General features: G+C 70.0%; 47 protein-coding genes, 2 tRNA genes and 2 pseudogenes (1 of these 51 running past the window's edge). 21 read left to right on the plus strand and 30 right to left on the minus strand.

Going from position 1 to position 55,976, the window contains the following annotated elements; all coding sequences use genetic code 11:
* Positions 1-497: 497 nt before the first annotated feature.
* Entirely contained in the window at positions 498-1,295 is a 798-nt protein-coding gene (locus ACFC1J_RS17280) for a DUF4184 family protein (RefSeq protein ID WP_375908882.1), read from the minus strand.
* Positions 1,296-1,489: 194 nt separating this feature from the next.
* Positions 1,490-2,791, minus strand: coding sequence for a tyrosine--tRNA ligase (tyrS, locus tag ACFC1J_RS17285; RefSeq protein WP_375908885.1), 1,302 nt, complete (start codon positions 2,789-2,791; stop codon positions 1,490-1,492).
* Positions 2,792-2,923: 132 nt separating this feature from the next.
* Here tyrS and ACFC1J_RS17290 point away from each other — a divergent pair, with 132 nt between their 5' ends.
* The 3 genes from ACFC1J_RS17290 (at position 2,924) to ACFC1J_RS17300 (ending at position 4,895) form a co-directional block, all read left to right on the plus strand.
* A complete protein-coding gene (locus ACFC1J_RS17290; RefSeq protein ID WP_375908888.1) occupies positions 2,924-3,523 on the plus strand; it encodes a hypothetical protein in 600 nt (199 codons plus the stop codon).
* 80 nt (positions 3,524-3,603) lie between these two features.
* Positions 3,604-4,326, plus strand: coding sequence for a YcnI family protein (locus tag ACFC1J_RS17295; RefSeq protein ID WP_375908891.1), 723 nt, complete (start codon positions 3,604-3,606; stop codon positions 4,324-4,326).
* Complete coding sequence (locus ACFC1J_RS17300; protein ID WP_375908894.1) at positions 4,323-4,895, plus strand: copper resistance protein CopC; 573 nt, start codon at positions 4,323-4,325, stop codon at positions 4,893-4,895. Before ACFC1J_RS17295 ends, ACFC1J_RS17300 begins: the two co-directional genes overlap by 4 nt.
* Before the next feature lie 122 nt (positions 4,896-5,017).
* Here ACFC1J_RS17300 and ACFC1J_RS17305 read toward each other — a convergent pair whose 3' ends face one another.
* From ACFC1J_RS17305 to ACFC1J_RS17340, 8 genes are all read right to left on the minus strand, one after another.
* The gene (locus tag ACFC1J_RS17305) at positions 5,018-6,085 is read right to left on the minus strand and encodes a hypothetical protein (RefSeq protein WP_375908897.1); all 1,068 of its coding nucleotides are present in this window, start codon (positions 6,083-6,085) and stop codon (positions 5,018-5,020) included.
* Positions 6,086-6,122: 37 nt separating this feature from the next.
* On the minus strand, positions 6,123-6,344 hold the full coding sequence (locus tag ACFC1J_RS17310) for a hypothetical protein (protein ID WP_375908900.1): 222 nt from the start codon (positions 6,342-6,344) through the stop codon (positions 6,123-6,125).
* Between the two features lie 129 nt (positions 6,345-6,473).
* On the minus strand, positions 6,474-7,334 hold the full coding sequence (locus tag ACFC1J_RS17315) for a hypothetical protein (protein WP_375908903.1): 861 nt from the start codon (positions 7,332-7,334) through the stop codon (positions 6,474-6,476).
* 267 nt (positions 7,335-7,601) lie between these two features.
* Positions 7,602-9,068, minus strand: a complete 1,467-nt coding sequence (locus ACFC1J_RS17320; RefSeq protein WP_375908906.1) for an APC family permease — start codon at positions 9,066-9,068, stop codon at positions 7,602-7,604.
* A gap of 294 nt (positions 9,069-9,362) precedes the next feature.
* Positions 9,363-10,568: a multiple monosaccharide ABC transporter permease gene (gene mmsB, locus ACFC1J_RS17325; protein WP_375908909.1), complete on the minus strand. Its 1,206-nt coding sequence runs from the start codon at positions 10,566-10,568 to the stop codon at positions 9,363-9,365.
* Positions 10,565-12,106, minus strand: a complete 1,542-nt coding sequence (gene mmsA, locus ACFC1J_RS17330; protein WP_375908912.1) for a multiple monosaccharide ABC transporter ATP-binding protein — start codon at positions 12,104-12,106, stop codon at positions 10,565-10,567. The genes mmsB and mmsA overlap by 4 nt, the downstream gene beginning before the upstream one ends.
* A gap of 64 nt (positions 12,107-12,170) precedes the next feature.
* Positions 12,171-13,295: a multiple monosaccharide ABC transporter substrate-binding protein gene (chvE, locus tag ACFC1J_RS17335; protein WP_375908915.1), complete on the minus strand. Its 1,125-nt coding sequence runs from the start codon at positions 13,293-13,295 to the stop codon at positions 12,171-12,173.
* Positions 13,296-13,645: 350 nt separating this feature from the next.
* Positions 13,646-14,659: a LacI family DNA-binding transcriptional regulator gene (locus tag ACFC1J_RS17340; protein WP_375908918.1), complete on the minus strand. Its 1,014-nt coding sequence runs from the start codon at positions 14,657-14,659 to the stop codon at positions 13,646-13,648.
* 156 nt (positions 14,660-14,815) lie between these two features.
* Here ACFC1J_RS17340 and ACFC1J_RS17345 point away from each other — a divergent pair, with 156 nt between their 5' ends.
* On the plus strand, positions 14,816-16,447 hold the full coding sequence (locus ACFC1J_RS17345) for a beta-N-acetylhexosaminidase (protein ID WP_375908921.1): 1,632 nt from the start codon (positions 14,816-14,818) through the stop codon (positions 16,445-16,447).
* Positions 16,448-16,612: 165 nt separating this feature from the next.
* Here ACFC1J_RS17345 and ACFC1J_RS17350 read toward each other — a convergent pair whose 3' ends face one another.
* From ACFC1J_RS17350 to ACFC1J_RS17360, 3 genes are read right to left on the minus strand one after another with little or no spacing between them, the layout of a single operon-like run.
* A complete protein-coding gene (locus tag ACFC1J_RS17350; RefSeq protein WP_375908924.1) occupies positions 16,613-17,269 on the minus strand; it encodes a bifunctional 4-hydroxy-2-oxoglutarate aldolase/2-dehydro-3-deoxy-phosphogluconate aldolase in 657 nt (218 codons plus the stop codon).
* Complete coding sequence (locus ACFC1J_RS17355; protein WP_375908927.1) at positions 17,266-18,888, minus strand: amidohydrolase family protein; 1,623 nt, start codon at positions 18,886-18,888, stop codon at positions 17,266-17,268. Before ACFC1J_RS17355 ends, ACFC1J_RS17350 begins: the two co-directional genes overlap by 4 nt.
* A gap of 2 nt (positions 18,889-18,890) precedes the next feature.
* On the minus strand, positions 18,891-20,195 hold the full coding sequence (locus ACFC1J_RS17360) for an amino acid deaminase (protein ID WP_375908930.1): 1,305 nt from the start codon (positions 20,193-20,195) through the stop codon (positions 18,891-18,893).
* Positions 20,196-20,357: 162 nt separating this feature from the next.
* On the opposite strand from ACFC1J_RS17360, the gene ACFC1J_RS17365 reads away from it, so the two are divergent.
* Both ACFC1J_RS17365 and ACFC1J_RS17370 read left to right on the plus strand, forming a co-directional pair.
* Positions 20,358-21,131: an IclR family transcriptional regulator gene (locus tag ACFC1J_RS17365; RefSeq protein WP_375908933.1), complete on the plus strand. Its 774-nt coding sequence runs from the start codon at positions 20,358-20,360 to the stop codon at positions 21,129-21,131.
* A complete protein-coding gene (locus ACFC1J_RS17370) occupies positions 21,128-21,538 on the plus strand; it encodes a RidA family protein (protein WP_375908936.1) in 411 nt (136 codons plus the stop codon). The genes ACFC1J_RS17365 and ACFC1J_RS17370 overlap by 4 nt, the downstream gene beginning before the upstream one ends.
* A 69-nt stretch (positions 21,539-21,607) precedes the next feature.
* Here ACFC1J_RS17370 and ACFC1J_RS17375 read toward each other — a convergent pair whose 3' ends face one another.
* From ACFC1J_RS17375 to ACFC1J_RS17385, 3 genes are all read right to left on the minus strand, one after another.
* On the minus strand, positions 21,608-23,545 hold the full coding sequence (locus tag ACFC1J_RS17375) for a potassium transporter Kup (protein WP_375908939.1): 1,938 nt from the start codon (positions 23,543-23,545) through the stop codon (positions 21,608-21,610).
* 192 nt (positions 23,546-23,737) lie between these two features.
* Positions 23,738-27,175: an immune inhibitor A domain-containing protein gene (locus ACFC1J_RS17380; protein WP_375908942.1), complete on the minus strand. Its 3,438-nt coding sequence runs from the start codon at positions 27,173-27,175 to the stop codon at positions 23,738-23,740.
* A 344-nt stretch (positions 27,176-27,519) separates the two neighbouring features.
* On the minus strand, positions 27,520-28,020 hold the full coding sequence (locus ACFC1J_RS17385) for a hypothetical protein (RefSeq protein WP_375908945.1): 501 nt from the start codon (positions 28,018-28,020) through the stop codon (positions 27,520-27,522).
* Between the two features lie 354 nt (positions 28,021-28,374).
* Between ACFC1J_RS17385 and ACFC1J_RS17390 the strand changes: the two genes are divergently transcribed.
* The 3 genes from ACFC1J_RS17390 (at position 28,375) to ACFC1J_RS17400 (ending at position 30,008) form a co-directional block, all read left to right on the plus strand.
* Positions 28,375-28,445, plus strand: a tRNA-Gly gene (locus ACFC1J_RS17390).
* 188 nt (positions 28,446-28,633) lie between these two features.
* Positions 28,634-28,951 carry a DUF2853 family protein gene (locus tag ACFC1J_RS17395; protein ID WP_375908947.1) on the plus strand — a complete coding sequence of 106 codons (318 nt, stop codon included), beginning with the start codon at positions 28,634-28,636 and terminating at the stop codon, positions 28,949-28,951.
* A gap of 139 nt (positions 28,952-29,090) precedes the next feature.
* On the plus strand, positions 29,091-30,008 hold the full coding sequence (locus ACFC1J_RS17400) for a cyclase family protein (protein WP_375908950.1): 918 nt from the start codon (positions 29,091-29,093) through the stop codon (positions 30,006-30,008).
* 54 nt (positions 30,009-30,062) lie between these two features.
* Here the strand turns inward: ACFC1J_RS17400 and ACFC1J_RS17405 are convergent, their stop codons facing one another.
* Entirely contained in the window at positions 30,063-30,209 is a 147-nt protein-coding gene (locus ACFC1J_RS17405) for a hypothetical protein (protein ID WP_375908953.1), read from the minus strand.
* A 189-nt stretch (positions 30,210-30,398) separates the two neighbouring features.
* Between ACFC1J_RS17405 and ACFC1J_RS17410 the strand changes: the two genes are divergently transcribed.
* The 3 genes from ACFC1J_RS17410 (at position 30,399) to ACFC1J_RS17420 (ending at position 33,457) form a co-directional block, all read left to right on the plus strand.
* A complete protein-coding gene (locus tag ACFC1J_RS17410; RefSeq protein ID WP_375908956.1) occupies positions 30,399-30,938 on the plus strand; it encodes a GNAT family N-acetyltransferase in 540 nt (179 codons plus the stop codon).
* A gap of 46 nt (positions 30,939-30,984) precedes the next feature.
* Positions 30,985-32,628 carry an acyl-CoA dehydrogenase family protein gene (locus ACFC1J_RS17415; RefSeq protein ID WP_375908959.1) on the plus strand — a complete coding sequence of 548 codons (1,644 nt, stop codon included), beginning with the start codon at positions 30,985-30,987 and terminating at the stop codon, positions 32,626-32,628.
* A 553-nt stretch (positions 32,629-33,181) separates the two neighbouring features.
* The gene (locus tag ACFC1J_RS17420) at positions 33,182-33,457 is read left to right on the plus strand and encodes a DUF6355 family natural product biosynthesis protein (RefSeq protein WP_375908962.1); all 276 of its coding nucleotides are present in this window, start codon (positions 33,182-33,184) and stop codon (positions 33,455-33,457) included.
* A 70-nt stretch (positions 33,458-33,527) separates the two neighbouring features.
* On the opposite strand, the gene ACFC1J_RS17425 is transcribed toward ACFC1J_RS17420, so the two are convergent.
* Positions 33,528-33,797 (minus strand): hypothetical protein, encoded by a 270-nt coding sequence (locus ACFC1J_RS17425; RefSeq protein ID WP_375908965.1) that lies wholly within the window; start codon positions 33,795-33,797, stop codon positions 33,528-33,530.
* Between the two features lie 26 nt (positions 33,798-33,823).
* Positions 33,824-34,040: pseudogene (locus ACFC1J_RS17430) on the minus strand (hypothetical protein); the annotation flags it as partial.
* Between the two features lie 155 nt (positions 34,041-34,195).
* Between ACFC1J_RS17430 and ACFC1J_RS17435 the strand changes: the two are divergent.
* The 3 genes and pseudogenes from ACFC1J_RS17435 to ACFC1J_RS17445 form a co-directional block, all read left to right on the plus strand.
* Positions 34,196-34,429 (plus strand): annotated as a pseudogene (locus ACFC1J_RS17435) (IS5/IS1182 family transposase); the annotation flags it as partial.
* A gap of 269 nt (positions 34,430-34,698) precedes the next feature.
* Positions 34,699-35,604 (plus strand): hypothetical protein, encoded by a 906-nt coding sequence (locus tag ACFC1J_RS17440; RefSeq protein ID WP_375908968.1) that lies wholly within the window; start codon positions 34,699-34,701, stop codon positions 35,602-35,604.
* A 156-nt stretch (positions 35,605-35,760) separates the two neighbouring features.
* The gene (locus ACFC1J_RS17445; protein ID WP_375908971.1) at positions 35,761-36,651 is read left to right on the plus strand and encodes a hypothetical protein; all 891 of its coding nucleotides are present in this window, start codon (positions 35,761-35,763) and stop codon (positions 36,649-36,651) included.
* A 100-nt stretch (positions 36,652-36,751) separates the two neighbouring features.
* Here the strand turns inward: ACFC1J_RS17445 and pntB are convergent, their stop codons facing one another.
* Together pntB and ACFC1J_RS17455 are read right to left on the minus strand one after the other, a co-directional pair.
* Positions 36,752-38,149 carry a Re/Si-specific NAD(P)(+) transhydrogenase subunit beta gene (gene pntB / locus ACFC1J_RS17450; protein ID WP_375908974.1) on the minus strand — a complete coding sequence of 466 codons (1,398 nt, stop codon included), beginning with the start codon at positions 38,147-38,149 and terminating at the stop codon, positions 36,752-36,754.
* Positions 38,146-39,702, minus strand: coding sequence for a Re/Si-specific NAD(P)(+) transhydrogenase subunit alpha (locus ACFC1J_RS17455; RefSeq protein WP_375908977.1), 1,557 nt, complete (start codon positions 39,700-39,702; stop codon positions 38,146-38,148). The genes pntB and ACFC1J_RS17455 overlap by 4 nt, the downstream gene beginning before the upstream one ends.
* Before the next feature lie 194 nt (positions 39,703-39,896).
* Here ACFC1J_RS17455 and ACFC1J_RS17460 point away from each other — a divergent pair, with 194 nt between their 5' ends.
* Complete coding sequence (locus ACFC1J_RS17460; protein WP_375908980.1) at positions 39,897-40,334, plus strand: hypothetical protein; 438 nt, start codon at positions 39,897-39,899, stop codon at positions 40,332-40,334.
* 32 nt (positions 40,335-40,366) lie between these two features.
* Here the strand turns inward: ACFC1J_RS17460 and ACFC1J_RS17465 are convergent, their stop codons facing one another.
* Positions 40,367-41,218 carry a polysaccharide deacetylase family protein gene (locus ACFC1J_RS17465; RefSeq protein ID WP_375908983.1) on the minus strand — a complete coding sequence of 284 codons (852 nt, stop codon included), beginning with the start codon at positions 41,216-41,218 and terminating at the stop codon, positions 40,367-40,369.
* Positions 41,219-41,471: 253 nt separating this feature from the next.
* Here ACFC1J_RS17465 and ACFC1J_RS17470 point away from each other — a divergent pair.
* A tRNA-Gly gene (locus tag ACFC1J_RS17470) sits at positions 41,472-41,546 on the plus strand.
* Positions 41,547-41,652: 106 nt separating this feature from the next.
* Positions 41,653-42,312, plus strand: a complete 660-nt coding sequence (locus ACFC1J_RS17475; protein WP_375908986.1) for a trimeric intracellular cation channel family protein — start codon at positions 41,653-41,655, stop codon at positions 42,310-42,312.
* A gap of 35 nt (positions 42,313-42,347) precedes the next feature.
* Here the strand turns inward: ACFC1J_RS17475 and ACFC1J_RS17480 are convergent, their stop codons facing one another.
* Positions 42,348-43,040, minus strand: coding sequence for an SGNH/GDSL hydrolase family protein (locus tag ACFC1J_RS17480; protein ID WP_375908989.1), 693 nt, complete (start codon positions 43,038-43,040; stop codon positions 42,348-42,350).
* Positions 43,041-43,048: 8 nt separating this feature from the next.
* Complete coding sequence (locus tag ACFC1J_RS17485) at positions 43,049-44,437, minus strand: glycine--tRNA ligase (protein WP_375908992.1); 1,389 nt, start codon at positions 44,435-44,437, stop codon at positions 43,049-43,051.
* Positions 44,438-44,543: 106 nt separating this feature from the next.
* Here ACFC1J_RS17485 and ACFC1J_RS17490 point away from each other — a divergent pair, with 106 nt between their 5' ends.
* On the plus strand, positions 44,544-45,845 hold the full coding sequence (locus tag ACFC1J_RS17490) for an alpha/beta hydrolase (protein WP_375908995.1): 1,302 nt from the start codon (positions 44,544-44,546) through the stop codon (positions 45,843-45,845).
* 49 nt (positions 45,846-45,894) lie between these two features.
* Positions 45,895-48,435 carry a bifunctional lysylphosphatidylglycerol flippase/synthetase MprF gene (locus ACFC1J_RS17495; RefSeq protein WP_375908998.1) on the plus strand — a complete coding sequence of 847 codons (2,541 nt, stop codon included), beginning with the start codon at positions 45,895-45,897 and terminating at the stop codon, positions 48,433-48,435.
* Between the two features lie 58 nt (positions 48,436-48,493).
* On the opposite strand, the gene ACFC1J_RS17500 is transcribed toward ACFC1J_RS17495, so the two are convergent.
* Complete coding sequence (locus ACFC1J_RS17500; RefSeq protein WP_375909001.1) at positions 48,494-49,786, minus strand: sodium:proton antiporter; 1,293 nt, start codon at positions 49,784-49,786, stop codon at positions 48,494-48,496.
* Positions 49,787-49,816: 30 nt separating this feature from the next.
* Positions 49,817-50,761, minus strand: a complete 945-nt coding sequence (locus tag ACFC1J_RS17505; protein ID WP_375909004.1) for a LysR family transcriptional regulator — start codon at positions 50,759-50,761, stop codon at positions 49,817-49,819.
* Positions 50,762-50,858: 97 nt separating this feature from the next.
* Here ACFC1J_RS17505 and ACFC1J_RS17510 point away from each other — a divergent pair, with 97 nt between their 5' ends.
* Positions 50,859-51,899 (plus strand): YeiH family protein, encoded by a 1,041-nt coding sequence (locus ACFC1J_RS17510; protein WP_375909007.1) that lies wholly within the window; start codon positions 50,859-50,861, stop codon positions 51,897-51,899.
* A gap of 6 nt (positions 51,900-51,905) precedes the next feature.
* Here the strand turns inward: ACFC1J_RS17510 and corA are convergent, their stop codons facing one another.
* The 4 genes from corA to ACFC1J_RS17530 form a co-directional block, all read right to left on the minus strand.
* Entirely contained in the window at positions 51,906-52,922 is a 1,017-nt protein-coding gene (gene corA / locus ACFC1J_RS17515; RefSeq protein ID WP_375909010.1) for a magnesium/cobalt transporter CorA, read from the minus strand.
* Between the two features lie 73 nt (positions 52,923-52,995).
* Positions 52,996-54,276, minus strand: a complete 1,281-nt coding sequence (locus ACFC1J_RS17520) for a serine hydrolase domain-containing protein (RefSeq protein WP_375909013.1) — start codon at positions 54,274-54,276, stop codon at positions 52,996-52,998.
* Positions 54,277-54,396: 120 nt separating this feature from the next.
* Complete coding sequence (locus ACFC1J_RS17525; protein WP_375909015.1) at positions 54,397-55,134, minus strand: response regulator; 738 nt, start codon at positions 55,132-55,134, stop codon at positions 54,397-54,399.
* Positions 55,131-55,976: the 3' portion of a sensor histidine kinase gene (locus ACFC1J_RS17530; protein ID WP_375909017.1), read on the minus strand. The gene runs 456 nt beyond the window's last position; the window shows 846 of its 1,302 coding nt (coding positions 457-1,302); its start codon lies beyond the right edge, outside the window; the stop codon is at positions 55,131-55,133. The genes ACFC1J_RS17525 and ACFC1J_RS17530 overlap by 4 nt, the downstream gene beginning before the upstream one ends.

The raw sequence follows: 55,976 nt of genomic DNA on the forward strand, positions 1-55,976 counted from the left end.
AAAGGAATTTCTCAAACCAGCCCAAAGACTGGAACGAGGAATAAATTGGCATTTGACAAGTGCACGCTGTTGAGTTCTCAAGGATCGGATGCTCCTGCGTTCCGGCCTCTCGGCCTTCCCTTCAGGGCAACTTCTCTATCTTATCCGTCTCGCTCCGGCTGTCAAATCGACACGCCGTGAGGTTCAGAACCGGATCCGTTATCTCGTTTCCGAGGCAACTTCTCTAGCTTATCCCTCCCGGCCAGCTTGTCAAATCGACGTTCCTGGCGGACGGTCACCCTCTCAAGCGCACGCGCTTGACCCCGCCGCAGGGAGAACCTGCGAAGAGGATCCGACTTCCGAAGAAGAAGGTGGGTGGTGTTCGTCGCTTGGGGAGTCAGGCCTTCCGGCCCTTCGCTCTACCGCTTGGGGCGAACAGGTAATAACTTACGTGGATCCCGGAGGTCCGGCAAATCGGGGCTCCCACTCGGGCGTGTCGCGCACCGTTCCGCGGCCGTTCACCGCGGATTCACGCGTTCGACGGTGCCGCGCCGTGCGCGCACGGTCCGCATCACCAGGATCATGGCGAGGGTCAGGGCGCCCCAGACTCCGCACGCGAGAGGAAGCGTCCGGTAGGCGAGGTGCTGCACGGTGAACTCCTCCGTGAGCGGTCCGTACGCGGCGAACCCGAGGACGACCGCGACGATCAGCATCACCGGGAGCGACGACCACCAGCTCAGCCGGATCGCGAGCGGCGCCGGATCCACCGGCCCCGGCGTGCGGCCCCGCATCCAGAGGGCGCCGGCGATCGCGAGCACGATCATGCCGCCGATCCCGGATCCGTACTGCAGCCACTTGTACCCGAGGAGCGGTCCCCACTGCTCATCGAGCGCGGGTATCAGTGAGATGCCGGCCCGCCCCTCGTGCGTGAACGCGTCCCAGAAGACGTGGGTCACGACGCCCAGGGCGAGAGCGAGCACCAGGAGGACCACGCGCATCGCGGTTCCGAAGGTCTCCGCCAGCACGGCGCGGGGGCCTCGGTCCCACTCCTGCGGAAGGCGCGCACCGATGAAGCGCGGTGCGAGCAGGCGGCAGGCCGGCCGCAGCACCATCCGCCAGACCAGGAGCAGCGCGAGCGACAGCAGCACGGTGACCGGAAGCCAGCGCAGGTCGTGCGTCACCGAGTAGTCGACGATCAGGCCGCGCGTGAACAGCGGCAGGTCAGGCGCCATCGCGCCGATCGCGATCGCCGCGGGAACGAGCGGCGTCCGGACGAAGGGCAGCGCCACGATCGCGTGACTCGGCGTGAACGGCATGCTCCGACCGTACCCGGCACGGATCCCCAGCCCCGGGATGCGCCGGTCCTTGCGGCATGCTCGTCCATCACCATCGACGCCCCTCCGAAATATCGACGCCCCCACTGACGCGCGCACCCCGGAGGGGGCGCGGACAATCAGAGGGGGCGTCGACGGATCGGATCCGCGGACAAACGGATCCGTCCGCGAACAGGTCAGGCGGGGAGGAGACCAGCGAGCGTCTTCTTGCCGCGGCGCAGCACCGAGACCCCGCCGGGCAGCCCGAGCGGGACGGTCGCGTCGTCGGACTCGACCCGCTCGCCGTCGACCGAGACCCCGCCCTGCGCGATGGCGCGCCGGGCCTCGGAGGCGCTGGAGACCAGGCCGGTCGCCACGAGTGCGTCGACGACGGTGGATCCGGCGGTGACCTGCGTGTTCGGCAGCTCCTCGAGAGCCGTGCGCAGCGTCGCAGCGTCGAGCGCGGACAGGTCGCCCTGCCCGAACAGCGCCTCGGACGCGGCGATCACCGCGGCGGTCGCATCGACGCCGTGCACGGTGGCGACGACCTCGAGGGCGAGGCGCTTCTGCGCGGCGCGGCGGAACGGCTCGGACTCGACGAGCGCCGCGTACTCCTCGATCTCGGCGCGGCTGAGGAAGGTGAAGACCTTGAGCCGGTCGATCACGTCGGCGTCCGCGGTGCTCAGCCAGAACTGGTACATCCGGTACGGGCTGCACATTTCGGCGTCGAGCCAGATCGCGTTGCCCTCGCTCTTGCCGAACTTGGTGCCGTCGCTGTTGGTGATCAGCGGGGTGCCGATCGCGTGCACCGAGGCGCCTTCGACGCGGTGGATGAGATCCGTGCCGCTGGTGAGGTTGCCCCACTGGTCGGATCCGCCGGTCTGCAGCACGCAGTCGTACTGGCGGTGGAGTTCGAGGTAGTCCAGGCCCTGCAGGATCTGGTAGCTGAACTCGGTGTAGCTGATGCCCGCGTCGGAGTTCAGGCGCGCGGCGACCGCGTCCTTCTTCAGCATGGTGCCGACGCGGTAGTGCTTGCCGATCTCGCGCAGGAAGTCGATCGCGCTCATCGGCGCGGTCCAGTCGAGGTTGTTCACGATCCGCGCCGCGTTGTCGCCCTCGAAGCTGAGGTAGCGCTCGACCTGCGCGCGCAGGCGTTCGACCCAGTCCTCGACGGTCTCGCGCGTGTTCAGCGTGCGCTCGGCCGTGGGGCGGGGGTCGCCGATGAGGCCCGTGGATCCGCCCACGAGTCCGAGCGGCTTGTGCCCGGCGAGCTGGATGCGGCGCAGCGTCAGCAGCTGCACGAGGTTGCCGAGGTGCAGACTCGGCGCGGTCGGGTCGAAGCCGCAGTAATACGTGATCGCGGGACCTGCGAGAAGGGCGCGCAGCGCCTCCGGATCCGTGGACACGTGGACGAGTCCGCGCCAGACCAGCTCATCCCACACGTTCTCGAACGTGGGGTCGATCGCCGGTGCCGCAGTCGTCAGGGTTGGGTTCGACACCGGATCAGGCTACCAGCGCGGATCCGGTCGCTCCGCGAGACTCCATCTCCGCGACGAGACTGCGGTTGCGGAGCGCAGTCTCGTCGCCCAGTTGCAGTCTCGCGGTCAGAGGGGGGCCGTTAGGCTGGGGGCGTGTTGGGAACGCGCGCGGGTCGCACGGTCCGGGGCCTCATCGCCGCCCTGGTCGCGACGTTCGTGGCCTCCGTCTCGCACTCCACGGCCGACGGCGAGCCCGCCCCGATGATCGGGGTGGTGCTCGCGCTGCTGTTCGCGGCGCCCGTCTGCATCGCGCTGGCCGGACGGACGCTGAGCTGGGCGCGTCTGTCGCTCGCCGTGGGGCTGAGCCAGATCGCGTTCCACGGACTGCTGCTGATCGGCGTGGGATCCGGATCCGGATCCGCCGTCGCCGGCGGGCACCTGCACGGCGCGGAGCTGGCCGGCGCTCTCGGCACCACGGCGGTCGATGCAGGGCACGCCCTGCATCTCCAGCCCGCGATGTGGATCGCGCACGCGATCGCGGCGGTGCTCACCGTGCTGGCCCTCGGCCGCGGCGAGCAGGCGCTGCGCGCCCTGCTCGAACTCACCGGCTGGAACCTCGTCGCCCGCCTGCTCGCCGCGGTGCCGTCGCCCGCGCACCGCGTCCCGGCTGCGCCGCGCGCCGCCGGGCAGGCCCTCCGTTCCCTCTTCGTCCTCACCGTCGTGTCCAGGAGGGGTCCGCCGCTCGCGGCCTGACCTCCCTTCACCCGCACCTCGGACGGGCCGCTCTCCGCGCGCCCGTGGTGCACACACACGACCTCAGAAAGAACGAATCCATGCGCAACACCTCTGCTTCCCGCGTCCTCGTCGGCCTCGCCGCCGGTGCCGTGCTCGCCCTCGCCGCGCCGCTGGCCGCCTCGGCGCACGTGACGGCGACCCCGAACCAGGCCGAGGCCGGGTCCTGGACGTACGTCACCTTCCGGGTTCCGAACGAGTCCGCGACCGCCAGCACGGTCAAGCTCGAGATCCACCTGCCCGCCGACACCCCGTTCACGAGCGTCAGCTACCAGCCCACCGCGGGCTGGACCGGATCCGCGGCCAAGACCGCGCTGCCCACGCCGGTGAAGGTCGAGGGCAACACGATCAGCGAGGCCACCACGGAGGTGACCTTCACGGCCGATGCCGGCGGGATCGCACCCGGCCAGTTCCAGACCTTCACGCTCTCGCTCGGGCCGGTGCCCGACACGGGCCGCATCGTGATCCCCGCGACGCAGACCTACTCCGACGGCAAGGTCGTGGAGTGGTCGGCGACGCCGGAGGACGCCGCCAAGGACGACTCGCTCGAGCCCGCGCCCGTCGTGTGGGTGAACGACGCTCCCCCGGCCGACCACCACGGCGGCGCGACCGCGACGACCGCACCGGCCGCGTCGGCGCAGGTCCCCGCCGACGGCCAGGGCGGCCTCGCGCTCGGCCTCAGCATCGCCGCGCTCGTGGTCGCGGCGGGCGGCGCGCTGCTCGGCGGCTTCGCCCTGGGCCGCCGGAAGAAGGCCGGCGCATGAGCAGGCGCCATCGTCTCACCGCCCTCGCGGCGTCGATCGGCGTCGGGCTGATCCTCGCCACGGCCGGCGCCACCGCAGCGAGTGCGCATGACACGCTCGAGAACACGGACCCGGCCCAGGGTTCGACCGTGAAGAGCCTGTCCTCCGTCGCGCTCACCTTCAGCGCGGATCCGCTCGGCACCGACGGAGCGACGATCATCCAGGTGATCGGGCCTGACAAGAAGTACTACGAGACGGCGTGCCCCGATCTCAACGGACCCGTGGTGGCCTCGCCCGTCGCGCTCGGCGGCGCCGGCACCTACGAGGTGCTCTGGCGCGTGGTGTCCTCCGACGGGCACCCGATCTCGGGCAGCTACACGTTCGCGTACGCGCCGGACGGCACGGCGACGCCCGCGGCGGCCGGATCCGCGAAGCCGGTCTGCGGTCCTGCCGCATCGGCGACCACCGAGGCGCCCGCGGCGGCCTCCGGCGCCGACACGGGCCTGTGGATCGGGCTCGGCATCGGCGCGGTCGTCCTGATCGGCGTCGGCGCGGGCGCCTGGGCGCTCGCTCGCGGCCGCAAGAGCTGAACGAGACCTCCGGGTCGAAGCGAAACGCGGTGCTCCTCCGGGAGCATCGCGTTTCCCGTATCGGCCCGTCGCTCGTCCCCCGGAAGCCGCGGGACCCGCGAAAGCCCGCTCTGGACGGCCCGTCAATGACGTGCGGCCGGGACGGCAGGCGTGCGCTCGAAGATCAGCCCCCGCCCGCCGCGCAGCGTCCGCGCCGTGAGGCCCGCGTCCTCCAGGAGGAGCACCGCGCGACGCGACAGCGCCGGCAGCGCGGCCGCGGTACCACCGGGCTTGCGGGCGATCCCGACGACGAGCGTCAGGTCGACGCCGGATCCGCGCGCCTCGATGCGTGCGAAGTCGCCCTCCGCGCGCCAGACCAGTCGCTCGAGCTCGCGATAGCGGATCCTCTGCTCGCCGCCGTCGACCTCGATCCGCAGACGATCCGCGTCGAAGCGCACCGCGCAGTCGACCGCGCGACGGCGCAGGAGCCACGTCATCAGCAGGTAGGCGGGAAGACCCGGCACCGCGACGTACAACAGGAGGAAGAGCTTCGGGCCGACGTTCAGGATCGTCCCGCCGGTCACGATCAGGACCACCAGGATCAGGATCGCCACGACGGCCGCGGTGAGGATGCACCAGAGCACGAGCGCTCGTGTGCTGAGCGGCACGCCCCGGAAGCGCGCGAGCGATCCGCGCTCCGCGGCCTCCCACTGCGGTGCGGGCGGCGCCTTCGCGGCGTCGCGGGCGCCGATCATCGCCGTGATCCGGCTGATCAGCCCGAGCCACACCCAGCCGGCCGCCGGCACCGCTGCCATCTGCAGCACCGCGAGGAACGCGCGCGCGGGGTTGGGCTTGGGCGCCAGCAGCACGGGGACCGCTTCAATCAGGAGCCAGAGCAGCAGCCACGCGCCCACGGCGCCGGCGATGTGCACGATCAGCCCCCGGCGCGCCGGCATCCGAAACGTCGCGTTCACGAACGAGAATCCGCAGAGCCAGCCGCCCACCAGCGTGAAGAGGAAGGAGAGGAACTCGAGATCGCCGCCGAGGTATCCCGGCACCGCCAGGGCTCCGCAGACCAGCGCCCAGAACAGCGGCAGGTGCAGGATCCGCCGCCAGACCGGCCCCGGCTCGGGCCGTACCGGCTCGGGGTCCGGCGGCGCCACGGAGTGAACCGTGTGGTGCGTCGAACGCGGGACGTGGTGCTCGGACATCCCGGTCAGTCTAGGGAGCGCACGGCCGCAGACGTCTTCACCCCAGCGCGCGGAGCCGCGCATCGAGCTCGGCGAGAAGCTCCGGCGCGATCGAGCCGAGCCGCGCGGCGCCGTCGGCCAGGGTGATCCCGCGGGCGAGGAACACCAGGGAGTGCGCCGAGACGCCCGGCACGAGCTCGTCCAGCACGGCCCGCGCCCGCGGGTCGTCGAGGATCTCGCCGAGAGTGCTGTCCAGCGTGAACCCGGGCTGCTCGGTCATGGGTCCTCCTGTATGAGAGTTCGTGCGCGTCGGGAACGGAGTCTCGCAGAGGCGTCCCTCAGAACAAGGATCCCCGCGTCGCACGTCGACGGCAACCCGTTGGTCGTGCGCCGACCGGGCAGGCCCCGCTCAGAGTCCGGCGCGCGCAGCCCACCACAGCAGCAGCGCGCCGCCGAGCGCCACGACCCAGCTGACCAGGCTGCCGACCAGGAAGTACTCCGCACGACCGCCGTTGACGCCGTCCCGAGAGATCTCGGGGAACCGCACGATCCCCTTCGCCGCGAGCATCGCCGCGAGCAGCGGATAGGCCGCGAACAGGGTGAGAAGGAGCACGATCACGCGCTCCAGCGGTCCGATCAGGCGTCCGCCGCGGAAGCCGTGATCCGCCGCGGGCATCGGCGGGGTGGGTTCGGACGCGGTCGGGGTGCCGGGGTCGACCGCACCCGGCGACACGGCGACGAGTCCGGCCACCGCACTCGCACTCGCACCTGTACCAGCACTCGCACCTGTACCAGCACCGGGCGCCTCGTGATCGGGCGCCACATCCTCGGGGATCTCGGCCCGCTCGCCCAGCAGCGCCGCACGGACGATGACGTTGCCCGTCTCGAGCAGAACGGCGAAGACGCCGAGACCGAGTATGAGCAGGTCGAACCCGATCGGCCCGAACGGCGTCGCCAGCCAGCGCCCGGCGAAGAGCCCCGTCGTCACGCGGGCCGGCAGGAAGGCGACCAGCGCGACCACGAGGACCGCCAGCAGCGCCGCGGGCCAGAAGGACAGCCGCGGCCGGCCGTCGAGCGGGAGCAGCCACACCCACAGCGCGGCGAGCGCGAGCCCGGCCACGGCATAGAGGTAGGCGCCGCCCAGCGCCGCGAGCACGAGGAGGAGCACGCCGGCGACCGCGATCCCGATCCAGAGCGCACGGCCGCGCAGGAACCGGCGCAGCACATCGGCGAGCCCGATCGGGAGCAGGATGAGTCCGGCGAGGATCATGAGCGCACCCCCTTCCGCACCCGGTCGTCGCACCGCGCCTCCGCGCGCGTCATCGCGTGCTGCGCGGACGCGGGAACGGCGGCGAAGGGGCTCCTGGGCATGCCCCCATCCTCCCCCGGACCACCGACATCCGGTAGGGCGGAACGACGATCCGGGGCCCCGCGACCGGCCGCGGCACGGGGCTGCGCGCGACCGGTGCAGGCACCCCGCGACGCGACGCAGGGCGGGGCGGACGCGAACGTCCGCCCCGCCCTGCGAGGGATCCGCCTACGCGGAGAAGTCCTCCGGGACCTCGAGCGGACGCCGGGAGAAGTAGGCGTCCTTCGCCTTGCGGTAGAAGAGCGCGAGCGGCACGACGCCGACCGCGATCAGGCCGAGCCCGAGGATGTTCACGACCGGCTCGTTGTTCGGGATGGACGTGAAGAAGATGTACATCATGAACAGGGACCCGACCAGCGGCCAGATTCCGATCAGGATCGTGTTCTTCACCGATCTGAAGATCACCTTCCGGAAGCCGATCACCACGGCGAGACCCGCGAGCGCGTAGTAGAACGCGATCTGCAGACCGATCGACGACACGGCCCAACCGAGGATCTGCCCCACGCTGTCGCCGAACACGTTCGCCAGCACGAACAGCAGCAGGGAGACGACGACCACCACGAGCGTCGCGAACACCGGCGTCTTCCACTTGCGGTTGATCCTGCCGAAGGCGAACGGGATCGTGCGGTCGCGCCCCATGGCGAACAGCGTGCGGCTCACCTGCACGAGCGTGGTCTCGAGCGTCGCGATCGTGGAGAGGGCGACCGCGATGATCAGGATCTTGCCGCCGATGCCGGGCATGATCGCGTCTCCCAGCACGCTCAGCACGTTGCCGCTGTTGTCTTCGATGGTCTTGCCCGGAAGCATCACGAGGGTCGTCGTCGTGTAGATCTCGAACAGGATGAACACGATCACGATGCCCAGGATCCCGGCCATGCCGGTGGTCTTGTGGGCGTTCTTGGTCTCCTCGCCGAGGTTGGCCGTGACGTCCCAGCCCCAGTAGTAGAACGCCGCGATCAGCGCGGCCGAGACGAAGACGCCCGCCGTCGTCAGATGCCCGAAGCCGAACCAGTCCCACGAGAACGTCGCGCCGTGGTGATAGGTCGTGATCGCGCGGGGGATCGCGATGGCGGCGAACACCACCAGTATTCCGACCTCGACCACCGACATGATCCACTGCGCCCGCTCGGTCGTATGCACGCCGAAGATGACCGCGGCCGCCATGACGAGGAACCACACCGCACCGACCAGCGTCACGAGGAGGGTGTTGTTCGCCTGGTCGGGGGCGAACAGGGCGACGGTCATCTGACCGGCGGGCAGGGCTCCCGCGACCATGAACACCGTCGCCGAGATCACCAGCGCCCAGCCGGCGAAGAAGCCGAGGATCGGGTGCAGGCCGCGGGCCACCCAGGAGAACGACGCACCGGCATGGCTGTCGACCCTGGCGAGGTGGCTGAAGGCGAATGCGATGCCGAGCATCGGGATGCCGCACCACAGCAGTGCGGCGGGCGCGCCGACGCCGGCGGCGCCGATCAGGAGGGCGGTGCTCGCCGCGATGGAGTAGGCGGGCGCGCTGCCGGCCACGGCCATCAGCGTCGAGCCTGCTTTGGACACGCCGCCGGCCTGCAGCGCGTGCTCCTGGTAGTCGATCGCGCGTTGCAGAGACGTCTCTGTCTCAAGCGGATTCTGGGTCACTCTGTTCCCCTGTCTCATGGTCGGGTGTGGGGGATGACAGGGGGACGCTAGCACCACGCATCCCCCTGCGCCTAGAGCCGGGTCCGATGATTTCGGCAACGATTTCCGCAGCGGGGCGAAACGGCGCGAAATAGCGCGGATTCCCGCGAGAACTGACATTCAATGCATAGGTTTCCGTTGCGAGATCGACGCAACCGATTCGAGATGCGCAGGTCGCTGCGGAGGCCGGCCGGATCGGGATCCGGGGTCCCCGGCCCGCAGTCACGCGGCGGCCGGGGCCCCCGGAGCTCCTCCTCAGCGCCCGGATCGGCGCTTGTTGAACACGTCGAACGCGACGGCGGCGAGCAGCACGAGGCCCTTGATGAGGGCCTGATACTCGGTGCCGACCCCGAGGATCGACATGCCGTTGTTCAGGATGCCGATGATCAGACCGCCGATGATCGCACCGGTGATCTTGCCGATGCCGCCGGTGACCGCCGCTCCGCCGATGAACACGGCCGCGATCGCGTCGAGCTCGAACCCGTCGCCGTTCCGAGGGCTGGCGAGGTTCAGCTGGGACGTGAACACGAGGCCGGCGAGCGCGGACAGCACCCCCATGTTGATGAACAGCGTGAACGTCACGCGCGGGGTCTTCACGCCGGAGAGACTCGCGGCGAGCGGATTGCCGCCGATCGCGTAGATGTGCCGGCCCCAGACGCTGCGGGACATGATCGCGGAGTAGACCACGGTGAGCACGCCCAGGATGACCAGGGCGATCGGGGTGCCGTTGTAGCTCGCGAGCAGATAGGCGACGAGGGCGATCAGCAGGCTCGTGAAGGCGAGCTTGGCGATGAACCACCACCGCGGCTCGTCCTCCACGGCGAACTTCCGCCGCGTCATCCGGCCGCGGATCCCGAAGCCGATCATCCCCAGCACGACGAGCACCGCCAGGATGATCGTGAGCGGTTCGACGACCGTCTTGCCGCCGCCGAGATCGGGCAGGAAGCCGGCGCCGATCGCGCGGAATCCGTCCGGGAACGGCGAGATCGCGGTGTTCTGCAGGGTGATCTCGGTGAGCCCGCGGAATGTGAGCATACCCGCCAGCGTCACGATGAACGCCGGGATCTTGAAGTACGCGATCCAGAAGCCCTGCCATGCGCCGATCAGCGCGCCGAGCACGAGGCACAGCACCACGGCGACCGGCCATGGGACGCCCATCTTGGTGATCAGCACCCCCGCGGCGGCGCCGGTGAAAGCGACGACCGATCCCACGGAGAGGTCGATGTGCCCGGCGATGATCACCATGACCATGCCGATCGCGAGGATCAGGATGTAGCTGTTCTGGATGATCAGGTTCGACACGTTGATCGGTGCGAGCGTGATGCCGCCCGTCGTGATCTGGAAGAAGATCACGATCACGATCAACGCGATGAACAGGCCGATCTGCCGCAGCTGGCCGGTGAGGAACTCGAACGCGCTGCGCAGCGAGTTCGTCTGGGGGGTGATGGATGAGCCGCTCATGCGGAGCCCACCTCCTTCTCCTGGGTCATGTAACGCATGAGGTTCTCCGCCGTGGCCTCCGCGCGCGGGACGTCCGCGGTGATGCGCCCCTCGGCGAGGGTGTAGATGCGGTCGCAGAGACCGATCAGTTCCGGCAGCTCGCTGGAGATGACGATGACGCCCTTGCCCTCGCTCGCGAGCTTGTTGATGATGCCGTAGATCTCGTACTTCGCTCCGACGTCGATGCCCCGGGTGGGCTCGTCGAGGATCAGCACGTCGGGTGACGTGTTCATCCACTTCGAGAGCACGACCTTCTGCTGGTTCCCGCCCGAGAGCTTGCCGACGACCGCCTCGACGGAGCTCGTCTTGATGTTCATGCTCTTGCGATACGACTCCGCGACGATGCGCTCGCGGCTCTCGTTCACCCAGCCGATCTTCGCGATCCGGTCGAGGGCGGCGATCGTGATGTTCCGCTCGACGTCGTCGATGAGGTTCAGCCCGAACCTCTTGCGGTCCTCGGTCGCGTAGGCGAGGCCGTGCTGGATGGCCTCCGACACGGTCTTCGTGGAGATCTCGGATCCGCGCTTGTAGACGCGGCCGGAGATGTTCACGCCGTAGCTGCGGCCGAACACGCTCATCGCGAGCTCAGTGCGCCCGGCGCCCATGATCCCGGCGATCCCGACGATCTCGCCTTCACGGACGAACAGGTTCGCCCCGTCGACCACCGTGCGCTCGTGATCGAGCGGGTGGTGCACGGTCCAGTCCTCGATCCGCAGCAGTTCGTCGCCGATCTTCGGCGTGCGGTCAGGGAACCGGCTCGCGAGGTCCCGGCCGACCATGCCGCGGATGATCCGGTCCTCGCTCACGTCGTCGGTGCGCATCTCGAGCGTCTCGATGTTGCGCCCGTCGCGGATGACGGTGACCTCGTCGGCGATCGCCCGGATCTCGTTGAGCTTGTGGCTGATGATGATCGAGGTGATCCCCTCGTCCCGCAGATGCGTGATGAGCTCCAGCATGTGAGCCGAGTCGTCGTCGTTGAGTGCGGCGGTCGGCTCGTCGAGGATCAGCAGCCGGACGCTCTTGGAGAGCGCCTTCGCGATCTCGACGAGCTGCTGCTTGCCGACGCCGATGTCGGCGATCTTGGTGGCGGGGTTCTCCTTGAGCCCCACGCTCGCGAGCAGCTTCGCGGCCTCCTGGTTCGTGGTGTTCCAATCGATCCAGCCTCCGGACTGGCGCTCGTTGCCGAGGAAGATGTTCTCCGCGATCGACAGGTACGGGCTCAGCGCGAGCTCCTGGTGGATGATCACCACGCCCGCGGCCTCGGACTCGTTGATGCTCCTGAAGGCGACGGGCTCGCCGTCCAGGAGGATCTCCCCGTCATAGGATCCGTGCGGGTAGACGCCCGAGAGCACCTTCATGAGGGTGGACTTGCCGGCGCCGTTCTCGCCGCAGATCGCGTGCACGTGACCGCGCTGCACGGTGATCGACACGTCCTGCAGGGCCTTCACGCCCGGGAACGTCTTGGTGATCCCGCGCATCTCGAGGATGTTGTCACTCATCTCGCTCTCCTTTCGTCAGAGAGGGTGGCTGCGGGAGCGTCCGCAGCCACCCCGTCGAGGAGGGTTACTTGAGCTGGTCCGCGGTGTAGTACCCGGTGTCGAGGACGGCTTCCTTGTAGTTGTCCTTCGTGACCACGACCGGCTCGAAGAGGAACGTCGGGACGACCTTGGTCTTGTTGTCGTAGGACTTCGTGTCGTTGACCTCGGGCGTCTTGCCGTTCAGCACGTCGTCGGCCATCTTCACGGCCTCGCCCGCGAGCTTGCGGGTGTCCTTGTAGATGGTCGAGTACTGCTGCCCCGCGATGATCGACTTCACCGACGGGATCTCCGCGTCCTGGCCGGTGATGATCGGGAGCTTGTCCGTCGCGTAGCCGGCGCCGGTGAGGGCCGAGATGATCCCGATCGAGAGACCGTCGTACGGCGAGAGCACGCCGTCGACCTTCTGGCCGTTCGAGTACGTCGAGGCGATGAGGTCCTGCATGCGCTTCTTGGCGACATCGGCCTGCCAGCCCTGCGTCGCGACCTGGGTGAACCCGGTCTGACCGCTGCCGACCTTCACCACGCCCTTGTCGAGGTAGGGCTTGAGGGTGTCCATCGCGCCGTTGAAGAAGAACGTGGCGTTGTTGTCGTCCGGGCTGCCGGCGAAGAGCTCGATGTTGAACGGCCCCGCAGTGCCGGTGTCCTTGCCGGTCTTGTCGAGCACGCCCAGGCCCTCCAGGAGGCTGGTCGCCTGCTGCACCCCGACCTTGTAGTTGTCGAAGGTCGTGTAGAAGTCCACGTTTTTGTTGCCGTTGATGAGCCGGTCGTACGCGATGACCTTCACGCCCTTGGACGCGGCCTGGTCGAGCTGGCTGGACAGGGCCGTGCCGTCGACGGAGGCGACGATCAGGACCTTCGCGCCCTTGGTGAGCATGTTCGAGATCTGCTGCACCTGCGTGGGGATGTCGTCGTCCGCGTACTCGAGGTCGACCTTGTAACCGAGCTTCTCCAGGCCCTCCTTGACGGCGTCGCCGTCGTGGATCCAGCGGGTCGACGTCTTCGTCGGCATCGCGACCCCGACGAGTGCGCCCTTGTTGGCGCCGGGTTCCGCCGTGTCGGATCCGCCGCCGCGGTTCCCCGCGCAGGCGGTCATCGTGAGGGCGAGGGTGACGGCGGCTGCGACGCCGACGACCAGTCTCTTGAGCTTCATGTGATTCCTTTCGTCGAGCGGCCGCCATGGCACGCTCGGGACAGCGGAGGGCGCGCCGATGACACGATCGAATCGCCCGGTCAGGATCCGCGCCCGCAGGGCGAGGACGACGTCCGCATCACTGCGGACGTCGGTTCGTGGTGCTGTTCGCACGGGGCCGATCGCCGCCGACCTCATACGCTCCGACGGCGAGGAGGTTCGGAATCCGACCCCTTCGTCGCCGCGGCTGTGACCGATCACACCCGCAGGAGCGATCATCTGGCGAACCGGTCACATTTGTCAAGAGAGGGTTTCCCGGTTTCGTCGCGGACCACGCGCTGCGGCACCCCGCGACGGGCGTCCGCGAGGGATCAGGTCGAGCGGGGCGCGGCGGTCGACGCACGCACGATCAGCTGCGGGATCAGGGGATCCTGCGCCAGGTCCTCTCCGGCGAGCTGCGCCAGCAGCATCCGGATCGTCCGCCGGCCGAGCTCGACGAAATCCTGTCGGACGGTGGTGAGCGGCGGGAAGAAGTGCGCGGCCTCCGGGATGTCGTCGAACCCGACGACGCTGACGTCCTCCGGCACTCTGACGCCGAGTTCGCGGCAGGCGTGCAGGAAGCCGAGCGCCATCGAGTCGTTCCCGGCGAAGACGGCGGTGAAGTCCGGCATCCGGAGCAGGCTCATGCCCGCCTCGTAGCCGAACTGCGCGGTCCAGTCGCCCAGGAGCGGAGCGCGCACGCGCAGGTCGCGGGCCTCGAGCTCCCGCAGGTAGCCGACCATGCGCGCCTCGGCCTCGGTCCAGTTCTGCGGACCGCCGAGGTGCACGATGAACTCGTGCCCGAGGTCCGCGAGATGGGCCACCGCCGCCCTGGCGCCCGCGATCTGATCCATTGCCATCGAATGACGCTCGCCGCTCGGACCGAGCGCCACGATGGGCACGTCCACGCTCATCCCGCCGACCTCGCTCAGGACCTCCTGCTGCGGCGCGATCACGATGATCGCCTCGACCGCGTGGCTGAGCAGATCGTCGATGCTGGCGCGCACGGACTCCGGCTCACCGGAGCGCAGATTGGCGATGGACAGGCGGTAGCCGGCGTCGCGCGCCGCGAATTCGATGGCGGTGATCGCCGTGGCGGGTCCGTACAGAGCGCTGTGCGCCGTGAGCACGCCGATCGTGCGGGATCGGTTCGTCGACAGCGCCCGCGCGACGGGGTTCGGGCGGTAGCCGAGCCGGTCGATGACCGACTGCACGTGCTCGCGGGTCTTCTCCCGGATCCGGTCGCTGCCGTTCAGCACCCGCGACACGGTCTGGTACGAGACTCCGGCTTCGCGCGCGACGTCGCGGATGTTCAGGGCGCGAGGCGCCTCGCTCTCCACAGCCACGCGCACCTCCGTCCCGATCGGTCAGACTCATTATGCGCGAGGCGCCGGAGGCGCCGGACCGTCGGCCGCCTCCCCTACGACCCCGCATCAGGAATAGGCTGGTTCCACGTCACGCAAACCCTGTTGCATATGATGCAACAAGAACGAGGAGTCGTCGTGCTGAACCTTCTTCCCCAGCCGTCCCGCGTCGAGGCCGGATCGGGCGAGTTCCCGCTCTCGGCGGCCGTCCGGATCCGCGCCACGGAGCCGCTGCGCGCGGCGGCGGAGCGGCTGCAGGAGGCGCTGCGCACCGGGCTCGGCCTGTCGCTCGCGCTCGACGCGCCCGACGCCGCCGGCTCGCCCGCCGTCACATTCGCCGTCGACCCGCTCCTCGCGGAGGAGGCCTACGCGCTCACGGTGGACGAGGACGGCATCGGGATCGCGGCTGCCGGCGCGCAAGGTGCGCAGCACGCGGTGCAGACGCTCCTGCAGCTGCTGCCCCCGCGCACGTACCGGCGCGCGCCGATCGCCGAGGAGGCCGCGGTGAGCGTGCCCGCCGTGCGCGTCGACGACGCGCCCCGGTACCGCTGGCGCGGGCTCATGCTCGACGTCGCACGGCACTTCGCGCCGACGGCCGAGGTGCTGCGGGTCATCGACCAGCTCGCGATGCACCGGCTCAACGTCCTGCACCTGCACCTCACCGACGACCAGGGCTGGCGGGCGGAGATCCGCAAGTACCCCCTGCTGACCGAGGTCGGCGGGTGGCGCCCGTCGTCGCAGCGCGGATCCGGCCCCGGATCCACGCAGGACGGCATGCCGCACGGAGGCTTCTACACGCAGGACGATCTGCGCGAGATCGTCGCCTACGCCGCCGCGCGCGGGATCACGGTGGTGCCCGAGATCGAGCTTCCCGGCCACGTGCAGGCGGCGATCGCCGCGTATCCGCAGCTCGGCCTGGTCGCCGATCCGCTCGGGCCCTGGACCGGATGGGGCATCAACCCGCACGCGCTCAACGTCGAGGAGTCGACCGTCGCCTTCTTCTGCGACGTGCTCGACGAGATCATCGAGATCTTCCCCTCCGAGGTCATCGGCATCGGAGGGGATGAGTGCCGCAAGGACGAGTGGCGGGCCGACGCCCGCACGCAGGAGCTCATGCGCGAACGCGGTCTCACCACGGAGGACGAGCTGCAGAGCTGGTTCATCGCCCGCGTCGACGAGCACGTCCGCTCCCGCGGGCGCCGCCTGTACGGCTGGGACGAGATCCTCGAGGGCGGCGCGGTCACCGGCGCGACGGTCGCCTCCTGGCGCGGCACGGCGGGCGCGGTGATCGCGGCGCGACGCGGATCCGATGTGGTGATGTGCCCGGAGGACACGGTTTACCTCGACTACCGGCAGTCCGACTCTCCCGACGAGCCGATCCCGACCGGTCTGGTGACCACGGTCGCGCATGTGCGCGCCTTCGATCCGATCCCGGAGGCGCTCGAGAGCGAGCGCCGCGGACGCATCCTGGGCGGGCAGGCGAACCTCTGGGCCGAGCACGTCGACTCGGCCCGCCGCCGCGACTACCAGCTCTTCCCTCGGCTGTGCGCTCTCGCGGAGGCGCTGTGGAGCGGGCAGGATCCAGACGCCGTCGGCTCGTTCCCCGACCGGCTCGAGGCGCACCTCGCACGCCTGGACGCGGCAGGGATCGAGTACCGCCCCGACGCCGGCCCCCACCCCTGGCAGCAGGTCCCCGGGGTGCCGGGCAAGACGTTCGACCGCGCAGAGCGCGCGGCGGAGATCGCCCGGCTCACGGCGAACCTGGCGTAGCCGGCCGGCGGAGCGTCCTTCGTCTCGCGGAGACCCGCGCTGAGCGAGCGCAGCGAGTCGAAGTGTCGCTCAGGATCCGGTGACGGACCGGTCCCTGAGCGAGGAGCGCAGCGACGAGACGAAGGGCTCCGCGCTGCGGCGAGGCGTGTCAGCGCCCGGGGCGCGTCAGCCGCGCGCGGCGGCGAGGAAGGCCCGCGCCTTGGCGGTGACTGCGTCCCAGTCCCCCGCGGCGACGTCGGCGGCCGAGACGACGCTCGACCCGGCTGTCACCGCGATCGCCCCCGCACGCAGGTAGTCGGCGGCATTGCCCTCGTGAAGACCGCCGGAGGCGACCAGGGGCAGCTGCGGGAACGGCCCCGCGAGGTGCCGGAAGTATCCGGCGCCCACGGTCTCGGCGGGGAAGATCTTCACGGCGGCGGCCCCGAGCCTGGCCGCGGTGAGCGCCTCGGTCGGCGTGAACGCGCCCATGATCACGGGCACGCCGTGCGCGCCCGCGGCCTCCGCCACCTCGGCGATGACCGCGGGGGTCACCAGGAATGCGGCGCCCGCGGCGATCGCGTCCCGCGCCTCGGTCGCGGTCGTGACCGTGCCGGCGCCCACCCGCACGCCGGGGGCCTCGGCACTCGCGGCGATGAGCTCGGTGACCCCCGGGGTGGTGAACGCGAACTCCACGACGTGGATCCCGCCCGCGGCGAGCGCCGCCAGCAGCGGCAGCGGATCCGGGATGCGCGCGAGGCGCGGCAGCGCGAGCGCCGCGTCCCGGCGCAGCAGCGCCATCACGTCGTCCGTCGTGGCGGCGTCGTTCTCGATGTCGGCGCTCATCGCGTCCCCTCCTTCGTCGCGCGCAGGCTCCGGCCCGACACGCTCTCCGTGCGTTCGCCGTCGCGGACCGCGAGCCGGCCGTTGACCCAGACCCCTGCCATGCCCGTCGCGGTGCGGCGGGGCTGCTCGAACGTCGCGCGGTCCTGGATGTGCTCGGGATCGAACAGCACCAGGTCCGCCGCGAACCCCTCGCGCACGAGGCCGCGATCGGCGAGGCGCAGCCTCCGGGCCGGGGTGGCGCTGAGGTGGCGGACCGCCTCCTCGAGCGTCAGCACGCCGAGCTCGCGCACGTAGCGTGCGAGGTAGCGCGGGAAGGTCCCCCACGAGCGCGGATGCGGGCGGTCCCCGACGAGGATCCCGTCGCTGCCGCCGGTGTGCCGCGGGTGGCGCATGATGGCCTGCACGTTGTCCTCGTGACCGATGTGCATGAGCACGCCGGTCGCGAATTCGTCGGCGAGGAGGATGCGGATGACGGCGTCCACCGGCTCCTCGCCCGTCGACGCCGCGATCTCCGCGATCGTGCGGCCCACCAGGTCGGCGAGTTCCGGATGGCCCACACCGGAGATCTGGATCAGGGACCAGTCGGCGCGCTCGCCGTGGAACCCGTCGCAGCCGTCCACGTCGAGGGCCTGCACCAGGGCGTCCCGGTCGGCGCCCGCCGCGAGCCGGTCCTGCAGCGCGTCGAGGCCGCCGGCGGCGATCCAACTGGGCAGGAGGGCCACGAGCGTGGTCGCGCCGGGCAGGTAGGGGTAGCTGTCCATCGTGATGTCGACCCCGTCGGCGAGAGCCCGGTCGATGAGCTCCAGGAACCGCGGCGCGGCGCCCGCGTTCGACGCGAAGTTGAGCGTCGCGTGGGCGAGATGCAGCGCGCAGCCCGTCTCGCGGGCGATGCCGACGACCTCCGCATAGGCGTCGAGCGCGCCGGCGCCGTAGGACCGGGTGTGCGGGGCGTAGAAGCCGCCGTGCCCCGCCACCACCTCGCAGAGGGCGGTGAGCTCTGCGGTGTCGGCATACATCCCCGGCACGTAGGTGAGGCCGCTGGAGAGCCCGACCGCGCCGGCCGACAGCGAGTCCGCGAGGATCGCGCGCATGTCGGCGATCTCGGGTCCCGTCGCCGTGCGGCTGCCGGATCCGACCGTGAGCAGGCGCAGGTTGCCCTGCGGCACGAGCACCGCGGTGTTGGTCGCCGTGCCCTGTGCGAGCCGGTCGAGATAGCCCGCCATGTCGCGCCAGTCGATCGCGAGCCCGGGGTGCCCGTTCCAGCCGGCGATCTGGCGGCGCACGCCGTCGAGGATCGCGTCGTCGACCGGCGCGTAGCCGATACCGTCCTGGCCGATGACCTCGGTCGTGATCCCCTGACCGACCTTGGCGATGTGGGACGGGTCCGCGAGCACGGCGAGGTCGGAGTGCGCATGCATATCGATGAAGCCGGGGGCGAGCACGAGACCCTCGGCGTCCCAGACCTCGGCGCCCTCCTCCGCGTTCAGGGTGCCGGCCGGGGCGATCGTCTGTATCCGGTCGCCGCGGAGCAGGACGTCCGCGGTGCGGCGAGGGGATCCGGTGCCGTCGACGACTGTCGTGTGCCGGAGGAGCGTCGGCGTGGAGGAGGCGGGGGCCATGCTCAGAACACGGTCTCCACGGCGTCGACGACGAGCGGATCCGGCGCATCGGCGTCCGCGACGACGGGGATCAGGCGCCACTTGTCGAGCACCGTGCACGGGTGCGACAGGCCGAGCCGCACCACGTCTCCCACCTGCAGCCGCGCTCCTGCCCCGGAGGCGACCGCCTCGTCGCCGAGCCGGAGGAACAGGTGCTGGTCGTTGAGCGCGGACACGACACTACCCGCGAGCACGTCGTCGTCCTCCGCGCGTCCCGCGATGCGCTGCGCGACCGGCAGCCCCTCGTCGAACGAGGCGTCGCGGCGACCGCAGTCGAGCAGCGCGAGGCCCGGTTCGGGCCGCGACAGCACCCGCGCCCAGACGTGCATCGCGGAGCGGAACGGCACGTCGCCGATCGTGCGGCCCATCGGGCTGATCCCCGCGTAGAAGCCGTCGTCGTGGATCTGGAACGCGCCCGAGCGCACCACGACATCCGCATCGGGGCATAGCGGCGGCAGCACGGCGCCGACGCGGTCGAAGTAGGCGCTGCCGCCCGCGGTGACCACGGGGCGCACGCCCGCCGGGTACAGTCCCGCGTCGGCGAGCTCGCGATGAAGGCCCGCGAGGTCGGCGAGGTACGCGTCGACCCGCGCGATCGCGGCGTCTCCGGCGTCGTGCGCGAGGGCGCCCTCGTAGCCGCCGACGCCGGCCAGCTCGAGCACCGGAGAGGCGGCGATGGCCTCGGCGATCGCGCGTGCGGTGGCGCGGTCGCGGGCGCCGGTGCGCCCACCGGCTCCGCCGAGCTCGACGAGCACCTGGAGCGGCCGCCGCACTCCCCCGCTCAGGGCCGCCTCCATCGCGCGGACGACGTCGACGCCGTCCGCCCAGCTCAGGATCTCGACGTCCGGATGCGCGGCCAGCTCGTCGGCGATCCAGCGCAGCCCGATCGGATCCACGACCTCGTTCGCGATGAGGATGCGGCGGACATCATGCGCGCGGCCGACCTGCGCCTGCCACGGCGTGGCGAGGGTGAGACCCCACGCGCCGCCGCCCAGAGGGCGGTCGTCGAGCAACTGCCGCCAGAGCGCCGGGGCCATCGTCGTCTTGCCGTGCGGAGCCAGCAGCACGCCGGCCTCCTGCGCCCAGTCGGCCATGCGCGCGACGTTGTGCACCATCGCCCCCGCGTCGAGGGTGAGCAGCGGCGTCGCGAAGTCGGAACGCGCTGGCCCCGTCGCCAGGAACTGCTCCCTCGTGCGGCCGTACGCGGACGGCGGGAAGGACTTGTCCTGCACGGACAGCGGGCGGGCACCACTCGAAGACGTCTCCACCCTTCCATGATGCCTTCGTGTTGCGTTCGACGCAATCAGCGTTGCATCCGTTTGCATCGCTGGATATCCTCGATCCATGCCCGCGTCCGACCTCTCCGTCGCGACTGCCTCCGGAGGACCGGTCGGGGCGTCCGCACCCTCAGGATCCGCCAAGGAGCTCCGATGAACCAGACCGTGACCCGCGCGCTGGACCTGCTCGTCGCCCTGGAGGACGGCGCGCGCACCCTCGACGAGTGCGCCGAACGGCTGGGCGTGCACAAGTCGACCGTGCTGCGTCTGTTGCAGACGCTCGAGGCGCAGCGCTTCGTGACGCACGACGCGCAGCATCGCTACCGGCTCGGGAGCCGGCTGTTCGACCTCGCCGGCGCCGCTCTCGCCCAGCGCGACGTGCGCGAAGTGGCCCGCCCTCATCTCGAGCGGCTCAACGATCGCACCGGGCAGACCGTGCATCTCGCCGCCTACGAGTCGGGAGACGTGGTCTACATCGACAAGCTCGAGGCGCGCACGGGCATCAGGATGTACTCGCGCGTCGGGCTGCGCGCCCCGCTGCACAGCACGGCCGTGGCGAAGGTGCTGCTCGCCGATCTGCCCGCGTCAGCACGTCGGACGATCGCGGAGGGCATCGACTACGTGCCGTACACCGAGCGCACGATCGCGAACCCGGCGGACTTCCTCGCCGAGCTCGAGCGCGTGCGCGCCGACGACTTCGCCCGCGACAGCGGCGAGCACGAGAGCTTCATCAACTGCATCGCCGCGCCCATCCGCGACGGCAGCGGCGCCGTGGTCGCCGCGGCATCCGTGTCGGTGCCGACCATGTCGCTGCCCGCGCACGAGGTGCTGGCACTGCTGCCGCAGCTCGTGGAGGCGACGCAGGCGACATCCGCAGACCTGGGCTGGGCACCGCGCCCCGCCGCCGACCGAGAGGAACGACCATGACAGAGCAGACTCCGAAGACCCGGGTGCTCACGACCGACGCCCCCGCTCCCGCGCACGTGTTCTCCCAGGGGGTGCGCAAGGGCCCGATCGTGCAGGTGTCAGGGCAGGGCCCGGTGGACCCGGCGACGAGCGAGTACCTCTTCCCCGGCGATGTCGCCGCGCAGACCGTCCGCACGCTCGAGAACGTACGCGCGATCGTCGAGGCGTCGGGGGCGACCTTCGACGACGTGGTGATGCTGCGCGTGTACCTGACCAAGCGCGAGGACTTCGCGATCATGAACGAGGCCTACGGCGAGTTCGTCACGAAGCACACCCCGAGCGGCGTACTCCCCTCGCGCACCACCGTGTTCACGGGTCTGCCCCGCGAGGAGATGCTCGTCGAGATCGACGCGCTCGCCGTCGTCTGAACCACCGGCTCCGACGCCCGCCTCCTGACGTCCGGTCCCCCCGAGGTTCTCGGCGGGACCGGATCCGTCTCAGAGCTCGATCTGCGACCCCATCACGATCACGCGGTCGCGCGGCAGCCCGAAGTGGTCGCTCGCATCGGTCGTGATGTGCGAGGCCGCGAGGAACAGCCGCTTGCGCCACCGCGCCATGCCGCCCCTGCGGCCCTCGCGCAGCTCGATCTTCGACAGGAAGTACGTGGCGTTGTCCAGGTCGATCCAGCCCTGCGTCTTGTGCGGCGGGATGCTGCGCAGGGCGCGGGGCAGATCAGGCTTCTCCGCATAGCCGAACCGCGCGGAGATGTAGAGGATCCCGTCGGTCGGATCCCCCAGGTCATCCACCGTGCAGCGCTTCGTCTGGGGAACGCGGGGCACATTCTGGATGTCGACGGACAGGATGATCACCCTGGCGTGGCGCACGTGGTTGTGCTCGACGTTGGCACGCAGCGCGAGCGGCGTCGTGGTGCCGCCGGGGTTGAGGAAGATGGCCGTGCCGGGCACCCGGTCGATGAGCTTCGGATGCGTGCGCAGATTGCTCACGAAGTCGGCCAGCGACCCCTCCGCCTCGGTGCGGCGCGCGGTGATGAGCGCGCGCCCGCGCTGCCAGGTCGTCATCACGATGAACGCGGCGAGGCCGATCGCGAGCGGCAGCCACGCACCGTGCACGAACTTGGTGGCGTTGGCCGCGAGGAACAGCAGGTCGACCGAGAGCAGGATCACCGCACCGCCCCAGAGGATCCACCCCGGCGTCTTCCAGCGTCGCCGGGCCAGGTAGAAGAACAGCAGCGTCGTGATCGTGATCGTGCCGATGACCGCCATCCCGTACGCGAACGCGAGGGATGCGGAACTGCGGAAGACGAACACCAGGGTGATCACCGAGACCATGAGCAGCCAGTTGATCCACGGCACGTAGATCTGGCCGTGCGTCTCGGACGAGGTGTGCGTCACCCGCAGCCGAGGCAGGTAGCCGAGCCCGGAGGCCTGAGCGGCCACCGAGAAGGCGCCGGAGATCACGGCCTGCGAGGCGATCACCGTGGCCGCGGTGGCCAGGATCACGAGCGCGATCCTGCCCCATTCCGGCGCGAGCAGGAAGAACGGCGCCGACATGTTGGCCTTGTCCTCCAGCAGCAGCGCACCCTGCCCGAGGTAGGTGAGCGCGAGCGCGGGGAACACCAGGAACAGCCACGCGATCGAGATCGGCTTGCGGCCGAAGTGGCCCATGTCGGCGTAGAGCGCCTCGGCGCCGGTGACCGACAGCACCACCGCGGCGAGCGCGAAGAACGCGATGTCGAAGTGGCCGATCATGAACTCGATCGCGTAGGTCGGCAGCAGCGCCTGCAGGATCTGCGGATCGTGCGTGATCCCGCCGATCCCGAGCACCCCGATCACGACGAACCAGATCGCCATGATCGGCCCGAACAGCCGGCCGACGACCGAGCTCCCGAGCTTCTGGATCAGGAAGAGGATCAGCAGGATCGTGGCGGTGATGGGGACCACCCACTCCTCCAGGCCCGGATTGATGGTCTTCAGCCCCTCGACCGCGGAGAGCACCGAGATCGCCGGGGTGATCATGCTGTCGCCGAGGAAGAGCGCAGCGCCCAGCACGGCGAGACCGGACAGGACCGCCACCGTGCGCGTGCGCCCCTTCGGCGCCCAGCGGCGGAGCAGCGTCAGCAGCGCCATGATGCCGCCCTCGCCGTCGTTGTCCATCCGCATCGCGAGCAGCACGTAGGTGACCGTCACGATCAGGATCACCGACCACACGATGAGCGAGACGACCCCGTACAGGTTCTCCGTCGTGAGCGGGATCGGGTGCGGGTCCTCGGGATTGAACACGGTCTGCAGCGCATAGATCGGGCTCGTGCCGATGTCGCCGAAGACGACGCCGAGGGCGCCCACGATCAGCGCGAGCCGGAGGGGGCTCCTCGCAGGTGCTGCGCTCTTCGCGCCGATGACGGACTGACTGCTCACACGACGAAGCCTAGGGCCGGATTCCCGCGCCACCGGGCGCCCCTCACGGAATCCTCACGCGACGTGCCGAAGCGCCCCTCACGGGATCCTCACGGGCGCCGCAGCGGGAGGCGGTCAGCAGGGCGGACGACGGAGCGCCGGCCCCGATGCGGACATCGGGACCGGCGCTCCTGGTCGTTACCGCCGGCCCGATCAGCTCATCGGGTCAGCCGTCGTGTCGCCCTGAAGGCGCCGACGCCGGCGGGACATCACCAGGAAGGCGCTGGCGAGCAGCACGAGCGCCCCGCCGATGATGCCGGTCGTCAGCAGGGTGTCGCCGTTCAGACCGGTGGCGGCCAGGTTTCCCTTGCCGTTGCCGCTGCCGTTGCCGCCCGCGCCCGGGTCGCCGCCCGGAGTGGTCGGCGTCGGCGTCGGGGTCGGAGCCACGACATCGGCCACGACGAAGGTGCTCTCCGCTGCGTCGCTGCTCACGCCGCCGTAGGTCTGCACCGCGGAGATCGTGTGCGATCCCACGGCGACCGTGCTCGGCAACGCGACGGACCAGGTGCCGTCGTCGCCCACGACCGTCGCCTCCGCGGCCTCGGCCGCAAGGGCGGCCGCCTTGGCTGCGGCAGCGGGGGCGGCGGCCTTGGCCGCGGCCTGCACGCCGTCGAGCGTGACCACCACATCCGCGCCCGGGGTTCCGGTGCCGCTCACGGCGGTCGGCGCCGTGTCGAGCTTCGCCCCGTTCGCGGGCGACGTGATCGCCGGTGCGTCCGGCTTCGCCGGGTCCTCGGAGAGCGGAGCGCGAACCGTGAGGAGCGCCGCCGTGTTGTTCTGCAGCGACTTCTTCACGGTGACGACGGTGCCGTAGCCCACGCCCGCATCCGCGGGGTTGCCCGTGCCGAGCGTCGTGAACCCGAGGTCATGACCGTACAGATCGGTCGCGGGGGTGCCGTCCGGATTGACGACCCGCGTGCTGTACGGCGCGCCGTCGACCGACGGCACGACCACCGAGGCGTCGCGCAGGCGGTTGAACAGCTGACCGTCGCGGAGCTCCAGTCCGGCCACCCAGCCCTGGTCGTCGGTGAAGGACTTCACCGACGCCTGAGCCGCGATGTCGGTGCAGGCCTCGTTGAAGTCCGCGTCCACCAGGCAGTCCTTGAACGGCAGGGTGGGCGTGAGACCGAACGCGGCGTTGGACGACTGCGCACGGCTGGAGATGTTCTTCGTCACGGACGGATCAATCTCAGCCTCAGCCCCTGTGCGACGCAGCGGGTCGAAGTGGCTGTCCACGAGGAGCAGGCCGCCCTTCGCACCGTAGCTCGGCAGGTTGGTCAGGTTCGAGGTGACCTGGTTGGAGTCGCCGTAGGCGGTGTCGCGGTACCAGACCAGCGCGCCGGGCGCGTTGTACGGAACCTTCTCGACCTTCCATCCGGCGTCGCTGTACACCGTGGTGTAGCCGTACCTCAGGCCCTCATCGAAGCCGTCGAAGTTGCGCCACTCGACCAGGTAGTACTGCGCCTTGATCTGCGTACCGGTGTCGCGCACCCAGCCTGCGCCCGTGGTGTCGGTGAACGTGCCCGCGGTCGAGGTCCAGCCGTTGTCGCCCGACTCCACGTCATCGGTCCAGACGTCGGCGCCGCCGGCCGTCAGGGCGAAGTCGTCGGAGAACCAGCCGCGATCCTCGTAGGCCGCGTCGGTCGCCTGACGCAGACGCACCTGGATGTTCTGCCCGGCGTACGCCGACAGGTCGATGTGATCGTGACGCCAGCCGCCCGTGGATCCGGTGAGTCCGTACTTCTTGTTGCCGAAGTCCTTCATCCGCCCGTTCGGGTCGCTGTAGCCGTCATCGGTCGAGACGAGCGCGCCGGACTCGTCGTAGACCTTCTGCTCGGTCCAGGTGGATCCGCCGTCGGTCGAGACCTCGACGAAGCCGAAGTCCCAGTCCTCCTCGATGACGTAGTCGTTCCACATCGAGAAGGTCGCACCGGCGGGCACGTTGTCGATCGATCGCTTCAGCTGCACGTCCGCCCAGTCCTGATCGGCGTTCGAGTACCACATCTCCGATCCGCTGTGCGGGTCGGCGAGGGTGATCCGCTTGTCCGGCAGGTTGATCTTGACGCCGTCCTCGGTGCCGTTCGCGGGCCGGGAAGCCTGTCCGACCTTGACGGTCTTGGTGCCGTCGCCCGGGTTGATCTCCAGCGGGTCGACCCAGCCCAGCACCCACTTGTCCCAGATGCCCATGTGCGTCGGCATCGACTGGAAGATCGGACCGGAGTGCGAGCCGGAGCTCATCAGGTCCCAGAAGTCGATGTCGGAATTGCCCGCGTTGGACGTGTCGTACAGGTCGGGCAGACCCAGGTCATGGCCGTATTCGTGCGCGAACACACCGACACCGGAGTTCTCCGGCTGGACGATGTAGTTCTGGATCTTGAAGTCGGTGCCGGGAATCGTGGCGCCGCCCGCGACGTCGGACGAGTGCGCCCAGACCGCGTAGGTGCCCTCCTTGCCGCCACCGCCGGACTTGTCCTCGCCGGCGTGCACGAGCACGACGTGGTCGATGATGCCGTCCGGCTCGTGGACGTTGCCGTCTCCGTCGCGGTCGCCCTGATCCTCGATGTCGTAGTCGGCCCAGGGGAAGTCCGGGTTCTGCTGCGCGACCGCCGCCACCGCATCGATGGGCAGCTGGCCGGGGCCGAGGGGGTTGTCGGGGTGGCCCTGCATGTCCTGCATGGGACCCGCCTCGTACGCGCCGGTCTCCGGGTTGAGGTGGCAGACCGTGGCGCCGTAGTACCCCTCGGAGTGCGGGACCGTGACCCAGGCCGTGGCCTCGCCGGAGAGCGAGTAGGCGCCGCGGGACATCTCCTCGTACATCTTCTTCATCGTGTGACCGGAGATGTCGAAGCCGGGCTGGCCGTCCAGGCCCGTCAGATCGGTGCGGACCCGCTCGGTGATGCCCTCATCGGAGAACAGCATCCTGTTGTAGAAGTCACTCGAGAAGTCAGGGACCCACATGGTGTTGTTGTCCTTGTGGGCGGCGCTCGCCGGATCCGGGATGTTGTTGTGCAGCGTCGGCCCCTGCACGTCGCCCGGCTTGCAGTCCGTCGCCCCAAAACCGGTCGGGACCTGCAGGCCCGAGAAGTCCTCCGTGCCGTCGAACTCGACGAGGATGGTCAGAAGCTTCGCCTGCTGCGTGCTGTCGGCGTGCTTGAGGTTCTTCGGGCTCTCGCCGGTCTGCACCGCCTCCGCCTCGGTCTTCGCCAGCTGCTCGGCCGCGACCGGGTTGCCCTGCGCGTGCTTCTGGTCGTTCTCTTTGGCGCGCTCGAACGCGGCGTCGCTGATCGCCTTCCGTGCGCTCGCGCCGCCTCCCAGGTCGGCGACCGCCTGGTCGTCGGACGCGTCGGTGAACGCCTCGGCCCGAGGAGCCACGTAGTTGATGTAGTGATCGCTGGCGCCGCTCTTGCCCGCAGTGCTGCCCGAGGCTGTGGCGGAACTCGTGCCTGCTGCCTGGGCGCTCGGCGGTGCTGCGCTCGGCGGCGCCGCACTCGCGGGCACGGCCCCGAACGTCGCCACCCCTGCGGCGGCCAGCACGAACGCAGACGTCGTCGCCGCTGCACGTCGTCGTACGCGGGCGCTCTTCTCTGACATCGATTCTCCCTCCAGGCATCGCCTCGACGGTTTCCGAGGCGATGCGTCCGTCGTGCGCCGATCTGGCACACACAAGATTCAGGATTACCGTGAAACCCCTATGCAAGGGAAGAGAATCAGCTGACAAAGAAGGAACTTCCTGGCGGCGAGGGCCTCTGCGACTCTGCGCAAGGCGTCGCGGGAACCTTCTCCTGCGACGCCCTTGCGTCGAGCCCGCACCCCCTCGCAGCATCCGCGCCTCGTCGCATGGACGCGCGCACGAGGGGGCCTCGACACGGCGAAGGGGCGCCGCCCGGATGCTCCGAGCGGCGCCCCTTCTGAGCGTCCGGCGTACGCCGAGGGGGTCAGCCCTTGTTGCAGACTTCCTGCAGCTTCTTGCCCTGCTCGGTGAGCTTGGCGCTGGCGTCCTGAGCCTTGGTCGAGATCTCCTGGGCCTTGTCCTGGGCCTGCTTGAGCTTGTCCATCGCAGCAGGGTCGTTCGCATCGATGTTCTTCAGGTCGGGCATCTCGAAGCCGTCGAAGACCTTCACGAAGCCGTTGAACTCGGTCGCGAACGCCGTGAGCGGCGCCTTCACGGCCTCGTTGGTGACCTTCTTGCCGGCCTCGTCGAGCCCCTTCTGCACGGGGGCGAAGATCTCGGCGAAGTCGACCTTCTCGCCCTGGGTGGCCTGCTGCATGGCGGCGTTGACGTCGCTCGAGATGCTCGAGGTGGCCTTGTTCATCTCGGTGTTGGCGATCTTGCACGCGTCGGCCACGCTCTGGCCGCCCGAGCAGGCGGTCATGGTCGCGGTGAGGACGATCGCTGCGGCGAGGCCGCCGATACGGGTCAGGGTTGCCTTGTTCATGGTGAGCTCTCCGGTCTCTGCATGGAAGTGGCTGTCGGTCCGTAGAGGCGCGACAGCCAGGGTCGCCTTCCACCCTATTCTGAGCTGATGCATAGCTTCGGATCGCGTCGGCGGATCCGGCGCGATCGTGACCGCACCGAAATGTCGTCGCCCGTCCTCGCCGGCACCCCCTCGCAGCACCCGCGCCCCCTCGTATGGACGCACGCACGAGGGGGCCTCGACACTGCGAGGGGGCGTCGACGCTGCGATGGTGCGACGGCGCGACCACGCAGCTTTCGGCGTCGGGACCCCACGCGGAGCCGGATCCGGGATGCCGCGCGCGTTTGTTATGCTGGCCAGGCGTCATCGACGTGCGGGGCTGTAGTTCAATGGTAGAACTTCTGCTTCCCAAGCAGACAGCGCGGGTTCGATTCCCGTCAGCCCCTCCGGATTCGGAAAAGGCCCTCGCCTCAGGTGGGGGCCTTTCCTGTCACCCGCAGATGCCGACGATGAAACCGAGCAACTCGGAATAGCGGCCCCTTCCGCGGTGCGTCTTTCGCTGTTCGGCCAGGGCGTCTACGATCTCTGGCGAGCGCGGCATATCGAGCCGGGCCGGACGTAAAGGAGTTCACCCATGGCTGACTGGGCCGCTGACGTCAAGATCTACCGCCCCAACGCCGATGATGCTGCGATCGAGGGTCTCCTCACGACCTACCGGCTCGTGATGAGCAGCCCGGATTCGGCGTACGTCGCGTTCTCCGACAAGGACGAGGTCGAGACCGTCAAGACCAACTTCCTCCAGAAGAAGCTCGGCCTCACCGAGTCGGACGCCGCGCTCGACGCCGCACTCGACGAGGTCAAGGAGACGATGAAGGCGGACCGCACCAAGAGCCGCATCACGGTGTACTACCTGCTCGCCGAGAAGTTCGGCAAGCTGGGCCTCTTCCACTGAGCCCCCGCTCGACTGCTTGACAGTGAGGGCCGCATCCGCGTCTGCGGGTGCGGCCCTTCCTGCGGCTCGCCCCCTGGAACAGCTGCGTCCATGACGCCATGAGCACCGCAGCCCCTCAGATCCTCGCCATACTGGCAGGATGACCGAACCCACCGAGTACCGCGCGCACTTCGGCTTCGACATCCGCTTCGCGAACGGCGGCGGCATGCAGGGCGAGGGGTTCCGCCTGGACCTTCCCTCCGCCGACCTGGACGCCGATGCGATCGGCCTGCTCCTCGTCCGCCATCTGGGCCTCGCGCTCGTGGAGTCGGTCGTGCTGAGCGACCTCCGGATCATCGCCGAGCAGCACCGCGGCAGCCGGGGCGTCGACTCCCCCGCGGCGGCCTCGGAGCGACGGATCGTCGACCTGTCGCACCCGATCCGCGCGGGCCTGATCACGTACCCCGGCCTGCCTGCGCCGGAGATCACGCCGTTCCTCACCCGGGAGGACTCCCGCGCGAAATACGCGCCGGGCACCGAGTTCGCCATGGACGTCATCACGATGATCGGCAACACGGGCACCTACATCGACTCGCCGTTCCATCGCTACGCCGAGGGCGGCGACCTCTCGTCGCTCCCGCTGGAGAGGCTCGTCGACCTGCCCGCCGAGGTCTTCCACCTCACCGACACCTGGTCGTCCGACCGCCGCGGAATCGGATCCGCGACCCTCGCCGACCGCGACCTGCGCGGCACGGCGGTGCTGCTGCACACGGGCTGGGACCGGCATTTCGGCACCCCGGAGTACGGCCGCGGCGCACCGTTCCTCAGCGGCGAGGCCGCGCAGTTCCTCGCCGACGCCGGGGTCGCACTGGTCGGGATCGACTCGATCAACATCGACGACATCGAATCCGGCGGCGAGCGGCCCGCCCACTCCGTCCTGCTCGCCGCGGGGATCCCGGTCGTCGAGCACCTCGCCGGCCTGGGATCCCTCCCGGCGCGCGGCGCGCGCTTCACCGCCGCTCCGCCCGCCGTGGCCGGGTTCGGCACGTTCCCGGTGCGGGCGCACGCAGTCATCTAGGCGGATCCCGACTCGGGTGCCGCCTGAGGGCACCGGCCCGGCGCAGCACCCGCGTCAGAGGCCCTCGATCGACCCTTCGAACCCGAGCATCGTGTCGACGTCGGGCGGCGGGATCAGGCCCCCGTCGTCCTCGTCCACGGGCGGGCCGCCGGCAGAGGCCTCCCGTTCTTCGACCTGTTCCTCGTCCTCGTCGTGGCCCATCTCATCCTCCTTCGCGGCGCATCCGGCCCGCGACGCCCTCATCGGCGCCGATCCCTCGCGGCGGGGCCTGATCCGTCTTTCTTTCGGCAGGCTATGCCGCCTTCCGAGGGCTGGCAAGGTCCGCCGGAAGGCGGCAATCGCCGCGTCGGCGGGGCCCCGGATGTCCGGGCCCGCGGGTAGCGTGTCCTCATGTCCCCACACCCCGCCATCACGCTCCGCGCCCGCACCGAGGCCGACTACGACGCGCTCTACGCGCTTGCCGCGGAACTCGACAGCTGGGAGCAGCGCAGTCCGCTCCGCCCCGCGGCGATGACGCGAAAGGGGTGGGAGGCGCGCGTGGCCGAGTACGACGCGGATCCGAACGGGAACCTCGGTTTCGTGATCGATGTCGAGGGAGAAGCCGTCGGCACCGTGAGTCTGTTCGACATCGACGGCTTCACCGGGACCGCCGAGGTCGGCATCGCGCTCATCCCGTCGGCTCGCGGCCGGGGCGTCGGCAGCGAGGCCATCGCGCAGATCGTCGAGTTCGCGTTCGTGCGCGCCAACCTCCGCAGGGTCCACCTCGAGGCGATCGCCTCGAACACGGCCGCACTCCGCATCTACGAGAAGGCGGGCTTCGTCATCGAAGGGCGCCAGCGCAAGCACGCCTGGGTGCGCGGACAGTACGAGGACATCGTGCGGATGGGCCTGCTCCGCTCCGAGTGGCTCGAGCACCGCTCGACGGACTGACCGGCCCACGGCGTACGGTCGAACCAGACGATCGAAGGGGATCCGCATGGCGACGCACACCGTCACGAACCAGGCGCCGCCGCGCGAGGGTATCGACGAGTTCTCCCTCGACCTGCCCCTCGTCGAGGGCGTGCGCCGGCATGGCGCGTCATGGGCCGAGCCGGAGCTGATCGCGACCGGGGAGCTGGTCGGATCAGCCGCGTTCCAGCACGACGCCGAGCTCGCCAACGTGCACGAGCCGGAACTGGCGGCGTTCGATCGCTGGGGACGGCGCATCGACGAGGTCGAGTACCACCCCTCGTACCACCGCATCCTCTCGGCCGCCGTCGCCGCCGGGGCGCACACGGCCGCCTGGGCCGATCCGCGTCCGGGCGCACAGGTCGCCAGGGCCGCGCAGTTCCTGCTCTTCGCCCAGGTCGAGCCGGGGCACGCCTGCCCGGTCTCGATGACGCACGCGGTGGTGTCCGCGCTGCAGCAGTTCGGATCCGCGGAGCTGCGGGACGAGTGGATCCCTCGCCTGTTCTCCCGGGACTACACGCCCGCACTCGCGCCCGGCAAGACCTCCGCCCTGTTCGGCATGGCGATGACCGAGAAGCAGGGCGGATCCGACGTGCGCGCGAACCGGACATCCGCGAGGCCGGCCGGCGACGGATCCTGGATCCTCACCGGGCACAAGTGGTTCTGCTCGGCGCCGATGTCGGACGGCTTCCTGGTGCTCGCGCAGGCGCCCGGCGGGCTGAGCTGCTTCCTCCTGCCGCGCGTGCTGCCCGACGGATCCCGCAACCCGTTCCTCATCCAGCGCCTCAAGGACAAGCTCGGCAACCGGGCGAACGCCTCGAGCGAGGTCGAGTTCGACGGCACGGTGGGATGGCTCGTCGGCGAGGAGGGCCGCGGCGTCCGCACGATCATCGAGATGGTCAACCAGACCCGGCTGGACTGCATGCTCGGCACGGCCGCGGGCATGCGGCAGGCCACGGCCGAGGCGATCTGGCACGCACAGCACCGCGCGGCGTTCGGCGCGCTGCTGGCCGAGCAGCCTGCCATGACGCAGGTGCTCGCCGATCTCGCGGTCGAGACCGAGGCCGCGATCGCCTCGTCCCTGCGGGTCGCGGCCGCCTATGAGGCCGACGCCCCCGCGGCGGACGAGCCGTTCCGGCGCCTGGCGACGGCGGTGCTGAAGTACTGGATCTGCAAGCGCGGCCCCGGCCACGCGTACGAGGCGCTGGAGTGCCTGGGCGGCAACGGCTACACCGAGGCGTTCCCGCTCGCCCGGCGCTACCGCGAGCAGCCCGTGATGGCGGTATGGGAGGGATCCGGCAACGTCATCGCGCTCGACGTGCTGCGCGCGATCGCCCGCGAGCCGGAGACCGCGGATGCCCTGCTCGCCGAGGTGCGCCTCGCGGAGGGCGCGGATGCGCGGCTCGACGCGCACGTCGCGGACACCGCGCGGCTGCTCCGCGATGCCCAGCGCGATCCCGCGTCCACCGAGGCGCAGGCGGGCGCGCGCCGGCTCACGGAGGCGCTCGCGGTGGCGCTGCAGGCATCGCTGCTCGTCCGGCACGCCCCGGCCGAGGTGGCCGATGCGTTCGCCTCGTCGCGGCTGGGCGGGGCGCGCGGGTTCCTCTACGGCGCGGCATCCGTGCCGGTCGCCCACGCGATCGTGGCCCGCCACGCCGGCGTGGAGGGCTGAGCAGGGCCCGCGCCCCGGCCCCTGGTGGCCGGTCTGACGATTGGTTGGTCCATGCGATGGCGGTGTGGATGAGGACGGCGGCGCGGTAGGTGATCGAGTGTTTGTCGCGCCGGGTGGCGAGGCCGCGCCATTGCATGGTGGCGCCAGCGTGAGGTCGGGTGCGATCGCGGCGAGAGACTCGCTGTCAACGCTCAACGCTCGACGTATCGGCGGCCGTCGCTGGCAGCACACCAGCGAGGGTCAACCCCGCCGCGCCCCCGCCGCGCCCCCACCGCGGCGAGCAATTTCGTCGTCAGGAGCATCTTGCGCATGGATGCTGTTCCTTCCGATCAGATACAGCGGACCTGACTCGGCACTCCCCCAAAGCCTGGGCCGACTCTGCGCGAAGCGCGAAAGTGGCGCAGCCTGTTAGCCCCATTGTCGCGGGGGACACAATTGCTGCCCGATCGGCCCTTTTTTGTCGGCCGAAAGGAGGACAGACAATGCTCCGCGCCCACCTGAGGATTGATATGAGAACGTCGAAACCCGGCGCTCATGACGCAAGGAGACAGATATGAAGCTGAAGAAGATCGCAGGCGCGCTGAGCATCGCAGGGATCGCTGTCGCTGGCATGCTCCTCACCGCACCGGCCGCGTCGGCGGCGTCCTGCGGGTACTGGACCACGCACGATGCCAAGTACTTCACCAACTGCAGCACCCACTCCCAAAAGATCCAGGTCGACTATGTGATCGGCAGCACACAGTCATGCGCCGCACCCGGCACCACCACGCTGTACGACGGATGGAACAACCCCGTCACGAACGCTTTCGTCGTGGCGGAGAGCTGCTGAGTAGTCATCGCGCTCACCCGAGCGCCAAGGGTCGGCGCGTAATGCTCGTCAACTACGCCTACTCTCTGGGCTAGAACAGCGCCGAGGCAGCCGTCGGCGTCGTTCCCTTCGGTCGCGCGATCACCCGCTCAGTGAGCGGGAGTGCGGCCGAACGGGCGGCGTCGACGAGCTCGCCACCCTGCGCCGTACTCGTCAGCCACTCCTCCGCGAACCCAGGAGCCACGAGCATCGGCATCCTGTTGTGCACGTGCGCGATCTGCACGGTCGGCTCCTGCATCACGAGCAAGAAGCACGTGTTCCAGGCCGTCCTCCGCGATCCCCGGCTGCTGTCAGCGGCCATGCCGATCAGTTCCTCTCCCGGCAGGACTAGCTGTGATGTCCAGGCAGGTTGTTGAGTCTGCTGGTGGGTGCGGCTCCGATAGCGGAGTGGTGCCTGTCGCGGTCCGCGAACCAAGCGATGGCCCGTTTCCAACACGCCGATCGCGGTGACGGCCTTCTCGCCTGCGCAGATCTCGACATAGGCGACGCGGGAATGGTCGTCGATGACGGTGTGCAAGAACGCGATTCCGACGTTTGGCTCGTATCCGACGTGACGTTCGCTTGTCCATTTCGCGGTGGCTCGCGATTGCGTCGGTCGATGTGGTTGAGCCGGTTGCCTTCACGATCTGCTTCACCACAGCGGGCGGCGTCTTGGTCGGCATCGACCGCGGCCGACTGAACCGACCGGCCATTCCCGCGGGTGGATCGAACTACACGAATCCGGACGTCGAGCCGCCTGACCACCGCATCGGACGTTCCCGAGGCGGACTGTCGACGAAGATCCACCAGCTCATCGACAGTCACGGTCTGCCGCTGATCACTCCGGGGCAGGCCGGTGACTCGCCGACGCTGCTCCCACCACTGGAACAGTTGCGTGTGAAGCGAGACTCCGGCCGCCCGCAGAAGAGGCCGGACACGGTCCGCGGCGACAAGACGTAAACACTCGACCATCCACCGCGCCGCCGTCCTCACCCACAACCAATCGTCAGACCGGCCCGGCGCCTAGGGGATTCACCGTAGCCGGATCCTCTCGACAGAGGTCGCCGTGATAGGAATTCGCGTTGGGCACGTCGTCTCCCCCGGGATCGCTGATGGGGATCAGCAGTCCCGGGAGCCCTCCTTCGCGCCCGGTCGCGAGGAGGGCAGGAGGCGATCGAAGGCGCTGCCGTGCGCCCGCCCCCGAGGACAGGGGAGTCACTCGAATGGAAGATGGCGAACGCGCCCTGCGCGCTCAGGGACTCGACCGAGATGTCTCGCTCGCTGACGGCGCCGCACGGATCTGGCTGGGCGATCTCGGCTGGGACGCCCAGCCGATCGACGGCGCGATGCGGATGTTCGGAGATCGATTCGCCGACGCCGCGATCTCCGTGGCACGCATCTGGCTCAATGCCGCCGTGCTCCGCCCCGTGGCGCATCACGGCGTGCTCCGGGTCGTGCTCGTGGTCGACGGGACGGCAGTGCTCGAGGCGCAGAACTGGCGCATCGAGCTGAAGCCCTGGGACCTGGTGCTCCTGGACGCGACGACGCCGACGTGGATCACGGCGACAGGCGGATTCGGCTTCATGCAGTTCATCGCGGAGAACGAGAGCCTGGAGAAGTACCATCCCCGCCCCGGGGTGCCGATCCTCTTCTCCGAACCCCGATCGGCGCAACTCTTCGCCGCCATGGTGAGCACCACCATCGGGATCGGTCTCACTCCTGAGGAGCCGGGCACGCCCTTCATCGCCCGGGCCTTCGAGAACATCGTGGCCACGGTCATGAGCCGGAGCACGACACAGGACGCGTCCGATGAGGCGTGGCACGCGCCCTCGGACCTCACCCGGGCGCTGGCCGCGATCGCCGCTCACCACGGGGATCCGGACTTCGACGTCGAACGGCTCGCTGCGCTCGTGCACCTCAGCCGTCGCCAGCTCGCGCGCATCTTCGCGGGTGCGGGCACCAGCCCGTCCGCCGCCATCCGTCGAGCACGCCTGGCGACCGCGGACTCCGTGGCCGGATCGATCCCGGCCCCGCACCGCGACAGCATCGCGAGGGCTTCCGGATTCCGGGATCACCGCGCGTTGCGTCGCGCACGGGTTCTTGCCGGCGACGGTGAGGACCCGCGCTGACGATGAGGAGCGGCAGGCGCGGACCGGAATGAGACACGATCTCTGCCACCGTGCGCCACAGCCGCCGACCGGCTCGTCGGGATCCGCCGCCCTCTGGGAGCTTGATCCAGGCCGCCGAGCACCGACGGCCGTTCACCATCCAGGGGAGATCAAGCAATGACGCAGTTCCAGGGGGAGTCCTTCGGTCAGACGACGGACCCGACACAGCGCACCGTTCCGCGCCGCACCATCATCAAGGGGGCCGCCTGGTCGATCCCGGTCGTCGCCGCGGCCGCGGCCCTGCCCACCGCAGCAGCAAGCTGTGCAGGGTCGTCGCCGTGGGACATCGGCATCCTCGGCGGGTGCATGATCAACTTCTGGGGAGCGGGCAAGGGCCTGCCCGGGTTCACGGTCACCTCGGCCGGCACGAAGGGCGCGGACAACTGCTGCTCCGCGCAGAACCCCCCGAGCCCGCTCAGCATCGACGAGACGGCCAAGGGTGTCTGGTCCGTCGAACTCCCTGATCTGGGCGGCCTGATCTACACCGCCTGGAACATCGCGCCCATCGGCGGAGTCGCGCTCTCGGCGCCGTTCATCGCCTGGGCGCTGGCCTATGCGACGGCCATCGTCGCCGAGCTTGCGATCCCCGCCGCGCTGGCCGGCTACGGCCCGTACCTGTCCGGCCCGAACTGGATTGCACCGAGCTCGGTCAGCGACTTCCTCAACTTCTCCGTGACGCCCGAGAAGGTGGGCTCCGGCTTCAACCAGCGCTTCCGGGTGAACTGCACGTTCACGCTGAAGCGCACCCTGACCCTCGCCGGCATGCCCTCGTGCTCGCAGACCGGCTGGGGCTACCTGGGTGGCATCGTGATGCCCGATCCCACGAACAACGCACTGTGGCAGGCACTGGTCCAGATCCCGCTCCTCGGCTCGGCGCTCAACAGCGCCGCCGGAACGATCGCGCCGGTGCTCACCCTCACGGCGACGGGGAACTGGAGCGACGCCGACAACAGCAACAACGTGGGCGTCATCGGGAACAGCCTCCTGACCCCCGGTCACTGCGCATGATCTGAGCGGACGCCGCCGGCGCCGTTCCCGCCGGTGATCAGGAAACCGGCCGGGACCCCCTCCACGGTTCCGGCCGGTTTCGTCGTATTCCCGGTTCGTGTCACAGGGCCGCGATGATGTCCTCCACGCGCTGCTTGGCGTCGCCGAACAGCATCTGCGCGTTCTCACGGAAGAACAGCGGGTTCTGCACGCCCGCGTAGCCCGCGGCCATCGAGCGCTTGAACACGATCACGTTCTCGGCCTCCCACACCCGCAGCACCGGCATGCCGGCGATCGGGCTCGACGGATCCTCCGCCGCGGCGGGGTTGACCGTGTCGTTCGCGCCGATCACGAGCACGACGGAGGTCGACGCGAGGTCGTCGTTGATCTCCTCCATGCTCAGCACGATGTCGTACGGCACCTTCGCCTCGGCGAGCAGCACGTTCATGTGGCCGGGCAGGCGCCCCGCGACGGGGTGGATCCCGAAGCGCACGTCGACACCGCGCTCGCCCAGACGCCGCACGAGATCGGCGACCGGATACTGCGCGTGCGCGACCGCCATGCCGTAGCCCGGCGTGATCACGACGCTCTTCGCCGCGGTGAGCATCTCGGCCGCGCTCTCCGCGGTGAGCTCACGGTGCTCGCCGTACTCCTCGTCGGATCCCGTGGAGGCCACGATCCCGAACCCGCCGGCGATGACCGAGAGGAACGACCGGTTCATGGCCTTGCACATGATGTAGGAGAGGTAGGCACCGCTGGATCCGACCAGCGCGCCGGTGACGATGAGCAGGTCGTTGTTGAGCAGGAAGCCCGCCGCGGCCGCCGCCCAGCCGGAGTAGCTGTTCAACATCGACACGACGACCGGCATGTCGCCGCCGCCGATCGAGGCGACGAGGTGCCAGCCCAGCGCGAACGCGAGCACGGTGACCGCGATGAGGAGCCACAGCTGCTGGTCGATCACGAACCACACCGTGAGCGCCAGGAACGCGAGGAGCGCCACGATGTTCAGCACGTTCTTGCCGGGCAGCATGAGCGGCTTGGAGGAGATCCGCGCGGACAGCTTCAGGTACGCGACGATGGATCCGGTGAAGGTCACGCCGCCGATGAAGATGCCGATGAAGACCTCGGCGTTGTGGATGCCGACGAGCGAGGGCGCGATCTCCGCATGAGCGAGGTGGCCGTTCCAGCCGACCAGCACAGCAGCCAGGCCGACGAAGCTGTGCAGCAGCGCGATGAGTTCCGGCATGCCCGTCATCTCGACGACCTTCGCGCGCCAGAGGCCGATCCCTGCCCCCACGAGCACCGCGACGAGCAGGAGGACCAGGCCGATCACGGCGCCGCCGGACCAGGCCTGCGCGACGGTGAGCGACACGGTCGCCACGAGTGCGATGGCCATGCCGGAGATGCCGAAGATCACGCCGGAGCGTGCGGTCTCGTGCCGGCTGAGACCGGCGAGGCTGAGGATGAACAGCAGGGCCGCGACGATGTATGCGGCGGTGGAGAGAGCCCCGACGGTCACTTCTGGCCGCCCTTCGTGAACATGGCGAGCATGCGGCGGGTGACCGCGAACCCTCCGAAGATGTTGATGGACGCGAGCAGGACCGCGATCGCCGCGATCACCTGGACGACCGGGTTCGTATCCGTGATCTGGAGCATCGCGCCGACCACGATGACGCCGGAGATGGCGTTGGTCACCGACATGAGCGGGGTGTGCAGCGCGTGGTGCACCTTGCCGATCACATAGAAGCCGATCACCACCGAGAGCGTCAGCACGGTGAAGTGCTGCGGCAGCGGCGCGGGTGCGAATGCGTTCACCGCGAAGAGCACGGCGATGCCGAGCACGATGAGCAGGGCCTTGCGCCCGGCCGACATGCTCTTCTTGGCGGGTGCCGCCCCATCCGGTCCCTGAGCCTGTCGAAGGGCGGGGTTCGCCTTGGCGGGAGCGGCGGCGACCTGCACAGGCGGAGGCGGCCAGGTCACGGCGCCGTCGCGCACCACCGTGACCGAGCGCTGCACCACGTCGTCGAAGTCGATCACGAGCACGCCGTCCTTGCCCGGGGTGAGCAGGGCGACGAGGTTGGCGACGTTCGTGCCGTACAGCTGCGAGGCCTGGGCGGCCAGGCGGGAGGCGAGGTCGGTGTAGCCGAGGATGACGACGCCGTTGGCGGTGACGGTGCGCTGCCCGGCGACGGATCCCTCCACGTTCCCGCCCTGACCCGCCGCCATATCGACGATCACGCTGCCGGGCTTCATCCGGGCGACGTCCGACGCCGTGATGAGGCGGGGCGCGGCCCGTCCCGGGATGAGCGCCGTGGTGATGATGATGTCGACGTCGGCGGCCTGCTCGGTGTAGATCTCGGCGGCGCGGCGGTCGTACGCCTCGCTCGTCGCCTTGGCGTAGCCGTCCGCGGAGGTCGAGACGGCCACGTCGACGGGCAGGTACTCGCCGCCGATCGAGGTGACCTGGTCGGCCACCTCGGGGCGAGGATCCGTGGCGCGCACGATCGCGCCCAGGCTCGATGCGGCGCCGATCGCCGCGAGGCCGGCGACGCCGGCGCCCGCGACGAGCACCTTGGCCGGCGGCACCTTGCCGGCGGCGGTCACCTGGCCGGTGAAGAACCGGCCGAACTCGTGCGCGGCCTCGACCACGGCACGGTAGCCGGCGATGTTCGCCATCGAGCTCAGCACGTCCATCGACTGGGCGCGCGAGATACGAGGAACGGCGTCGAGGGCGAGAGCGGTGATGCCGCGCTGCGCGAGGGACTCCACGAGATCGGGGCGCAGCGCCGGCGAGAGCAGCGCGATGAACGTCGCCCCGTCCGCGAGCAGGGCGATCCGCTCGGGATCGGGCGGCGTGATCGCCAGGACGATCTCGCTCCCCCACGCCCGTTCCCGCTCGACCAGCGTCGCCTCCGCGGCCGCGTAGGCCTCGTCGGGGTACGACGCGTCGGATCCTGCTCCGCGCTCCACGACCACGTCGTGACCGAGCTTCCGCAGCGACGCGATCGTCGCCGGGGTCGCGGCCACGCGCGACTCGCCCGCAGGCTCACGCACGATGCCGATGACTGCCATAGCTACCTCCTCTGTGCCGTCGGCGATGACGGGTGGTGTGCGCTGCGCACTATGCGGCACCCTCGCCGGACAACCTGCTCAGAGTACTGAGCGGGACGGCGGGGATCCGTCGGCATTTCGCGATCTTACGCGCAAAGAATCGCAGATCTTTCCACCCTGGCAACGCCGCGCGGGCACCGCGTAGGCTCGCAGGCATGGCACCGGATCCACGGCTCAGGGGACTGCTCGGCGACTGGACGGGGACGGAGGAGCTCTTCCCGACGGCATGGACCGCGGCAGGATCGGCCCGCGGCGCCCTGAGCGTCGAGCCCGGACCGGACGGCATCCTCCTGGACTACGTCGAATCGCGCGACGGCGCCGACGGTGCACCGCTCGTGGCGCATGCCGTGATCGCCGGGGCCGGGTTCTGGTGGTTCGACACCTACGGCTTCACGCCCGCTGCCCCCGGCACGGCGACCTGGGAGGGCGATGCCCTCGTGCTCGACCGCCGCTCCGATCGCGGCCGCACCGTGACCCGACTGCGTGCGGACGGAGATCGGCTCGCCTTCGAGCTGGACACCGCCGTGCCGGCCGATGCGGAGCCGATGCCGCTCGTGCGCGGCGTCTACACCCGGCAGCCCTCCGAGGGCTGAGCGCCGCGGACCCCGCCTCGACGCGCGGGCGGTCAGGGGTGGTGTTCGCTCGTGAACACGTCGTTCAGCGTGACCGTGACGAGCCCGCGCTCCGCGATGATCCGGGTGAGCTGCGGGAAGACGGTCGTCACAGGCGAATGGTTGAGGTGCCCGATCACGATGTGCTGCGGAAGCAGCCACTCGTGCCCGAGGCGCACGATCTCCTCGGCCGGGATCAGGCCGGAATCGGCGAGCGAGCCGTACCAGAGCGTCGGCGCGGTGTATCCGATCGACGCGGCGGCGGCGCGCACGCGACGGTCGTGGAAGCCGAAAGGCGGGCGGTAGAACGGACGGGCGTCGACACCGAACAGCTCGCCGATCCGGTCGTGCGTGCGCTGCAGCTCATCGACGATGCCCTGATCCGTCAGCGAGGTGAGATCCGGGTGCGACCAGGTGTGATTGCCGATCTGCACCTGCCCGGATGCCACCAGCGGCGCCAGCACGTCGACGTTCTCGGCCCAGGAGGAGTACGACGCAGTGGCGAACAGGGTCAGCCGGGTGCCGGTCTCCTGCGCGAACTGCGCATAGGCGCGCACGACCGCTGCATCGGTGCCGTCGTCGACGGTCCAGGCGAGCAGGTTCCCCTCGCCGGGCAGGCCGGTGAACGCCTCGTGCGGCGCCGGGACCTTGGCGACCACCGGCACCGGGGTCGGCGTGGGAGTGGGGGTCGGCGTCGACGTCGGCGACGGTCGGGATGCCGGCGAGGTCGGCGCGACGTCTGCAGGACGCACCGCCTCCGGCGTCACCCCGCACGCCGTCAGCAGCGACCCCAGCGCCAGGCCGGACGCCCCCAGGAACGCCCGGCGCCCCCATGCGTCGCCCCCCTGTACCGTGTGCTCCCTCATGCCGCACACCCTAGGAGAGCGCCGTCGCGAGGACCCGCCACGGTCCGTGAGGGGGCGGAAAGTCAGCGTTCGGGAGATGCCCCCGCTACGTGCTTGCCCGTACCGGGAATGCGGGCCCCTGGGGCGGGCGCATCGCGGTCCCGGACGGGCTCGATCAGGCGGCTGCCTGCGGTCTACGGGTTTCACCGTAGACCGCAGGCACCGCGGAACACCGTGGTGCTATGGTTTTCGAAGTCGCCGCAAGGGGACGCACGCGAGTGTAGTTCAACGTCAGAATGTTGACCTTCCCGGTCGAAGATGCAGTGTTCAATTCCTGCCACTCGCTCCACCGAACAGCCCCCCGGCATCGCCGGGGGGCTTTTCTTCTTCCCCGGCGATGCCGGGGCGGGCCCGCACATCGCGCGGATCCGGCCCCGAAGCGCTTAGCTGTCCTCGTGAAGATCACCGCTCCCCCGCCCACCGGGGCGCATCGCCCCGCCGTCAGTGCCCGCCTCTTCGACATCGTCGACATCGTGGCGACGGGCCTGTTCGCCGTCGAAGGAGCCGCGGCGGCCGCCCACGCCGGGCTCGATCTGCTGGGCGTGCTGGTCGTGGGCTTCATCGTGGCGCTCGCCGGCGGCATTCTGCGCGACGTGCTGCTCGGGGATCTTCCCCCGGCCGCGTTCTCCTCGCGGATCCGGATCATCGTCGCGCTCGGGGCCTCGCTCGTCACGTTCGGAGTGCTCACCGCGATCGACGAGATCCCGCCTCTTGCGCTCGCCGCCGCCGATGCCGTGGGTCTGGCGCTGTTCGCCGTCGGCGGGGCGGAGAAGGCCGCGGCACGCGGCGCCAACCTGTGGGTGGTCGCGGCCCTCGGCACGATGACGGCCACCGGCGGCGGGCTCGTGCGGGACATCATCCTGAACCGCGTGCCGTTCGTGCTGTCGCAGAGCGTCTACGGCGCGGCCGCGCTGGCCGGAGCGCTCACCACAGGGATCCTGCTGCGCTGGACCAGGGCGCGGGCGCTCGCCCTGGTCGCCGGCTTCGCGGTCGCGTTCCTGCTGCGCATGCTGGCCGTGATCTTCGACTGGCACCTGCCCCGGCTCGTGGTCTGAGCCCGGGGAGGCCCGGCTTCCGGGCGACCCGCGCCTCAGCCCTCCGCGTGCTCCGCCGCCGCACGGATCGGCCCTGCCAGGGCATCGGCGAGCCGGGCGTGGCCGACGTCGGTCGGGTGCAGCCCGTCGACGCCGATCTGCCCCGGAGGCCCCGTGACGAGCCAGATCCCCAGCCCGTCGATGTACTCCAGGCCGAGCTCGGACGCGGCGGCCCGTACCGCATCCCGCGTGTTCTCGATCCCGGCGTCCGGATCCTCCTCGACCCAGGGCGTGCTCGTCACGATGATCTGCGCGCGGGGGGCGCGCACGACAGCCTCGCCGAGGGCGACCCGTGCCTCGCGCTCGATCTCATCCCGCGGATACGGGGCGTCGTCGTCGCTGCCCATGATGACCACCACGTCCGCGTCGGAGGGGATCTCGCGCACGAGGTCGCGATAGGTGAGCCCGGCGTCCCCCGGATCCGCATATCCCGACGACCCGGCGGAGATCACGTCCAGCCTCATGCCGAGCCGCGTCGCGACCAGCCCCGGCCAGCGCCGAGCGGTGCCCGAGTCCATCGCGGATCCGCCGACGAAGGAGTTGCCGACCGCCACCAGGAGCTTCCCCGCGGTGCTGCTCGGAGCGGGCGTCACCGGCGGCGCGGGTGCGGACGCGCACCCGCCGAGGGCCGTGGCGAGCACGATGCCCGCCACGACCCCGGCGATCCGCGGGCGCGCCCTGCGGCGCATGCGCCGGCTCAGACCCCGACGAGCAGCCCCGCGAAGTGCGAGACCAGCTGGTCGATCGGGATGCGCACCTGCTGCATCGTGTCGCGGTCGCGCACGGTGACCGCCTTGTCTTCGAGGGAATCGAAGTCGACGGTCACGCAGTAGGGAGTACCGACCTCGTCCTGACGTCGGTAGCGGCGGCCGATCGCCTGGGCGTCGTCGTAGTCGACCTCCCAGTGCTCGCGGAGCAGGTCGGCGACCTCCTTCGCCGTGGGCACCAAGCGCTCATTGCGCGACAGCGGGAGCACGGCGACCTTGAAGGGCGCGAGACGAGGGTCGAGCTTCAGCACGGTGCGGCTGTCGATCTTGCCGTCGGCCGTGGTGGTCTCCTCGACGTGGTACGCGTCGACGAGGAAGGCCATCAGCGCACGGGTCAGTCCGAACGACGGCTCGATCACGTAGGGGATGTACTTCTCATTGGTCGCCGGATCGAAGTACGACAGATCCTTGCCCGACTTCTCGTGATGCACGCCGAGGTCGTAGTCGGTGCGGTTGGCGACGCCCATGAGCTCGCCCCACTCGGACCCGGAGAATCCGAACCGGTACTCGATGTCGACGGTGCGCTTGGAGTAGTGCGCGAGCTTCTCCGCCGGGTGCTCGTACCAGCGGATGTTCTCCGGGTCGACGCCGAGGCCTGTGAACCAGTTCCAGCAGAGTTCCATCCAGGTCTCCTGCCACTGCTCGTCCGTGCCCGGCTCGACGAAGAACTCGATCTCCATCTGCTCGAACTCGCGGGTGCGGAAGATGAAGTTCCCGGGAGTGATCTCATTGCGGAACGACTTCCCGATCTGGCCGATGCCGAACGGAGGCTTGCGGCGCATGCTCTGCTGCACCGCCTTGAAGTTCGTGAAGATGCCCTGCGCGGTCTCCGGGCGCATGTAGTGCAGGCCCGATTCGTCGTCGACGACGCCGAGATAGGTCTTGACCATGCCGGAGAACATCTTGATCTCGGTCCACTGCCCGACCTTGTCCGGGTGCTCCGGATCCGGGATGTCGGCGAGTCCGTTGACAGGCGGGTGCCCGTGCTTCTCCTCGTAGGCCTCGAACAGGTGATCGGCGCGGTAGCGCTTGTGGGTCGCGAGGGATTCGGTGAGCGGATCGCTGAACACCTTGAGGTGCCCGGAGGCCTCCCACACCGACGTCGGGAGGATGATCGCCGAGTCCAGGCCGACCATGTCCCCACGGCGCTGCACGAACGTCTTCCACCACTGGCGCTTGATGTTCTCCTTAAGGGCAACCCCGTAGGGGCCGTAGTCCCATGCCGAGCGTGTGCCGCCGTAGATGTCCCCCGAGGGGAACACGAAGCCGCGATGCTGCGCGAGCGCGATGGCGGCCTCGAGCCGTTCGGACTGGTCCATGGAGTCTCCTCATCACGTAGAGCGGCGCCGGGGCGCACGAACGCTGAGGACTATAGTCGCTCGTGCCCCGCCCCCGATATGCCGGTCCCCGGACAAGGAGCCTTCGATGACCTGGTTCTTGAAGCTCGGCGTCATCGACGGGCCGCTCCCGCTGACGATCTGGGGCCTGACCATCGCCGGCGCCATCGTGCTGCTGATCCGCCGCCCGACCCCGGCCTGGCTGTGGCGCGTCGTGATCGCCCTCGCGGTCGGGATCGGCGGCGGCGTCGCCCTGGTGCTCTGGGCGAATGCGACGAACGCCTTCGGCGGACAGCTGCCGTTCGCGTGCAGGTTCTGGGTGCCGGCCGGCTTCGCGGGGACGCTGATCGGGATCGTGTCGCTGTGGGAGCGCCGGGCGTGGCGCAAGATCGTCGCGGTGCTGGTGGTGATCCTCGCGCTGCTGTCCACGACCCTCGGCGTCAACGCCGCGTTCGGGATCAACCGGACCGTGGGGTCGATGTTCGGAATCTCGACGGAGGACCGGATCGACAAGCTGCCCAAGCCCGCGCCGACCCAGACCACAAGCGGCCCGCTCTATCAGTCCTGGACGCCCCCTGCCGACATGCCGGGGACAGGGACGACGGCGCTGCTGAGCGGAGACAACGCCATCCCGTCCACGGGCGGCTTCAAGCCCCGCCCCGCGACGATCTACCTTCCGCCGGCAGCTCGTACCGACCACCCGCCGCGGCTACCCCTCGTAGTCCTGATGATGGGCTATCCCGGCAACCCGGAGGCGACGTTCATCACACCCGTGCTCGATGAGATGGCGAAGAAGAACAAGGGCCTCGCGCCGATCGTCATCGTCGCCGACCAACTCGGCACGTCCGGCGGGGATCCGATGTGCGTGGACTCCAAGGCCTACGGCAGCGTCTCGACCTACTTCAACACCGACATCCCCGCCTACGCGGAGAAGAAGCTCAACGTCACCTCGGATCACTCGGCCTGGACCATCATGGGCTACTCGAACGGCGGCGCCTGCGCGTTCACGTGGGCCGCTCATCACCCCGACATCTGGACCAACGTGATCGCGATCTCTCCTGACGCCTATCCAGGCGTCGAGGAGTCCCGCGACAGCATCGCCAAGGTCTTCGAAGGAGACCTCACGAAGTTCGACCAGAACAAGCCGGCCGCCGGAATCGCTGCTCATCCCGGCGCCTTCGCCAACCACCTCGCGGTCTTCACGGTCGGAGACAAGGATCCCGGTTTCATCCCCGGAGTGAAGAAGAACGTGGAGCTGGCCGAGAAGGCCGGCTTCGACACGCACTACTACCCGGTCCCTGGCGCGGGCCACGTGCAGGACGCCCTCACAGGCGGCATCCCGTTCGCGATGGAGCTGCTGTACAAACGCCTCGGGCTCTCCGCCCCGTGACTCCGCCCTTCCGTTCCCGCGACCACGCCCCTCGCAGAGAAAGCAGCGCATGACCGCATCCGATGCCGCCCCGTCCGCCCGCACAGCCACCGCCACGCCGGGCACGCCCCCCTCGTCGCAGAAGAACGGCGCGTTCGCGGCCTACCTCCGCGCGAACCCGTTCAGCGTCGTACTCGCCCTGATCGTGCTCGGCACCGGACTCGGTTTCGGCACGTTCTGGGGACGCTTCCCGGATCAGCTCGCCGCGGGGATCGTGACCACGGGAGACCTCCGCTACTGGTGGACCCCGCTCACCGCGCTGCTCATCCCGGACTCGCTGATCGCCGGGATCCTCATCCTCGCGCTCGTGCTCACGGTGGGCGCGTACGCCGAGCGGCGGCTCGGGACCTGGCGCGCCATGGGTGTGTTCGCCGTTACCGGCGTCGTCGCGATACTGCTCGGGCTCGGCCTGCAGACGCTCACCGCGGCCTGGGGCGCGGAGTGGGGGCTGCTGAAGAGCGTCGACCTCGTCACGGATCCGTCGATCGGCGCGATCGGCGCGATCATGGCGGCGACGGCCCTGGCGCCCGCGCTGTGGCGCCGCCGGATCCGCGTCATCGGCTTCACGCTGCTCCTGATGTTCGCCCTCTACGCCGCCGACAGCAACAGCGTCTTCCGGCTCATCGCCGCGGCGCTCGGTCTGCTCGCCGGTGTCCTGCTGGCGCGCGACACCCCGCGCGGGTCCTGGCACCGCAGCTCGTACCGCGAAGTTCGCACGCTCGTCGCCGCGATCGTGGCCGCGGTCGGGCTGGGGCCGCTCATCGTGCTCATCTCTGATGCCCTGGACTCCCCCCTGGGCCTTGTCGTCTCCGGCTTCGCCCCCGACACGATGGGCGAACTCCCATCCGAGTGCGCACAGGACTTCACCGCGGAGTGCATCACGCAGGCCGACGCCATGCTGACGGGCGGGCCCGGCCCGTTCCTGATCAGCCTCGTGCCGCTGCTGCTCGCCCTCCTCGCCGCATGGGGGCTGCGCACCGGGCGACGGGCGGCTTGGATCCTCGCGATCGTCTCGAACCTCGCGGTCGCGGTGCTGACCGGCACCGTGCTCGGCTTCGCCGACCTGCTGGACGCAGGTGTGCGCGACGTCGTGGGCCCCGAATTCATGATCGCCATCGTGCTCGCGACCTGCGTGCCGCTGGCCATCGTCGTGCTCCTGCTCATCACCCGGCGCCGCTTCCAGGTGGCAGCTCCGCGTCGTGCCGCCGTCCGCTTCGCGATCATCGTCGTGGCGGCGTTCGCGGTGTTCGCCGCGGCCTATGTCGTGACGGGGCTCGTAGACGGTGACGACTACCTGGCAGGACCGCCGACGATCGGCGCTCTGCTGGCCGACGTGCTGCGGCCGTTCGTCCCCGCAGGGTTCCTTGCCCCGGTGACGGAGGACGCCATCCCCATCGACGGGGCCGCGCTGTTCGTCTACCAGTGGGCCGGCGTCGTGTTCTGGGCCGTGTTCGTGTTCGCGACCATCCAGCTCTACCGGGCGACGCGGCTTCAGCGCCATGCTGCGGAGGAGGCGCGGTTCCGGGAGCTGCTGCGGGCCGGCGGCGGCGGGACCCTCGGGTTCATGGGGACCTGGCCGGGCAACAGCTACTGGTTCACGCCCGACGGCCGGGGAGCGGTCGCGTACCGAGTGATCAGGGGCGTCGCCCTGACGATGTCGGATCCGGTCTGCGCAGAAGGCGCCGAACGGGAGACGATCGAGGCGTTCGTGCACCACTGCGAGACCCAGGGCTGGTCGGCCTGCTTCTACAGCTTCCACGAGCGCTTCCTGCCGGTCTTCCAATCCTTCGGATGGCAGCACATGTCCGTGGGCGAGGAGACCGTGATCGACCTGGCCGGATTCGAGCTCACGGGCAAGGCCTGGCAGAAGATCCGCCAGCCCCTGAACCGCGGCGAACGCGAGGGCATCACCACCCTCTGGTCCACCTGGCACGAGCTGCCCGCGCAGTACACGGCCGAGATCGAGGCCGTGAGCGAGGAATGGGTCGCGAACAAGAAGCTCCCCGAGATGGGCTTCACGCTCGGCGGCATGGAGGAGCTCAAAGACCCCGACGTCGGGATCTTCCTCGCGATCAACAAGGACGACAAGATCGAGGCCACGACCAGCTGGCTGCCGAGCTGGACCGACGGCAAGGTCACTGGCTGGACCATCGACTTCATGCGCCGCGGCGACGGATCCATGCCCGGCATCATGGAGTTCATCATCGCCTCCGCCGCCCTGCACATGAAGGAACAGGGCGCCCAGGTCATGAGCCTTTCCGGTGCCCCGCTCGCGACCAAGCCCGGCGAGGATCCCGGGAACCCGACGGTCATGAGCCGGCTGCTGGAGTGGCTCGGCCGGATGCTGGAACCGGCCTACGGGTTCACCTCGCTGTTCCGGTTCAAGAGCAAGTTCAACCCGCGCTACGAGACCATCTACATGGCCTACGCAGACCCCGCCCAGCTCGCGAACATCGGACTCGCGATCGGCGAGGCCTACCTCCCGCACGCCACGCCGAAGGAGTACCTCGCGCTCGTGCAGACCATCACCGGCCGCGGCGAAGACCACTGACGCCGGGGTCCGTCCGGGGTCCGGTCGCGAATCCCGGACGGACCCCGGAGACCGCGGCTCAGATCTGGGGCACCCGCCGCTTCTCGAGCGCACGCAGCGCGAAGGGCGCGGCGATGCCGTGCAGCACGATGCTGCCGACCACGGTCGTGACCATCACCACCAGCACGATCTGGCCCACGTCATCGGGCAGGGCGTTGTACGCCAGCAGACCGAAGACGATCGTGGCGGTCCCCCGCGGCCCGAGCAGGCCGATCTTGACGCGGTCGGCACGGGATACCGAACTGCGCATGAGCGAGAGATACACCGGTCCGAGGCGCAGCACGGTGAGCGCGAGCAGCGCGAGCAGCGCGATCCGCCAGTCGAAGGCCACCGTGAACGCGAGAAGCGCCGCACCGCCGAGCATGAACCAGACGAAGTTCGCTGCAAGGGTGCCGACCTCTTCCGCGAGGAGCATCTCCGAGTGCGGGACCACGCGCTCCTGCATGCCGCGCGTGCGGGTGACGCGATACATGAGGCCCGCCACGAAGGCCGCCACGAAGCCATTGGCCTCGATCACCGGGATCGTCGCGATCCCGTAGGCGATGAGCGGCAGCAGGACCATGATGAACCGCGCACCGCCCTCGTCCGCGAGCCCGCGATCCCGGGCGATGCGCAGCGCCATGCCGATGAGTCCGCCCAGCACCACGCCGATCGCGACCGCCACGAGCGTCGCGGGCACGGCGTTGAAGAACGCCTCGACGAACTTGTCTCCGTTGGGGCCGAGTTCCTTGTCGTCGATGGTGAACGTGTCGGATCCGGTCTCGAAGTACTGGCGCATGAGCGGCGCGAACACGATCGCGATCGGAAGCGCCATGCCGAAGATCGGAGAGACCAGCCCGTCGTTGTAGCCGCTCTCCACATTGAGGATCGCGCGGATCCGTTCCGGCAGCAGCCGGGACCGCAGCAACCGCGTGGCCGGTGCGAAGTCCGTCGGCATGATCACGCAGGCGATCACGCCGATCACCGCGAACGACTCCGGCATGAGCCAGGCGCTGGCGATCGCCGTGAACAGGAGCGACAGTGGCAGGGCGATCAACACGAGGCGGGCGGTGACTTTGCCTTCGCCGCCGAAGATCCCTCCACGCACCTCGGTGGCGTCGGCGAACAGCAGGATGGACAGGATGATCTCGACGATCTTCTCCGTGATCGGCGCGTCGATCGCCGCATCGTAGGCGTCGAGGTTCCAGACGGTCACGGCGGCGCCGAGCACCAGCAGCATCGCCGGCCCTGCCACGCCCCAGCGCTCGAAGCGATGCGAGACCAGCGACCACAGCAGCACGGCGACCAGGCCGAAGAGCAGGAGCGAGGGCATCCTTTTCCTTCCGGGAGTGACCAGGTGAGACTATCGCGCCGGCCGGCCGCGTCTCGCCGCCTGCTCCTGCGCCATCTGCACCGCGACCTCGATCAGTTCACGACCCGCCGCGGACAGATCCCGGGAACCGCCGCGCCAGAGGGCCGTGATCGGACGGATCACCGGTTCTCCGGTCGTCCGCACCGCGCGCAGCCGGCCGAGCCGGATGTCGTCCGCCGCTTCGCGGCGGGACATCACCGCCGCGCCCAGTCCGCCGGCGACCGCCGAGCGCACCGCCGCCGAGGTCGGCAGCACGACCGCGGGTTCCGCCGCATCCCTGCCGAGCCTCCGGCGCACCTCGTCCTCCCAGGCGCGCCTGGTTCCGCTGCCCTGCTCGCGCGCGACGAGCGCCTCGTCCGCAGCCTCGGCGAAGGGCACGGGCTCGTCCTGGCCCCACGTCCGCTCGGGGGCCACGACGAGCACGAGCTCGTCGTGGTCCACGGTCGTGGCGCCGAGATCCGTGGGCACCTCCGACGACTCGATGAACGCGAGATCGGCCCGCCCGTCGCGCACCAGGGCCTCGGCGTCCGTGCTGTTGCCCGAGAGCAGCTGCACCGCGGTCGGCGTGCGCCCTGCCTCGATCTGGCATCGGCGCAGTGCGACCAGCCAATGCGGCAGCAGCCGTGCCGACACCGTCTGGCTCGCGGCGATCGTGAGCCGTGCCGTGCTCTCGCCGCGCAGCGTGCGGGTCGCCGCGCGGAATCGTCCCACCGCCGCCAGCACGTCGTCCGCCCAGGAGGCGACGACCTCGCCCTCGAGCGTGGGCCGCGTTCCCGAGGGGGCGCGGTGGAACAGCGACAACCCGAGCTGGCGCTCGACCGCGCGCAGCCTCGTGGATGCCGACTGCTGGGTCACGCCGGTCTCCCGCGCCGCGCCGGAGATCGAGCCGGTGCGAACGACCGCGACCAGGAGCTCGAGCGATCCGATGTCCGGCATCGATCCCTCCGTCACCGCAGTAGCCACAGTCCACGACTGTACCCCTATCGAGCGCCGCGGGATACCGCGGACGCCGAGGGCGGACGAGCCTGGATCCATGATGTTCCGCCCGGTCCGCTCTTTCCCGCTCCGCCTCGCCCTGCGAGGCGCGGACGTGCTGCCGGGGCTGGCGCTCACCGTGCCGATCGCCGTCGTCGCGACCCTGATCGGCGCGGCGGTGCCCGTACTCGGATCCGCCTTGCCGGCGATCGTGATCGGCGTGGCGGCCGCCGTGATCCGCCGCCCCGGCGCGCGCTTCCAGCCCGGGGTGGAGTACTCGGGGAAGTTCCTGCTTCAGGTCGCGGTGGTGCTCCTCGGCGCACAGCTCTCGCTCGACGCGATCCTGCGCGTGGGGGCGGAGTCGCTGCCGGTGGTGGTGTCGACCCTCACCGTGTGTCTGGTCGGCACGGCGATCATCGGCCGGGCGCTGCGGGTGCCGCAGCGCCTGCGCACCCTGATCGGCGTCGGCACGGGCATCTGCGGCGCCTCCGCGATCGCGGCGGTCTCGCCCGTGATCGGCGCGCTGAGCGCCGAGGTCTCGTACGCGGTGTCGACGATCTTCGTCTTCAACATCCTCGCCGTCGTGCTCTTCCCGCTGCTCGGCCATGCCCTGGGCATGGATCCGCACACCTTCGGCCTTCTCGCCGGCACCGCCGTCAACGACACGAGCTCGGTCGTCGCCGCGGCCGGGGTCTTCGGCGCGGCGGCGCTCGGCTACGCGGTGGTCGTGAAGCTCGTGCGCACCCTCATGATCATCCCGATCTCGATCGGGCTCTCGGTGATCGAATCGCGCCGTTCCGCAGACGGGCGGCGGATGACGCTGCGCGGTGCGGTCGGGCTCGTGCCCTGGTTCCTCGTCGGATTCCTCGTCGTCGCGGTGATCGGATCCCTCGGGGTGATCCCGCCAGGTCCCCGCGAGGCCATGGTGCACGCCAGCGGATTCCTCATCGCGACGGCGATGGCGGGGATCGGCCTGTCCACCGACGTCGCCGCGCTGCAGCGCGCCGGCTGGCGTCCGCTCGTGCTCGGCGCGATCCTGTGGATCCTGGTCACCGTCACCGCCCTCGCGGTGATCGCGCTGACGGGCTTCGGGCGCTGACGCCTCCTACAGCCAGCCGCGCTTGCGGAACACCAGGTACAGCACGAACGCTCCGCCGACCATGAGACCGATCGCCATCGGATAGCCGGCGGCCCATTTCAGCTCCGGCATCTCTTCGAAGTTCATGCCGTAGATGCCCGCCACGATCGTCGGCGCGAAGAAGATGGCCGCCCAGCTGGAGATCTTCTTGACCTCCTCGCCCTGGCGGATGCTCTCCTCGGTCATCCGGCGCATCTCCTCGTTCTGGCGCCGGGCGACGATGGTCGCCTCCACGGTGAGCGCGTTGTCGAGGTTCGCGCGGAAGGTCGAGACCCGCTCGGACAGGGTCAGGATGTGGTCGAGCACGTCGCGCAGGTAGCGCTGCAGCTCCAGGTCGACGGCGTACTTCGCGGATCCGCGCAGCAGGTTCTCCAGCATCGGCTGCAGCGGCTGGGTCGCCTTCTGGAAGTCGATCACCTCGCTGGAGAGCTCGTAGATGCGCTGGGTCACGTCGGATTCCTCGAGGAACAGCTGCGCCTCGATCTCGTCGATGTCGTTCTCGAGGCCCGCGAGCACGGGTGAGTACTCGTCGACGAGCTCGTCGAGGATCGCGTAGAGCACGGCCTCGGGCCCCCGGGCGAGCAGCTCCGGGTCGTGCTCCATCCGGCCGCGCACCCGGCTCAGGCTCGGCGTCTCGGCGTGCCGGATGGTGACGACGAAGTTGGGGCCCACGAACACGTGCAGCTCGCCGAACTCGACCTCCTCCGCGACGTCGAGATAGCGGGCGGGGCGCAGGACGATGAAGAGGGTTTCCCCGTAGCGCTCGAGCTTGGAGCGCTGATGTCCGGTCAGCGCATCCTCGACCGCGAGCTCGTGCAGCCCGAACTCCGCGGCGACCTGGCGCACCTCCTCTTCGCTGGGTCGGTACAGCCCGATCCAGCCCATGCCCTCGCGGGCGTGCATGAGCTCGAACGTCTCATACAGCGTGTGCGGGGTGTCGGTGCGGACGCCGTCCACATAGATGCCGTTGTCGACGATGGCCATGGCTGCTCCTCGGGTCGTGCGCGTGCTTCGGCTGAGGGTCCGCCGAAGCGCGGGGAGGCGTCGAGCGGGCCGGTCAGCCCTGCGGCAGCGGGCAGATGGCCGCGCCGTCGACCGCCTTAGCGTAGTCGTCCGAGGTGAACGGCAACGCGAACTCCGGTGCGGTCCGCCCCTTGCCCGCGGGCGCCTTGGAGGCGATCGCCGCGAGCTCGAATGCGAGATCGCCGATGAAGGCGTCGCCGGCCGTGGAGTCGTTCAGCACCACGGCGATGGTGAATCCGGTCGCCGGATCCGCGTACGCCGCCGTCAGGTAGCCGGGTGTGCCGCCGTGCTGGCCGATCATGGAGCCGACCAGCCTCGCCCCGCCCGTGGCCTGGTACCAGCTCGCGGCGCCGTCGGCGACCGGGAGCGGCGTGCCGAAGCGCTTCGGCGTCTTCTTCAGTCGCAGGGCCTGCGCGGCCTCGGCCTGCACATAGCGGCCGAGATCGGTGATCGTGGAGACCACGCCCGAGTCGGTGTAGCCGTTGCTCGACGAGCTCACGGTGATGTCGGTGGGCTTCGCGCACTGATAGGCGCCGTCGACCTGGGCCAGGTACGACCCGTTCAGGGCGGGCGCCGGGGTGGGCGCCGCGGCGGCGGGTCCGGGCAGCGACGTCGAGTTCAGCCCCAGCGGGGCGGTCACGTACTGCCGGATCAGCTGGGCGGCGGTCTGGCCCGACGCGCGCTCGAGCGCCTGACCGAGCAGCAGATATCCCACGTCGGAATCGCGGTAGCCGGTGTGCGGAGGGGTGCGGTTCTGCGCGAGACCGTACGACGCGAGCTCTTTGGGATCCCACTCACGATCGGGGTTGTTCAGCATCATCGGCATCGCCGTCGCCTGAGACGACCCGATCCCGCCCGTGCCGTTGCACAGGTCGAGGAGGGTGACATCCTGCAGATCCGGCACGCCGGAGACGTACTCGGTGATCGACGCGTCGAGCTTGACCTTGTCCCGGTCTGCCAGCGCGTAGAGCACGTCGCACGTCATCAGCCGGGTGACGTCGCCGATGCGGAACGACATGTCTGCACTCACCGGCGTCTTGTCCTCGACCGACACCGTGCCGAGGCCGGTGACGTAGGAGCCACCCCACGGAGCCCACACGCCGACGATCGCGCCGCTCGAGCCGCTCGCCGCCATCGCGCGCGTGACCGCCGCCTTGATCTGGTCCGTCATCTCGGACGGCAGCTCGCCCTGCACCTGCGGCTTCGGGCTGTACGAAGGGGTCTCCGCGCTGCCCGAGCAGCCGCTCAACGCCACTGTCGCCGCGACGACACCGGCGACCAGCGCCCCCACCCGACGCCCTGTGATCCGACGCATTCGCCCCCCTGACATTCCTCACGATTGTAAGCGGCCCTTCTCAGGGCGCCGTCATCCCTGAGGATGATCCCTGATATCGGGTGAAGATCGTGATGTGCCGATCCGCGCGCACGGCACGCCTCAGGCGCGTCCCAACCCCTTCGAGATCGCCTGCGCGCGGTCGCGAACACCGAGCTTCGCGAAGAGCGCGTTGACGTGCGTCTTCACGGTGGCGACCCCGACATAGAGCGTCTGGGCGATCTCGCCGTTCGAGCGCCCCTGCAGGATGAGGGCGTAGACCTCGCGCTCACGGGCGGTGAGCGCGGGGAAGCGCACAGCGAGAGCCTCCGCCGAGGCAGGATCCGCATCCGGCTCTGTGGCGGCGGTCGCCGCGGACTCCGTGGCCGGCGATGCTGCCGCGTCGAGCCCGGCCGCGTTCGGCGCCTGATCCGGGGCGCCGATCCGTCCCAGCAGCACGTCGCGCACCGGCGCGGAGAACGTGGACTGCCCGGCGGCGACGGCGCGGATCGCGGTCGCGAGCTCCGCGCGTCCCGCGTCCTTGGTGAGATACCCCCGCGCGCCCGCGCGCAGCGCGGCGACGATGTCGGCGTCGTCGGCGAACGTCGTGAGCACCAGCACGGCGGTTCCCGGCGTCTCGACGGAGACCCGCCGGGTCGCGGACGCGCCGTCCAGCACCGGCATCCGCAGGTCCATGAGGGCGACGTCGGGGCGCTCGGCGGCGATGAGCGCGACGGCCTCGGCCCCGTCGGCGGCGGTGCCGACGACCTCGAAGTCCTCGACGAGGTTCAGCACCGTCTCCAGCCCGTCGCGGATGATCGCCTGGTCGTCGGCGAGCACGATGCGGATCCGCGCGGTCATGCCGGCGCCTCCGCCCGCAGCACGAAACGGTCGCCGGCGTTCCCGGCGGTGTTCCCGGCGGTGTTCTCGAGGCCGGCTGCCACGCCCGCCTGCACCGTTCCGCCGAGCACGGCGAAGCGCTCGCGCACGCCGCGCAGCCCGTAGCCGCCTCCGGTCGCGGCGAGCACACGGTCCTGCGCCGGCATCACCGGATTCTCGATCGTGCATTCCACCCGGTCAGGATGCCAGACGAGCCCGACCCGCACTGATGCACCCGGCGCATGCTTTCGCGCGTTGCTGACTCCCTCCTGCACCGCGCGCACCAGCGCCTCGGCGAGCACACCGGACACCGGGCGCGAGACGCCGTGGACGTCGAGCCGGACGCCCTGCTCCGCGGCGATCAGCGCGCGGATCCGCGTCTCCACGACGGACGGCGCGACCGGATCGGCAGAGCCGGATCCGGTCTCCGGCTCCGGCTCCGGCTCGCGCAACGCCCGCACCGCCTCTCGAGCCTCGCCCAGCCCCTCGACCGCGAGCCCGCGCGCCGCCGCCACCCGCGCGGCCGCCCTCTCGGTGTCCCCCACATCGAGCAGGGCCTCGACCGCGTCCAGCTGCACCACGAGGCCGCCCAGGCTGTGCGCCAGCACGTCGTGCAGGTCGCGCGCGATCGCGATGCGGTGGGCCGCGGCCTGCGCCCGCAGCGTCTCGGCGCTCGCGCGCTCCCGCTCCGCGAGCAGCACGCGCTGCGCCCGGCGTCCGAGGCCCACGACCACGGCGAGCGCGAGCGCCGCGAGAATGGTGATCAGGCCGAGCGCCGACGGGGTGAGCGAACCGGCGAATCCCGCCGCGGTGAGCAGCGCCCC

Origin of the sequence: Microbacterium sp. NPDC056052 (assembly GCF_042266785.1) — a bacterium.
GTDB lineage: Bacteria > Actinomycetota > Actinomycetes > Actinomycetales > Microbacteriaceae > Microbacterium.

What these genes read in the sequence shown, in the direction of transcription:
- ACFC1J_RS17280 (WP_375908882.1), bottom strand. Translation starts at nt 1,295, where the DNA reads ATGCCGTTCACGCCGAGTCACGCGATCGTGGCGCTGCCCTTCGTCCGG.
- ACFC1J_RS17295 (WP_375908891.1), top strand. Translation starts at nt 3,604, where the DNA reads ATGCGCAACACCTCTGCTTCCCGCGTCCTCGTCGGCCTCGCCGCCGGT.
- ACFC1J_RS17300 (WP_375908894.1), top strand. Translation starts at nt 4,323, where the DNA reads ATGAGCAGGCGCCATCGTCTCACCGCCCTCGCGGCGTCGATCGGCGTC.
- ACFC1J_RS17305 (WP_375908897.1), bottom strand. Translation starts at nt 6,085, where the DNA reads ATGTCCGAGCACCACGTCCCGCGTTCGACGCACCACACGGTTCACTCC.
- ACFC1J_RS17310 (WP_375908900.1), bottom strand. Translation starts at nt 6,344, where the DNA reads ATGACCGAGCAGCCCGGGTTCACGCTGGACAGCACTCTCGGCGAGATC.
- ACFC1J_RS17315 (WP_375908903.1), bottom strand. Translation starts at nt 7,334, where the DNA reads ATGATCCTCGCCGGACTCATCCTGCTCCCGATCGGGCTCGCCGATGTG.
- mmsB (WP_375908909.1), bottom strand. Translation starts at nt 10,568, where the DNA reads ATGAGCGGCTCATCCATCACCCCCCAGACGAACTCGCTGCGCAGCGCG.
- mmsA (WP_375908912.1), bottom strand. Translation starts at nt 12,106, where the DNA reads ATGAGTGACAACATCCTCGAGATGCGCGGGATCACCAAGACGTTCCCG.
- chvE (WP_375908915.1), bottom strand. Translation starts at nt 13,295, where the DNA reads ATGAAGCTCAAGAGACTGGTCGTCGGCGTCGCAGCCGCCGTCACCCTC.
- ACFC1J_RS17350 (WP_375908924.1), bottom strand. Translation starts at nt 17,269, where the DNA reads ATGAGCGCCGACATCGAGAACGACGCCGCCACGACGGACGACGTGATG.
- ACFC1J_RS17355 (WP_375908927.1), bottom strand. Translation starts at nt 18,888, where the DNA reads ATGGCCCCCGCCTCCTCCACGCCGACGCTCCTCCGGCACACGACAGTC.
- ACFC1J_RS17365 (WP_375908933.1), top strand. Translation starts at nt 20,358, where the DNA reads ATGAACCAGACCGTGACCCGCGCGCTGGACCTGCTCGTCGCCCTGGAG.
- ACFC1J_RS17370 (WP_375908936.1), top strand. Translation starts at nt 21,128, where the DNA reads ATGACAGAGCAGACTCCGAAGACCCGGGTGCTCACGACCGACGCCCCC.
- ACFC1J_RS17380 (WP_375908942.1), bottom strand. Translation starts at nt 27,175, where the DNA reads ATGTCAGAGAAGAGCGCCCGCGTACGACGACGTGCAGCGGCGACGACG.
- ACFC1J_RS17385 (WP_375908945.1), bottom strand. Translation starts at nt 28,020, where the DNA reads ATGAACAAGGCAACCCTGACCCGTATCGGCGGCCTCGCCGCAGCGATC.
- ACFC1J_RS17395 (WP_375908947.1), top strand. Translation starts at nt 28,634, where the DNA reads ATGGCTGACTGGGCCGCTGACGTCAAGATCTACCGCCCCAACGCCGAT.
- ACFC1J_RS17400 (WP_375908950.1), top strand. Translation starts at nt 29,091, where the DNA reads ATGACCGAACCCACCGAGTACCGCGCGCACTTCGGCTTCGACATCCGC.
- ACFC1J_RS17405 (WP_375908953.1), bottom strand. Translation starts at nt 30,209, where the DNA reads ATGGGCCACGACGAGGACGAGGAACAGGTCGAAGAACGGGAGGCCTCT.
- ACFC1J_RS17410 (WP_375908956.1), top strand. Translation starts at nt 30,399, where the DNA reads ATGTCCCCACACCCCGCCATCACGCTCCGCGCCCGCACCGAGGCCGAC.
- ACFC1J_RS17415 (WP_375908959.1), top strand. Translation starts at nt 30,985, where the DNA reads ATGGCGACGCACACCGTCACGAACCAGGCGCCGCCGCGCGAGGGTATC.
- ACFC1J_RS17420 (WP_375908962.1), top strand. Translation starts at nt 33,182, where the DNA reads ATGAAGCTGAAGAAGATCGCAGGCGCGCTGAGCATCGCAGGGATCGCT.
- ACFC1J_RS17425 (WP_375908965.1), bottom strand. Translation starts at nt 33,797, where the DNA reads ATGGCCGCTGACAGCAGCCGGGGATCGCGGAGGACGGCCTGGAACACG.
- ACFC1J_RS17440 (WP_375908968.1), top strand. Translation starts at nt 34,699, where the DNA reads ATGGAAGATGGCGAACGCGCCCTGCGCGCTCAGGGACTCGACCGAGAT.
- ACFC1J_RS17445 (WP_375908971.1), top strand. Translation starts at nt 35,761, where the DNA reads ATGACGCAGTTCCAGGGGGAGTCCTTCGGTCAGACGACGGACCCGACA.
- ACFC1J_RS17455 (WP_375908977.1), bottom strand. Translation starts at nt 39,702, where the DNA reads ATGGCAGTCATCGGCATCGTGCGTGAGCCTGCGGGCGAGTCGCGCGTG.
- ACFC1J_RS17460 (WP_375908980.1), top strand. Translation starts at nt 39,897, where the DNA reads ATGGCACCGGATCCACGGCTCAGGGGACTGCTCGGCGACTGGACGGGG.
- ACFC1J_RS17465 (WP_375908983.1), bottom strand. Translation starts at nt 41,218, where the DNA reads ATGAGGGAGCACACGGTACAGGGGGGCGACGCATGGGGGCGCCGGGCG.
- ACFC1J_RS17480 (WP_375908989.1), bottom strand. Translation starts at nt 43,040, where the DNA reads ATGCGCCGCAGGGCGCGCCCGCGGATCGCCGGGGTCGTGGCGGGCATC.
- ACFC1J_RS17485 (WP_375908992.1), bottom strand. Translation starts at nt 44,437, where the DNA reads ATGGACCAGTCCGAACGGCTCGAGGCCGCCATCGCGCTCGCGCAGCAT.
- ACFC1J_RS17490 (WP_375908995.1), top strand. Translation starts at nt 44,544, where the DNA reads ATGACCTGGTTCTTGAAGCTCGGCGTCATCGACGGGCCGCTCCCGCTG.
- ACFC1J_RS17495 (WP_375908998.1), top strand. Translation starts at nt 45,895, where the DNA reads ATGACCGCATCCGATGCCGCCCCGTCCGCCCGCACAGCCACCGCCACG.
- ACFC1J_RS17500 (WP_375909001.1), bottom strand. Translation starts at nt 49,786, where the DNA reads ATGCCCTCGCTCCTGCTCTTCGGCCTGGTCGCCGTGCTGCTGTGGTCG.
- ACFC1J_RS17505 (WP_375909004.1), bottom strand. Translation starts at nt 50,761, where the DNA reads ATGCCGGACATCGGATCGCTCGAGCTCCTGGTCGCGGTCGTTCGCACC.
- ACFC1J_RS17510 (WP_375909007.1), top strand. Translation starts at nt 50,859, where the DNA reads ATGATGTTCCGCCCGGTCCGCTCTTTCCCGCTCCGCCTCGCCCTGCGA.
- corA (WP_375909010.1), bottom strand. Translation starts at nt 52,922, where the DNA reads ATGGCCATCGTCGACAACGGCATCTATGTGGACGGCGTCCGCACCGAC.
- ACFC1J_RS17520 (WP_375909013.1), bottom strand. Translation starts at nt 54,276, where the DNA reads ATGCGTCGGATCACAGGGCGTCGGGTGGGGGCGCTGGTCGCCGGTGTC.
- ACFC1J_RS17525 (WP_375909015.1), bottom strand. Translation starts at nt 55,134, where the DNA reads ATGACCGCGCGGATCCGCATCGTGCTCGCCGACGACCAGGCGATCATC.